44 protein-coding genes and 4 pseudogenes (1 of these 48 cut by a window edge) are annotated in these 57,671 nt (G+C 70.6%); 23 read left to right on the forward strand and 25 right to left on the reverse strand.

Features of this window, described 5'->3' with window-relative positions; genetic code table 11:
• Positions 1–665 precede the first annotated feature (665 nt).
• Positions 666–1,073, forward strand: coding sequence for a hypothetical protein (locus AB0C26_RS26600; RefSeq protein WP_360252857.1), 408 nt, complete (start codon positions 666–668; stop codon positions 1,071–1,073).
• Between the two features lie 154 nt (positions 1,074–1,227).
• Here the strand turns inward: AB0C26_RS26600 and AB0C26_RS26605 are convergent, their stop codons facing one another.
• Positions 1,228–2,145 carry a LysR family transcriptional regulator gene (locus AB0C26_RS26605; protein WP_360253160.1) on the reverse strand — a complete coding sequence of 306 codons (918 nt, stop codon included), beginning with the start codon at positions 2,143–2,145 and terminating at the stop codon, positions 1,228–1,230.
• 77 nt (positions 2,146–2,222) lie between these two features.
• Here AB0C26_RS26605 and AB0C26_RS26610 point away from each other — a divergent pair, with 77 nt between their 5' ends.
• From AB0C26_RS26610 to AB0C26_RS26620, 3 genes are read left to right on the forward strand one after another with little or no spacing between them, the layout of a single operon-like run.
• On the forward strand, positions 2,223–2,957 hold the full coding sequence (locus AB0C26_RS26610; RefSeq protein WP_360252860.1) for a succinate dehydrogenase cytochrome b subunit: 735 nt from the start codon (positions 2,223–2,225) through the stop codon (positions 2,955–2,957).
• A gap of 2 nt (positions 2,958–2,959) precedes the next feature.
• Complete coding sequence (locus AB0C26_RS26615; protein ID WP_360252863.1) at positions 2,960–4,906, forward strand: fumarate reductase/succinate dehydrogenase flavoprotein subunit; 1,947 nt, start codon at positions 2,960–2,962, stop codon at positions 4,904–4,906.
• The gene (locus AB0C26_RS26620) at positions 4,906–5,652 is read left to right on the forward strand and encodes a succinate dehydrogenase/fumarate reductase iron-sulfur subunit (protein ID WP_360252866.1); all 747 of its coding nucleotides are present in this window, start codon (positions 4,906–4,908) and stop codon (positions 5,650–5,652) included. Before AB0C26_RS26615 ends, AB0C26_RS26620 begins: the two co-directional genes overlap by 1 nt.
• 126 nt (positions 5,653–5,778) lie before the next feature.
• Here AB0C26_RS26620 and AB0C26_RS26625 read toward each other — a convergent pair whose 3' ends face one another.
• Positions 5,779–6,354: a TetR/AcrR family transcriptional regulator gene (locus tag AB0C26_RS26625; protein WP_360252869.1), complete on the reverse strand. Its 576-nt coding sequence runs from the start codon at positions 6,352–6,354 to the stop codon at positions 5,779–5,781.
• 36 nt (positions 6,355–6,390) lie between these two features.
• Between AB0C26_RS26625 and AB0C26_RS26630 the strand changes: the two genes are divergently transcribed.
• Complete coding sequence (locus AB0C26_RS26630) at positions 6,391–7,728, forward strand: FAD-dependent monooxygenase (RefSeq protein ID WP_360252872.1); 1,338 nt, start codon at positions 6,391–6,393, stop codon at positions 7,726–7,728.
• Positions 7,729–7,731: 3 nt separating this feature from the next.
• Here the strand turns inward: AB0C26_RS26630 and AB0C26_RS26635 are convergent, their stop codons facing one another.
• From AB0C26_RS26635 to urtC, 6 genes are read right to left on the reverse strand one after another with little or no spacing between them, the layout of a single operon-like run.
• The gene (locus AB0C26_RS26635; RefSeq protein WP_360252875.1) at positions 7,732–8,319 is read right to left on the reverse strand and encodes a TetR/AcrR family transcriptional regulator; all 588 of its coding nucleotides are present in this window, start codon (positions 8,317–8,319) and stop codon (positions 7,732–7,734) included.
• Positions 8,304–8,873, reverse strand: a complete 570-nt coding sequence (locus tag AB0C26_RS26640; protein ID WP_360252878.1) for a TetR/AcrR family transcriptional regulator — start codon at positions 8,871–8,873, stop codon at positions 8,304–8,306. Before AB0C26_RS26640 ends, AB0C26_RS26635 begins: the two co-directional genes overlap by 16 nt.
• Positions 8,873–10,576, reverse strand: coding sequence for a hypothetical protein (locus AB0C26_RS26645; protein WP_360252881.1), 1,704 nt, complete (start codon positions 10,574–10,576; stop codon positions 8,873–8,875). The genes AB0C26_RS26640 and AB0C26_RS26645 overlap by 1 nt, the downstream gene beginning before the upstream one ends.
• A gap of 56 nt (positions 10,577–10,632) precedes the next feature.
• Positions 10,633–11,316 (reverse strand): ATP-binding cassette domain-containing protein, encoded by a 684-nt coding sequence (locus AB0C26_RS26650; protein ID WP_360252884.1) that lies wholly within the window; start codon positions 11,314–11,316, stop codon positions 10,633–10,635.
• 1 nt (position 11,317) lies between these two features.
• Complete coding sequence (gene urtD, locus AB0C26_RS26655; RefSeq protein WP_360252887.1) at positions 11,318–12,067, reverse strand: urea ABC transporter ATP-binding protein UrtD; 750 nt, start codon at positions 12,065–12,067, stop codon at positions 11,318–11,320.
• Positions 12,064–13,161, reverse strand: a complete 1,098-nt coding sequence (urtC, locus tag AB0C26_RS26660; protein WP_360252890.1) for an urea ABC transporter permease subunit UrtC — start codon at positions 13,159–13,161, stop codon at positions 12,064–12,066. Before urtC ends, urtD begins: the two co-directional genes overlap by 4 nt.
• 186 nt (positions 13,162–13,347) lie before the next feature.
• On the opposite strand from urtC, the pseudogene AB0C26_RS26665 reads away from it, so the two are divergent.
• Positions 13,348–14,490, forward strand: a pseudogene (locus AB0C26_RS26665) (RNA-guided endonuclease TnpB family protein); the annotation flags it as partial.
• 58 nt (positions 14,491–14,548) lie between these two features.
• On the opposite strand, the gene urtB reads toward AB0C26_RS26665, so the two are convergent.
• Both urtB and urtA read right to left on the reverse strand, forming a co-directional pair.
• On the reverse strand, positions 14,549–15,433 hold the full coding sequence (gene urtB / locus AB0C26_RS26670) for an urea ABC transporter permease subunit UrtB (RefSeq protein ID WP_360252893.1): 885 nt from the start codon (positions 15,431–15,433) through the stop codon (positions 14,549–14,551).
• 6 nt (positions 15,434–15,439) lie between these two features.
• Positions 15,440–16,720: an urea ABC transporter substrate-binding protein gene (gene urtA / locus AB0C26_RS26675; protein ID WP_360252896.1), complete on the reverse strand. Its 1,281-nt coding sequence runs from the start codon at positions 16,718–16,720 to the stop codon at positions 15,440–15,442.
• A gap of 220 nt (positions 16,721–16,940) precedes the next feature.
• Between urtA and AB0C26_RS26680 the strand changes: the two genes are divergently transcribed.
• The gene (locus tag AB0C26_RS26680; RefSeq protein WP_360252899.1) at positions 16,941–17,864 is read left to right on the forward strand and encodes a hypothetical protein; all 924 of its coding nucleotides are present in this window, start codon (positions 16,941–16,943) and stop codon (positions 17,862–17,864) included.
• Positions 17,865–18,069: 205 nt separating this feature from the next.
• On the opposite strand, the gene crtI is transcribed toward AB0C26_RS26680, so the two are convergent.
• The 8 genes and pseudogenes from crtI to AB0C26_RS26720 form a co-directional block, all read right to left on the reverse strand.
• On the reverse strand, positions 18,070–19,509 hold the full coding sequence (crtI, locus tag AB0C26_RS26685; RefSeq protein WP_360252902.1) for a phytoene desaturase family protein: 1,440 nt from the start codon (positions 19,507–19,509) through the stop codon (positions 18,070–18,072).
• Positions 19,506–20,600, reverse strand: a complete 1,095-nt coding sequence (locus tag AB0C26_RS26690; RefSeq protein ID WP_360252905.1) for a glycosyltransferase — start codon at positions 20,598–20,600, stop codon at positions 19,506–19,508. Before AB0C26_RS26690 ends, crtI begins: the two co-directional genes overlap by 4 nt.
• Positions 20,597–21,331, reverse strand: coding sequence for a carotenoid biosynthesis protein (locus AB0C26_RS26695; protein ID WP_360252908.1), 735 nt, complete (start codon positions 21,329–21,331; stop codon positions 20,597–20,599). The genes AB0C26_RS26690 and AB0C26_RS26695 overlap by 4 nt, the downstream gene beginning before the upstream one ends.
• Positions 21,332–21,910, reverse strand: a complete 579-nt coding sequence (locus AB0C26_RS26700) for a GNAT family N-acetyltransferase (RefSeq protein ID WP_360252911.1) — start codon at positions 21,908–21,910, stop codon at positions 21,332–21,334.
• Positions 21,907–22,275 (reverse strand): annotated as a pseudogene (locus AB0C26_RS26705) (spheroidene monooxygenase); the annotation flags it as partial. The gene AB0C26_RS26700 and the pseudogene AB0C26_RS26705, both read right to left, overlap by 4 nt.
• Positions 22,276–23,180: 905 nt before the next feature.
• The gene (locus tag AB0C26_RS26710) at positions 23,181–23,654 is read right to left on the reverse strand and encodes a YbaK/EbsC family protein (protein WP_360252914.1); all 474 of its coding nucleotides are present in this window, start codon (positions 23,652–23,654) and stop codon (positions 23,181–23,183) included.
• A 10-nt stretch (positions 23,655–23,664) separates the two neighbouring features.
• Positions 23,665–24,948, reverse strand: coding sequence for a ferredoxin reductase family protein (locus tag AB0C26_RS26715; RefSeq protein ID WP_360252917.1), 1,284 nt, complete (start codon positions 24,946–24,948; stop codon positions 23,665–23,667).
• A gap of 73 nt (positions 24,949–25,021) precedes the next feature.
• Complete coding sequence (locus tag AB0C26_RS26720) at positions 25,022–25,834, reverse strand: SDR family NAD(P)-dependent oxidoreductase (protein ID WP_360252919.1); 813 nt, start codon at positions 25,832–25,834, stop codon at positions 25,022–25,024.
• Between the two features lie 63 nt (positions 25,835–25,897).
• On the opposite strand from AB0C26_RS26720, the gene AB0C26_RS26725 reads away from it, so the two are divergent.
• The 12 genes and pseudogenes from AB0C26_RS26725 to AB0C26_RS26780 all read left to right on the forward strand — a co-directional run bounded on the left by AB0C26_RS26725 (position 25,898) and on the right by AB0C26_RS26780 (position 41,028).
• Positions 25,898–26,761 carry a helix-turn-helix domain-containing GNAT family N-acetyltransferase gene (locus tag AB0C26_RS26725; protein ID WP_360252922.1) on the forward strand — a complete coding sequence of 288 codons (864 nt, stop codon included), beginning with the start codon at positions 25,898–25,900 and terminating at the stop codon, positions 26,759–26,761.
• Between the two features lie 549 nt (positions 26,762–27,310).
• Positions 27,311–27,712, forward strand: coding sequence for an SAV_6107 family HEPN domain-containing protein (locus AB0C26_RS26730; protein ID WP_360253162.1), 402 nt, complete (start codon positions 27,311–27,313; stop codon positions 27,710–27,712).
• A 419-nt stretch (positions 27,713–28,131) separates the two neighbouring features.
• Positions 28,132–28,773: pseudogene (locus AB0C26_RS26735) on the forward strand (hypothetical protein); the annotation flags it as partial.
• A gap of 561 nt (positions 28,774–29,334) precedes the next feature.
• Positions 29,335–29,757: pseudogene (locus AB0C26_RS26740) on the forward strand (DNA polymerase Y family protein); the annotation flags it as partial.
• A 3-nt stretch (positions 29,758–29,760) separates the two neighbouring features.
• Entirely contained in the window at positions 29,761–31,527 is a 1,767-nt protein-coding gene (locus tag AB0C26_RS26745; protein WP_360253164.1) for a DNA polymerase Y family protein, read from the forward strand.
• A 191-nt stretch (positions 31,528–31,718) separates the two neighbouring features.
• Positions 31,719–35,069 carry an error-prone DNA polymerase gene (locus tag AB0C26_RS26750; RefSeq protein WP_360252925.1) on the forward strand — a complete coding sequence of 1,117 codons (3,351 nt, stop codon included), beginning with the start codon at positions 31,719–31,721 and terminating at the stop codon, positions 35,067–35,069.
• A gap of 58 nt (positions 35,070–35,127) precedes the next feature.
• A complete protein-coding gene (locus AB0C26_RS26755; RefSeq protein WP_360252928.1) occupies positions 35,128–35,529 on the forward strand; it encodes an SSI family serine proteinase inhibitor in 402 nt (133 codons plus the stop codon).
• A gap of 49 nt (positions 35,530–35,578) precedes the next feature.
• A complete protein-coding gene (locus AB0C26_RS26760; RefSeq protein ID WP_360252931.1) occupies positions 35,579–36,325 on the forward strand; it encodes a methyltransferase domain-containing protein in 747 nt (248 codons plus the stop codon).
• A gap of 85 nt (positions 36,326–36,410) precedes the next feature.
• Positions 36,411–37,586 carry a nucleotide pyrophosphatase/phosphodiesterase family protein gene (locus AB0C26_RS26765; protein ID WP_360253166.1) on the forward strand — a complete coding sequence of 392 codons (1,176 nt, stop codon included), beginning with the start codon at positions 36,411–36,413 and terminating at the stop codon, positions 37,584–37,586.
• 48 nt (positions 37,587–37,634) lie between these two features.
• The gene (gene dinB, locus AB0C26_RS26770) at positions 37,635–38,930 is read left to right on the forward strand and encodes a DNA polymerase IV (RefSeq protein WP_360252934.1); all 1,296 of its coding nucleotides are present in this window, start codon (positions 37,635–37,637) and stop codon (positions 38,928–38,930) included.
• 101 nt (positions 38,931–39,031) lie between these two features.
• Entirely contained in the window at positions 39,032–39,418 is a 387-nt protein-coding gene (locus AB0C26_RS26775; protein ID WP_360252937.1) for a DUF3040 domain-containing protein, read from the forward strand.
• Between the two features lie 863 nt (positions 39,419–40,281).
• Positions 40,282–41,028, forward strand: a complete 747-nt coding sequence (locus AB0C26_RS26780) for an HAD family hydrolase (RefSeq protein WP_360252940.1) — start codon at positions 40,282–40,284, stop codon at positions 41,026–41,028.
• Here AB0C26_RS26780 and AB0C26_RS26785 read toward each other — a convergent pair.
• The 4 genes from AB0C26_RS26785 to AB0C26_RS26800 form a co-directional block, all read right to left on the reverse strand.
• Positions 40,991–43,438 (reverse strand): DUF3488 and transglutaminase-like domain-containing protein, encoded by a 2,448-nt coding sequence (locus AB0C26_RS26785; protein ID WP_360252943.1) that lies wholly within the window; start codon positions 43,436–43,438, stop codon positions 40,991–40,993. The genes AB0C26_RS26780 and AB0C26_RS26785 overlap by 38 nt on opposite strands.
• Entirely contained in the window at positions 43,435–44,733 is a 1,299-nt protein-coding gene (locus AB0C26_RS26790; protein ID WP_360252946.1) for a DUF58 domain-containing protein, read from the reverse strand. Before AB0C26_RS26790 ends, AB0C26_RS26785 begins: the two co-directional genes overlap by 4 nt.
• A 2-nt stretch (positions 44,734–44,735) precedes the next feature.
• On the reverse strand, positions 44,736–45,785 hold the full coding sequence (locus AB0C26_RS26795; RefSeq protein ID WP_360252949.1) for a MoxR family ATPase: 1,050 nt from the start codon (positions 45,783–45,785) through the stop codon (positions 44,736–44,738).
• A gap of 144 nt (positions 45,786–45,929) precedes the next feature.
• Positions 45,930–47,063: a hypothetical protein gene (locus AB0C26_RS26800; protein WP_360252952.1), complete on the reverse strand. Its 1,134-nt coding sequence runs from the start codon at positions 47,061–47,063 to the stop codon at positions 45,930–45,932.
• 127 nt (positions 47,064–47,190) lie between these two features.
• On the opposite strand from AB0C26_RS26800, the gene AB0C26_RS26805 reads away from it, so the two are divergent.
• From AB0C26_RS26805 to leuS, 4 genes are all read left to right on the forward strand, one after another.
• Positions 47,191–50,046, forward strand: coding sequence for a M36 family metallopeptidase (locus AB0C26_RS26805; protein WP_360252955.1), 2,856 nt, complete (start codon positions 47,191–47,193; stop codon positions 50,044–50,046).
• A gap of 61 nt (positions 50,047–50,107) precedes the next feature.
• Positions 50,108–50,569 (forward strand): sigma-70 family RNA polymerase sigma factor, encoded by a 462-nt coding sequence (locus AB0C26_RS26810; RefSeq protein ID WP_360252958.1) that lies wholly within the window; start codon positions 50,108–50,110, stop codon positions 50,567–50,569.
• The gene (locus tag AB0C26_RS26815) at positions 50,569–51,777 is read left to right on the forward strand and encodes a hypothetical protein (RefSeq protein ID WP_360252961.1); all 1,209 of its coding nucleotides are present in this window, start codon (positions 50,569–50,571) and stop codon (positions 51,775–51,777) included. The genes AB0C26_RS26810 and AB0C26_RS26815 overlap by 1 nt, the downstream gene beginning before the upstream one ends.
• A gap of 175 nt (positions 51,778–51,952) precedes the next feature.
• A complete protein-coding gene (leuS, locus tag AB0C26_RS26820; protein ID WP_360252964.1) occupies positions 51,953–54,760 on the forward strand; it encodes a leucine--tRNA ligase in 2,808 nt (935 codons plus the stop codon).
• Between the two features lie 751 nt (positions 54,761–55,511).
• Here the strand turns inward: leuS and AB0C26_RS26825 are convergent.
• The 3 genes in view from AB0C26_RS26825 to AB0C26_RS26835 are tightly spaced (at most 39 nt apart) and all read right to left on the reverse strand, a layout consistent with a single transcriptional unit that may run on beyond the window.
• A complete protein-coding gene (locus AB0C26_RS26825; protein ID WP_360252967.1) occupies positions 55,512–56,249 on the reverse strand; it encodes a VTT domain-containing protein in 738 nt (245 codons plus the stop codon).
• A 39-nt stretch (positions 56,250–56,288) separates the two neighbouring features.
• On the reverse strand, positions 56,289–56,999 hold the full coding sequence (locus AB0C26_RS26830) for a glutamine amidotransferase (RefSeq protein ID WP_360252970.1): 711 nt from the start codon (positions 56,997–56,999) through the stop codon (positions 56,289–56,291).
• Positions 56,989–57,671: the 3' portion of a MurT ligase domain-containing protein gene (locus AB0C26_RS26835; protein WP_360253168.1), read on the reverse strand. It continues 538 nt past the right edge of the window; 683 of the gene's 1,221 nt are visible here — the last part of the coding sequence; its start codon lies off the right edge, out of view; it ends in the stop codon at positions 56,989–56,991. Before AB0C26_RS26835 ends, AB0C26_RS26830 begins: the two co-directional genes overlap by 11 nt.

Below are 57,671 nucleotides of genomic sequence, written 5' to 3' on the forward strand. Positions count from 1 at the left end.
GTCGGTGGTTTGCCACGGCCCGGTGGGTGGGGGGTTGGGCTGGGTGGCCCGGCTGGCGGCTGGGTTGGTGGTTGGGGTGGTTTGCCACGGCCCGGTGGGTGGGGGGTTGGGCTGGGTGGCCCGGCTGGCGGCTGGGTTGGTGGTTGGGGTGGTTTGCCACGGCCCGGTGGGTGCGGGGTTGCGCTTGGTTGCCCGGCCGGCGGCTGCGTTATTGAGGCCCTTTTATTGTTCTTATTCCGGCGCCCAAGTTGGCACGATCAACATTGGTTCCGGATGGATCTGGCGGGCCGAGCGCGGGATAATTGGTCGTGCGATACCAACAGCTTGGATTGTTTACCCGCAAGCAGATGAATGCCATGCGTGACCGCACTTTGGCGCGCAATTGGTCGCCCGAGATGGATGCGTTTCGGCGTGAACATGCGCGTCGCCGCGCGTGGGGTCTCGTTCAGCGCCACGGTTTCAAACTGCTCTGGCTCCGGCGGCAGCGCGACGGGCCGGCGCAACAGTCGGCACCGGCGCGACCGCGCGCCAACCTGGCGCCGGAACTGTTGGGGCTGACTCCCTCGCAGCCGCCGGCGCGGTCCACTGAGGAGGCGAGCGTAGAAGGCGCGGCGGAGGGGCAATTCCAGTCGCGGTCGCTGCGGGTAACGCCCAAGGCGGGCGTCGTGACTGAGGCGGAACCCGAGGCTGCGTCGCACGAGACCGCAGCGCCGGGAACAGAGATGTCCGAGATCGCGGCGCCGGAGACTGCGGTGTCTGAGGGTGTGGCGGCGGGGTCTGTAGCGCGGGAGGGTGCGGTGCCCGAAACCGCGGCGTCCGAGTTCGTGGCGCCGAGAACTACGGCGCCGGGGACCGCGGCGCTCGAGATGGCGGCGTCCGGGATGGCGGCGTCCGGGATGGTGGCGTCCGGGATGGTGGCGTCCGGGATGGTGGCGTCCGGGATGGTGGCGTCCGGAGTGGCGGCGTCCGGAGTGGCGGCGTCCAGGATGGTGGCGTGCGGAATGGCGGCGCCTGGGATGGCAGCGTTCGAGATGGCGGCGGCGGGGTGCGGTGCTGGAAATTGTGGCACTTGAAAGCGCGGCGTCCGGAAATGCGGCACTTGAAAGGGTGACTGCTGAGAACTGCGGTACTTGAATACGTGGTTTCCGGAATCGCGATTCACTGCATTAGGACTGTGCTTTCGGTGAGGGTGGGCCGAAATGCGGTTCGTATTGCGGGAGGGATTGCCTACAACGGGCGTACGCCGGCTGGTAGCTGTTGGGTTGCCACGTGGTGCAGGAGGGTGGTTCGCAGGGCCTCGGCGGCGTGGGGGAGCACCGACCTCTTGCGGTGGGCCAGGGCGATGGTCCGCCGCATGCCGGGTGGGGCCAGGGGAGTGGCGCGCAGCAGGGGGCGGTTGGCCAGCACCATGCTCGGGACCAGGGCTACGCCCAGGCCGGCCTCGACGAAGGCCAGGACCGCGTCCATCTCGCCGCCCTCTACGGCGAACTTGGGGGTGAAGCCGGCCTTGCGGCAGGCGTCCAGGGTGACGCCTCGGATGTCGTAGCCGGCTCGGAACATGACCAAGGGGGTGTGTTCCAGTTCCGACAGGGCGATCTGGGCGTGGATCGTGGGGGCCGGGCCGTCGGCCACCGAGGCCACCACCAGGCTTTCGCGCAGTACGGGGGTTGCCGTCAACGCCTCGTCGACGCCCTCCTCGGGCTGGACGATCAGGGCCAGGTCCAAGGTGTGCGCGTGCAGGTTCTCGATGAGGTCCTGGGAGCCGCCCTCGTTGACGTACAGCTGGATGTCGGGGTGGGCTGTGCGGAACGTGCGCAGCACCTCGGGGACCAAGGACGAGCACAGGCTGGGGGTGGCTCCCAGGCGCACCTCGCCGCGGCGCAGGCCGACGATGTCGGAGACGGCCTCCTGGGCGGCGTCGGCGTCGGCCACCATGCGCTGGGCCAGTGGCAGCAGGGTGTGGCCGGCGGCGGTCAAGGTGACCGCGCCGCGGATGCGTTCGAAAAGGGGAGCGCCGAGGGTCTGTTCGAGGGTGTGAATTTGCTTACTGAGAGTCGGCTGGGAGACGCCCAGATTGTCCGCCGCTTGGGTGAAATGCCGGGTTTGTTCGACTGCGAGAAAGTAGCGAAGCTGCTGGAGCTGCACGTCCATAGCCTATCTCTATGATGACTGCGTGGATCATGCATTAGACGAATCGCGCTGAGGTTCCTACCTTCCAGTGTGTGGCGGTAGATACGACTACGACCCGGAAGGCGGCGGCCGCGAAGGCCCCGGCCCCGGCTGACAAGGCGCGGCGACGCTCCTCGGTCGCCCTTAAGTTCCTCATGGCGGGCACCGGCATTCTGCTGGTCCTGTTCCTGTTCGCGCACATGATCGGCAACCTGAAGATCTTCTTCGGCGAGGAGACCTTCGATCACTACGCGCACTGGCTGCGGACCATCGGCACGCCCCTGCTGCCGGACGAGTGGTACCTGTGGATCCAGCGCGGCGGACTCACCCTGGCCGTCGTCGCGCACATCTACGCGGCCACCGTGCTGGCCATCCGTGCCCGCAAGGCCCGCCCGGTGAAGTACGCGCACCGGCCCAAGGTGCAGGGCAGCTACGCGGCCCGCACGATGCGCTGGGGCGGCGTGATCGTCCTGCTCTTCGTGATCTACCACATCCTCGACCTCACCACGCTCACGCTGAACCCGAACGGGGTGCACGGCGAGGCGTACCGCAATGTCGCCGAGGACTTCGCTCCCGGCCGCTGGTACGTGACGCTCTTCTACGTGGTGTCGATCGTGGCCGTCGGCTTCCACCTGCGCCACGGCATCTGGAGCGCCGTGCGCACCCTGGGCCAGCAGACCCAGCGCGGCGAGCGCATCGCCCGCGCCAGCGCCCTCGCGCTGTCCCTGGTGCTGGTCGTCGGCTACCTCTCGGTGCCGTTCGCGGTGACCATCGGATTGGTGGATTGATCATGAGTGACTTCTGGACCGAGGGCGACCCGATCGCCGACACCGCCGCGCCGGACGGGCCCATCGAGACCCGCTGGGAGCGCCGCCAGTTCTCGGCCAAGCTGGTCAACCCGGCCAACCGCCGCAAGCTGACCGTGATCGTGGTCGGCACCGGCCTGGCCGGCGGCTCGGCCGCCGCGACCCTGGCCGAGGCCGGGTACCACGTCAAGTCGTACTGCTATCAGGACAGCCCGCGGCGCGCGCACTCGATCGCCGCGCAGGGCGGCATCAACGCCGCCAAGAACTACCGCAACGACGGCGACTCGATCTACCGCCTGTTCTACGACACCGTCAAGGGCGGCGACTTCCGCGCCCGCGAGTCGAACGTCTACCGGCTGGCCAGCGTGTCGGTGAACATCATCGACCAGTGTGTCGCCCAGGGTGTCCCGTTCGCCCGCGAGTACGGCGGCCTGCTCGACAACCGCTCGTTCGGCGGCACCCAGGTGTCGCGGACGTTCTACGCCCGGGGCCAAACGGGTCAGCAGCTGCTGCTCGGCGCCTACCAGGCGATGGAGCGGCAGATCGGCCTCGGCAACATCGAGATGAACGCCCGGCACGAGATGCTCGAGCTGATCATCGTCGAGGGCAAGGCGCGCGGCATCGTGGTCCGCGACATGGTCACCGGCGAGATCACCACCGAGATGGCCGACGCCGTCGTGCTCGCCTCCGGCGGTTACGGCAACGTCTTCTTCCTCTCCACCAACGCCAAGGGCTGCAACGTCACCGCGTCGTGGCGCGCGCACCGCAAGGGCGCCCTGTTCGCCAACCCCTGCTACACGCAGATCCACCCGACCTGCATCCCCGAGTCCGGCGCCCACCAGAGCAAGCTCACCCTGATGAGCGAGTCGCTGCGCAACGACGGCCGGGTGTGGGTGCCCAAGCGGGCCGAGGACTGCCAGAAGCCGGCCGGCCAGATCGCCGAGGAGGACCGCGACTACTACCTGGAGCGGATCTACCCCTCGTTCGGCAACCTGGTCCCGCGCGACATCGCGTCCCGCGCCGCCAAGAACGTCTGCGACGAGGGCCGCGGTGTCGGCCCCGGCGGTCTCGGCGTCTACCTGGACTTCGCCGACGCCATCAAGCGGCTCGGCAAGAAGGCGGTCGAGGCCAAGTACGGCAACCTCTTCGAGATGTACCAGCGGATCACCGGCGAGGACCCGTACGAGACGCCGATGCGTATCTACCCCGCGGTGCACTACACGATGGGTGGCCTCTGGGTCGACTACGACCTGCAGTCGACCATCCCCGGCCTGTTCGTGGTCGGCGAGGCCAACTTCTCCGACCACGGTGCCAACCGCCTCGGCGCGTCGGCGCTGATGCAGGGCCTGGGCGACGGCTACTTCGTGCTGCCGACGACCCTCGGCAACTACCTGGCCGCCGGCCCCTTCGAGAAGATCTCGCAAGATCACGAAGACGTGAAAGCGGCCCGTCAGCAGGTTGAGGACCGCATCGCGAAGTTCCTGTCGATCAACGGGGACCGCACTGTGGACTCGTTCCACCGCGAGCTCGGCCACATCATGTGGGAGTACTGCGGCATGGAGCGCACCGAGGAGGGCCTGACCAAGGCCATCGGCCTCATCCGCAGCCTGCGCGAGGAGTTCTGGACCCGGGTGAAGGTGCCCGGCACCGGCGAGCAGCTCAACCAGAACCTGGAGAAGGCCGGCCGGGTGGCCGACTTCTTCGAGCTGGCCGAGCTGATGTGCATCGACGCGCTGCACCGCCGCGAGTCGTGCGGCGGCCACTTCCGCGCCGAGAGCCAGACCCCCGACGGTGAGGCGCTGCGCCACGACGACCAGTTCAGCTACGTCGCGGCGTGGGAGTACGCCACCGGTGAGTCCGCCAAGCCGACTCTGCACAAGGAACAGCTCGAATTCGAGTACGTCCACCCCAGCACGCGGAGCTACAAGTAATGGACATCAAAGTAAGGGTGTGGCGTCAGCCGACCGCGGACGAGGCCGGGCGGATGGTCACGTACGACGTGAAGGACATCTCGCCCGACGCCAGCTTCCTGGAGATGCTGGACGTCCTCAACGAGACGCTGATCCTGTCCGGCGACGACCCGATCGCCTTCGACCACGACTGCCGTGAGGGCATCTGCGGCATGTGCAGCATGGTCATCGACGGCGTGGCGCACGGCCCGGAGAAGGCCACCACGACGTGCCAGCTGCACATGCGGCACTTCAAGGACGGCGACGTGATCGACGTGGAGCCGTGGCGGGCCGCCGCGTTCCCGGTGATCAAGGACCTGGTCGTCGACCGTTCGGCCTTCGACAAGATCATTCAGGCCGGTGGCTACATCACCGCGCCGACCGGTACCGCGCCCGACGCGCACGCCACTCCCGTACCCAAGAAGGACGCCGACCTGGCGTTCGAGGCGGCCACCTGCATCGCCTGCGGCGCCTGCGTGGCGGCCTGCCCGAACGGCTCGTCGATGCTGTTCACCGCGGCCAAGGTGGCCCACCTGGGCCTCATGCCGCAGGGCCAGCCCGAGCGCGACAGCCGCGTCGTCGACATGCTCCAGGCGCAGGACGACGCCGGCTTCGGCGGCTGCACCAACATGGGCGAGTGCGCCCAGGTCTGCCCCAAGGGCATTCCGCTGCACCTCATCGGCCGCCTGAACAGCGACTACCGCAAGGCTCTGCGCAACAGCAACTGAGGCCTGATCTCCGGGGCCGGGCACAACGGCGTGCCCGGCCTTCGGCGTGTCAAAGGCCAGGTCCAGGGCCAAGTCCAGGGCCAAGTCAAGACCGTTTCCCGGTACGCCGTGACAGCCGGCCCGAGCTCAGCGGGCCGCCCCGATGCCGCCGTGGATGAAGCCGGTCAACGTCTCGATCGCCTCCTCGTCCGGGATCTTGCCGAACCAGGCGTCCGCGAACCCCGACGCCAGCATCCCGAACATCGACGCCACCACCAGCGGCCGCCCCGGCAGGTCGAGCCCCACCAGATGCTCGGCCAGGTGGTGCTGGTCGGGCTCCATCATCTCGTCGACGATCCGCGCGAACGACGCGTCGACACTCGCCGCCTGCCGCAGCGCCCCCAGCACCGTGCGGTGCCGCCGGTAGAAGTCCCAGTACGCCGCGACGTGGTAGCGGACCGCCTCCCGGTCGGCGAAGTCACTCGTGTGCCCGGGGCTCAGCGCGGCCAGGTCACTCTCGGCCAGCAGGTCGGCCAGCAGCGCCTGGAGCAGCTGCTCCTTGCTCGCGAAGTGCTTGTAGAACGACCCGGTCGCCCGTCCCGCCTCGGCGGTGATGTCGGTGATCTTGGCGTTCAGGTAGCCCGTGCGCTCGAAGACCCGGATGGCGGCCGCCTTGAGCTCGGCCCCCGTCTGCGCCGCCTGCTGCTGTCGAACTCCCGTCACTTGACGCAGGTTATCAGTCCGCTCTACGGTGAATCCATGTTCACTGAATCCAGGTTCACCGTCATCGTGGGTGCCGGTCCGACCGGCCTCACCCTCGCCCGCGTCCTGCGGCGCCACGGCGTCCCGTTCCGGATCGTCGAGCGCGAGACCAAGCTCTTCGACGGCTCCCGGGCCAAGGGCCTGCAGCCCCGCACCCTGGAGATCCTCGACGATCTCGGCCTGCTCGACCGCTTCCTGGCCACCGGTGGCGCCTACCCGGAGCTGCTGGTCCACCGGCCCGACGGCGGCACCATGACGCGGCGCATGGCCGAGCCGCGGGACCCGACCCCGGCCGAGCCCTACCCGAACGGGCTCATGCAGCCGCAGTGGCGCACCTCCGAGCTGCTGGCCGACGGCGTGCCGGTCGAGCTCGGCGCCGGCGTCACCGGACTTTCGCAGGACGAAGACCAGGTGCACGTCACTTTGGACACCGGCGAGACGATCACGGCCCGGTACGTCGTCGGAGCGGACGGCGGCCGGAGCACCGTACGGAAAGCCCTGGGTGTGCCCTTTGAAGGCGAGACCTTCGAGACGGAGCAGATGATGATCGCGGACGTCCGCGTGGAGGGCCTGGACCGCGATCACTGGCACGTGTGGCCGGGCGGCGACGGCAAGTCGCTCAAACTCGGCCTGTGCCCGCTGCCCGGCACCGAGGATTTCCAGCTCACCGCGTCCCCTTCGGAGGTCTCCCTCGACGAGCTCGTGGAGGGGGTGGGCCTGAAGCTCACGCACGTCGGCTGGCGGTCGCTCTACCGGGCCAACATGCGCATGGTCTCGCGGTACCGGGTCGGCAACGTCTTCCTGGCCGGCGACGCCGCGCACGTGCACTCCCCGGCCGGCGGTCAGGGCCTCAACACCGGCATCCAGGACGCCTACAACCTCGGCTGGAAACTCGCGCTGGGGACACCAGAGCTGATCGAGTCGTACGAACGTGAGCGCCTCCCGGTCGCGGCGGACGTCCTGGGCATCACGACACGCCTGCATCGCGAGGCCACCATGCGCCGCGACGACCCCGCGCTGCGCCAGCTCACCCTGAACTACCGCGACAGCCCGCTCTCCCGCGACCACCGCCCCAGCCCCGGTCGCGTCCAGGCCGGCGACCGCGCCCCCGGCCCGATCTTCGACCTGCTGCGCGGCCCCGGCTTCACCCTGCTGGCCCTCGCCTGGCCGGGCGACCTGCCACCGGGCGCCCACCGCGTCGACGACCCCGAGGTCCTGGACATCTACGACGTCCACGAGCCGACCCTGTTCCTGATCCGCCCCGACAACTACATCGGCTGCGTCTCCCACTCGCCGGACGACATCGCCCGTTACCGGTCGCTGCTCGGCGTCTGAGGCTTATGCGCCCCGCTCCGGAGTGACGCGGTCGCGGATGCTGTCGAGCACGGCCTCCGCGGCCCAGGCGGCGGCGTCGGCGATGTCTCGCCGGTCCATGCCGAACTCGCGGCGGAACGTCACCCAGGTTCCGACGGAGTCGAGGTGGGACAGGGCCGCGATGATCGACCTGCGCTGTGCCGGGTCGAGGGAGGGCACCTCGACGTCCAGCAGCCGCTCGAGCTGTGCGCGGCCGGGTGAGGGCGCCGCGCCGCTCACGCCGCGCATCGCCGTTTCGGCGACGACGTGCGCGAGTTCCGGCCGCTCGTCGTACCGCTGCATCGCCTCGCGGATCGCGAGCGGGATGTCGAAGAGGGACGGCGACTCCTCGCGGGCGAACAGGGTCGCCTCGATCCACGCCGCGGTCGCCAGCAGCAGGTCGACGCGCGTCGGATAGTTACGGAACACCGTGCGCTCGGCAATGCCGGCCCGGCGAGCGATGACCCGGTACGACACGTCGTCGCTGCCGACCTCCTCGATCAGCTCCGCGTAGGCGGCGAGAATCGCCTCCTGCGTCCCGCTCAGTTCGGGGACGGTCACGGCTGCGCCCACGTCGCGGAGGAGGGCAGCTTGGCCAGCACCGCGTCGACGGCGCGGTCGAACGCGTCGCAGATCTCGCCGGCGTCCAGGTCGAAGCCCGTGCGCAAGCGCGCCCAGAACATCGCCGACGAGAAGTAGCGCAGGGATGCCGCGACCCGCCGCCGGTCCCGGCGGTTGAGCGTCGGCGCCGCCACGTCGAGCATCGCCTCGATCGCCCGCGTGATGTAGGCGGGCTCGGTGTCGAGGGTCGGCGAGATCGCGGACGCCCGGGCGCCGACGTGCGCGTACGCGGGTGACGCGTCGAAGGCCCGGAAACGCTCGTGCACGGCGGCGCGGAAATCGGACACCGTCACGAACGGCGGCAGCGGGAAGCAGGTCTGCTCGATCCAGTTCGAGAGCGCGGCGAGCAGGTGCGGGCGGGTGGGGTACTGGCGGTAGATCGTGCGCTCCGAGATGCCGACCTCGTCGGCGAGGACACGGTAGGAGATGTCGTCGAACGTACGCTCGCGCAGCAGCACCGCGGCGCTCGCGAGAATCGCGGTCGCGGTGTCGACCGGCTCCTCCATCACGTCTCTCCCCGTTGAGATGCCCGTCGGTGGGATGCCCGGCGGGCAGCCGCCCAGCGCGGGGGCCCGGTGACTTCCGGCGGGAGCACGTAGCGATCGGAATCGTCGAGCGCGAGCGCCAGCGACGAGACGTACTGCACCTCGCCGCGCGGCCCTCTCTCAGCCGAGGCCAGCATATCCGGCCGCTCGAACGTATAGCCGGTGACGTGGCATCGGAGCCGCTCGCTGGAGGGGTTGCCGTGCTCGTCGAACCGGGGCGAGTCGATGCCGTCGGAGCGGCGGCGCAGGTAGTACCGCCCCCGCGTGGCGAGGGCCATGACCGGCGTGGTCACGAAGGCGACACCGATCGCGATGAGCACCGAGAACGGCTTGACCGCGTCGCCGAGCAGCCCGCCGAACGCGAGCAGGGACAGCGCCGAGGCGAGCCCCACCGACACGAGCCCCACCGGGTTCCAGTCGTGCAGCATGCCGCGGCGGAACTCGGGGAAGCGCGGCGAGATGTGCAGCACCCGCTTGTTGATCGCGATGTCGGTGGCGATCGTCACGAGCCACGCCATGACGACGTTCGCGTAGAGGCTGAGCACGAAGGAGATGAGGGTGAAGACGTCCAGCATCATGAGCCCGTACGCGATCACCAGGTTGAACAGCACGAAGATCGTGCGACCCGGGTAGTGCTTCGCCATCCGGGTGAAGACGTTCGACCAGGCGAGCGAGCCCGAGTACGCGTTGGTCACGTTGATCTTCACCTGCGCGACCACGACGAGCACCAGGGCGAGGACGATCGCGAGCCAGTCGGGGACGAGGGTCTGATACATCACGACGAATTGCTTGACCGGCTCGGTCGCCTGGTGCCCGAGAGCGGGTTCGACCCGGACGAGCAGGTAGACGGCGAGGAACACCCCGATCACCTGCTTGGTGCCGCTGAAGACGACCCAGCCCGGGCCGGAGAACACGAACGACGTCCACCATGAGCGGGCGTTCGACGGCGTGCGCGGCGGCATGGCGCGGATGTAGTCGATCTGCTCCGCCAGCTGCGGAGTGAGGGCGAAGCACACCGCCGCGCTCGAGACCACGGCGCCGAAGCTGATCGAGCCGTCGGAGTCGCCGGTGAACGACGTGAAGGCGCGTACCGCCTCGGGGTCGGAGACGACGATCCACAGCAGCGGCAGCAGGGCGAGGGCGAGCCACAGGGGCGTGGTCCAGAACTGCAGGCGCTCCAGCGCCCGCATGCCGTAGATGACGATCGGGATCACGACGACGGCCGAGACGAGATAGCCCAGCCACAGCGGCATCCCCGTCGCCAGCTGGAGCCCCTGCGCCATGATGGCGCCCTCCAGGGCGAAGAAGATGCAGGTGAAACCCGCGAAGACGACGGTCGTGACGATGGAGCCGTAGTAGCCGAATCCCGAGCCGCGGGCGATGAGGTCGAGGTCGAGGTTGTAGCGGGCGGCGTAGTAGGCGACGGGCACGCCCACTATGACGATGATGACCGACGCGAACACGATGCCGAGTACGGCGTTGGGGGTGCCGTGGTCGATGCCGATGCTCGCGCCGATCGAGAAGTCGGCCAGGAACGCGATGGATCCGAGGGCGGTCGCGCCGACGGAGGCCGCGCTCCAGCGCCGGAAGGTGCGCGGCACGTAGCGGAAGGCGTAGTCCTCGAGACTGTCCTCTGCGGCCGCGCGCGCGTTGTCCGTCGACACAGGGCATCGTCGCTGCCCGATGTTACGACGGCATTGCGGGTGCGAGTCACGCCCGCTCAGATCGCCATGGCGGCTCGCACGGTGGAGGTGGCCGCCATGCCACCGGATCCGGTCTGTGTGACGAAACCCGAGGCGAGTACGACGTAGTGCTCGGCCGCCTCCAGGGCGAAGCCGATGTGCTGCTCGACGAGCAGCACGTTGATGCCCTCGCCGGCCAGCTGCATGATGGTGTGCTCGATCTCGGCGACGATCGTGGGCTGGATGCCCTCGGTCGGCTCGTCGAGGATGAGCAGCTTCGGCTCGGTGATGAGGGCGCGGGCGATGGCGAGCTGCTGGCGCTGCCCGCCCGAGAGCAGGCCCGCCTTGCGGGTGGCGAACGTCGCCAGGGCGGGGAAGCGGGCCATCTGCGCGTCGATGAGAGCCTTGCCGCGCCGGCGCCCGCCGGCGACGAGCTGCAGATTCTCCAGCGTCGTGAGCTGGCCGAACGCCTGCTGGCCCTGTGGCACGTACGCCATGCCGCGAGCAACGCGCTGGTGGGGGGCGAGCGACGCGATGTCCTCCCCGTCGAAGAACACGCGGCCCCTCGACGGCTTGATGAGGCCGATCGCGAGACGCAGCAGGGTCGTCTTGCCGGCGCCGTTGTGGCCGAGCACGGCCACCACCTTGCCGGCCGGCACCGTCACCCCGTGCAGCACCCGGGTGCGTCCGTAACCGGCCTCGATGTCGGTGAGTTCCAGCATGTCAGCCCTCCGTGATGGCGTCGGCGGTGCCGAGGTAGACCTCCTGCACCCGGGGATCGGCCTGCACCTCGGCCACCGTCCCCTGGGAGAGCACCCGGCCCTGGTGCAGCACTGTCACCCGGGTGGCGAAACGGCGCATGAAGTCCATGTCGTGCTCGACCACGAGCACGATGCGCCTGGCCGCGATGCGCTGCAGAAGTTCGCCGGTCGCGGTGCGCTCGTCCTGGCTCATGCCGGCGACCGGCTCGTCGAGCAGCAGCACCCGCGCGTCCTGCACGAGCAGCATCGCGATCTCCAGCCACTGTTTCTGGCCGTGCGACAGGATGCCGGCCGGCGTGCCGAGCTCGCCGGCGAGACCGGTCTCCTCCAGCGCGTGCTCGATCGACGCCTCGACGCCCCGCCGGGCCCGCAGCAGCGAGGCCGACCGGCGGTGGAGCCCGGCGGCGATGTCGAGGTTCTGCAGGACGGTGAGCTCGTCGAAGACGCTCGCGGTCTGGAAGGTGCGGCCCACCCCGAGGCGGACGATCTTGTGGACCGGCCGGCCGAGCAGTTCCCGGTCGCCGAGCCGCGCCGACCCGGTGGCCCGGGTCAGCCCCGTGACGGCGTCGATGCACGTCGTCTTGCCGGCCCCGTTGGGGCCGATGAGGAACCGGACCTCGCCGGGGTGCGCGTCGAAAGAGACGCCGTCGACCGCGACGAAACCCGAGAACTCGACATGGAGATCCGTGACAACCAGCGAGGCGTCCGTCATGAGCGCACCTCTTCCAGATGGGCGGCCGGGCTCACCGGGGCGGGCTGCTCGGCCGGGGTCCGGCGCGCCCACCTCGTCACCCGGGCCGGCAGCGACGACAACCCGTTCGGCAGGAAGAGAATGACGACGATGAACAGAAGCCCGAGGAGGTAGGTCCAGCCGTCGGGCCAGGTCGAGCCGAGGCTCGACTGTCCCCACCCGACCGCCATCGCGCCGAGCGCGGGGCCGAACAGCGAGGCGCGGCCGCCGAGGGCGACGCCCGCGATCATGAAGATCGAGGCGGCGGCGCCGATCTCGGCCGGGGTGATGATGCCGACGATGGGCACGAACAGCGCTCCGCCGATGCTGGCCATCAGCGCGGAGACGACGAAGGCGACGAGCTTGACGTTGGCCGGGTCGTATCCGAGGAAGCGCACCCGTTCCTCGGCGTCCCGGGTGGCGATGAGGAGCTCACCGAAGCGGCTGCGGTACAGCTGCCACACCGCGAGCAGGCACACGATGAGCAGCCCGGCCGCGATCAGATAGACCAGCACCTTGTTCGCCGGGTCGTTCAGCACGAAGCCGAAGAAGTACTTGAAGTCGCTGAGCCCGGTGTCGCCGCCGGTCTCGCGGATCGTGGAGCTGATCAGGACGGCCAGCGCGACGGCGAGCGCCTGCGACAGAATCGCGAAGTACGCGCCCTTCACCCGGCGCTTGAACAGCGCGTAGCCGAGGGCGCCGGCCACCACCACCGGGAGCAGCACGATCGCCAGCAGCGTGAACGCCGCGCTGCGGAACGGCTCCCAGAACACCGGGAGCGGCGCGAGCGGATCGTAGAGCACCATGAACCCGGGGATCCGGTCACCGGCGGTCTCCAGGGTGAGGTGCATGGCCATCGAGTAGGCGCCGAGGGCGAAGAACACCCCCTGCCCCATCACGAGCATCCCGCCCCGGCCCCAGGCCAGGCCGATGCCGACGGCCACGATGGCCCAGCAGCAGTACTTGCCGAGGTTGTTGAGCCAATGCTCGGAGAGGATGAGGGGAGCGACCGCGAGGAGCAGGAGGGCCAACGCCCCGATGCCGCCGATGGAATGCCATGGCTTCATCTTGGTCATCAGGTTCCTTCCGGTAACACTCTGGCCTCCAGGCCGGGGAGGAAGCGGAATGTTCTGCATAACTGGTCAGAGGTAGCCGATGCGGCGTCGTCGCCGCATCGGTGTCGAAGCAGTTGCCCCGTGACGCAGGTGGTCGTACGGGTGTTCTATCCTCTGAGGATGTCTGCGGGGTAGCGGGGCTACCGGTACCGCTTCTACCCGACGCCTGGCCAGGCCGCGTTGCTGACGCGGACGTTCGGGTGTGTGCGGCTGGTCTACAACATGGGTTTGCAGGCCCGCCAGCAGGCGTGGCAGCAGCGGCAGGAGCGGCTCAGCTACAGCGGCACGTCGGCATTGCTGACCGGATGGAAGAAGACACCTGAGTACAGCTTCTTGAACGAGGTGTCGTGTGTGCCGTTGCAGCAGTCGCTGCGGCACCTCGACACCGCCTACACCAGGTTCTTCAAGAAAGAGGCCCGGTTTCCGCGGTTCAAGTCGCGGAAACGGTCCCGCCGGTCGGCGGAGTTCACCGCGAGCGCCTTCACCTACGACAACGGCGAGTTGCGGCTGGCGAAGCTGATGGGCGAACCGTTGGACGTGGTGTGGTCGCGGCCGCTGCCCGACGGCGTGGTGCCGTCGACAGTCACCGTGTCGCAGGACCGGGCCGGTCGATGGTTCGTCTCCCTGCGTGTCGAGGCGCCCGCCACTACCGCACCTGCCAGCGAGGGGATGGTCGGGATCGATGCCGGGTTGAACCGGCTGCTCACCCGTTCCGATGGCGGGCGGGTGGACAACCCGCGGCAGGAACGCCGCGAACGTGCCGCCCTCGTTCGGGCGCAGCGGGTTCTGGCGCGTAAGGCGAAGGACTCCCGGAACCGGGAGAAGGCCCGGCTGAGGGTGGCGCGGGTGCATGCCCGCATCGCTGACCGGCGCCGGGACTTGTGGCACAAGGTGACGACCGATCTCGTGCGTGAAAACCAAGTGCTCGTGATCGAGGACCTCGCCGTACGCAACATGCTCAAGAACCACACCCTCGCGCGGGCGATCCACGACGCCTCGTGGGGTTTGTTCCGTACCTTGCTGGAATACAAGGCCGCCGAGTATGGGCGGACGCTGCTCGTGGTTCCACGGTGGTACCCGTCGACCCGGCTGTGCTCGGTGTGCCGGCTGTTGGCGCAGAAGATCGACCTTTCGGTGCGGAAGTGGACCTGCACCGGTTGTGGCACCAGGCATGATCGGGACGTGAACGCGGCCCGCAACATTCTGGCCGCCGGGCTGGCGGCGACGGCCTGTGGAGCTGATATAAGACCTCAACGGGGAACCACCTCCCGAGCGGGCGATCGGCGATGAAACAGGAAACACTCCGGGGCGACCCGGTGGAATTCCCGTCCCTCAGGATGGGGAGATGTCAAGCCAGACTCCTGGTTCGCACCGTGAACAGGCCCTGCGGGCGCAGTTGCAGGAAGACGATCACGAGGATGAAGGCGAGCACCTGCGCCAGGCTGCCGGTGGTCCAGTAGGCGAAGAACGAGAGGGCGACACCCACCGCCCACGCGGCGATGACGGTGCCCTTGAGCTGGCCGATGCCGCCGGCGGCGACGACGAGGAAGGCCGGGATGATGTACTGCGCGCCCATCTGGGAGTTCGTTCCGCCGATGAGTGACGCGGCCACACCCGCGACGCCGGCCAGGCCCGAGCCGACGAAGAAGGTGAGGCGGTCGATGGTGCGGGTGGAGATCCCCGTGGTCTCGGCGAGGTCCCGGTTGTGCACGGTCGCCCGGATGCGGCGGCCGAACGAGGTGTACTTGAGCCAGGCCGACAGCGCGGCGACGCAGACCGCCGCGAGCAGGATGGTGAACAGCTGCCGCATCGGCCAGTCGTAGCCGAGGACGGTCAGCTGCCCGTCGAGCCACCGGGGTTTCTCCACCGGGACACCCTGGGACGGGAAGATCTGCAGTGCCGCCTGCTGAAGGATCAGGCTGACACCGACCGTGACGAGCAGGGTGTCCAGCGGCCTGCGGTACATCCACCGGATGACGGTGACCTCCAGCAGGAGGCCGAACAGGCCGGCGACCACGAACGCGACCGGCAGCGCGACCGGGATCGACAGGTCGCTGGCCGCGACGACCTGCTGGACGAGGTAGGCGGTGAAGGCGCCGAGCATCAGGAACTCGCCGTGGGCCATGTTGATCACGCCCATCTGCCCGAAGGTGAGCGAGAGGCCCAGGGCGGCGAGCAGGAGCAGGGCACCTTGTGCGCTGCCGTTCAGCAACTGGGGGATCAGCGCGTCCACGTGCGGTCAGCCCGCCGCGTCCGTGAGCTGCTTGCGGATGTCCGCCGGGAACCAGTCGTAGCCTTCGAGGTACGGGTCGGGCTCGATGAACTTGTCGGAGGCCCAGACGATGTCGAACTGGTTGTCGGCGTTGATCTGCCCGATGTGGCCGGGCTTGGAGATGTGGTGGTTCTCGCCGTCGAGCGTGACCTTGCCCTCCGGGGCGTCGAACGTGATGGTGGTCTTCTTCGCCGCGGCGTTCACCGCGTTGACGTCGAACGAGCCGGCCGCCTCGACGAGGGCCTTGTACAGGTACAGCGAGATGTAGGCGGCCTCCATCGGGTCGGAGGTGACGCCGCTGCTGTTGGGGTAGGCCTTCCAGCTCTGGATGAACTTCGGGTTGGTGGCGGTCTTGAGTGACTGGAAGTAGTTCCAGGACGCGTAGTTGCCGGTGACCTCGTGGCCCATGGCCGGCGCCTCCTCCTCGGCGATCGACACCGAGATGATCGGCGTCTTGGCGGGGGTGAGGCCGGCGTCGTAGTACGCCTTGACGAAGCCGACGTTCGACGAGCCGTTGATGGTGTTGAAAATGAAGTCGGGCTTGGCCGCCGCGATCTTCGCCACCTGGCTGGTCCAGTCGTCCTTGTCGAGGGGCACGTACTCCTCGCCGACGATCTTGATGCCGAGCTTGGCCGCGTAGAGCTTGATGATCGCGTTCGCGGTGCGGGGGAAGACATAGTCGCTGCCGGCGAGGAACAGCGTCTTCACCCCCTTGGAGGCGAGGAAGTCCATCGCCGGGATGATCTGCTGGTTGGTGGTCGCGCCGGTGTAGTAGATGTTCGGCGACGACTCGAGGCCCTCGTACTGCACCGGGTAGAAGAAGAGGCCGTTGAGCTTCTCGACGACCGGCTTCACGGCCTTGCGGGACGACGAGGTCCAGCCGCCGAAGATCGCGGCGACGCAGTCCTGGGTGAGCAGCTTCTCGGTCTTCTCGGCGAAGGTCGGCCAGTCGGTGGCGCCGTCCTCCTGGACGTACTCGATCTTCTTGCCGAGAACACCGCCGCCGGCGTTGATCTCGTCGGCGGCCATGTGCAGCACGTTGGAGACGGTCTTCTCGGAGATCGCCATGCCGCCGGTCAGGGAGTTGAGGAAGCCGAGCTTGACGGTGCTGCCGGAGGTGTCGACGCAGCTGGCCGCGGCGGACGACCCGCCGCCGGCGATGTCGTCGCCGGCGCGGGCGCCGCAGCCGGCGAGCACGGTCACGATGGCGCCCGTAGCCACGAGCGCGCGCAGTCGGGAGAGGGACATAAGCGGGAACTCCGTTCCTGGGATCCTGCCGTGCCGTCGGCCAGGTGCAAGCAGACTGGTCTCGTGTCATTGCTTTGACATTTCTTGTCTGTTCCAACTCTGTAGCCGCCGCGACGGTTAGAGACTTGCAGCGCCGGTAAAAACCAATAAATCGGGCGAAACTGATGTCATGATTCTGCCATCTGAAGATCGCGCAGAGAGCTCGTGGCATGGTTCTGACATGCCGCGGCGTGGACGGCTGTCGCAACGTCTGTCTGCGCCTGCAGTCGGCCGGCCTGGCCGGCCGCAGCTTCGTCAGCGGCATGTCCACCGCTACAGCGGTGACCTCGGCTTCCCGCTGCCCGCCAACTGGGCCTTCGACCAGATCACGAACACCGTGCTGGCCGCGGGCACGGCCGGCGAGGTGGAGATCGACAACGACATCGTCTCGGGCCGCGGCCTCGGCGTGAACAGTGTGACCCGGCCCCGGGATCCGAACGACGGCTTCTCCACCATGCTGATCTGGATCGAGGCCCGGGCGAGCCAGTGGTGGGTCGACCACCCCGGCCGGTCCGGCCCCGAGTTGGTCGCGCAGTGGCTGCGGATGCGCTCCAACGCGTTCGCGTTCCACGGCGCGGACACCGTCTTCGGCGAGCTCGACTCCGGGTTCATCGATGTCGTCCGCGGCTACCCCGGCCGCCCGGACGGCTGCCAGTGGTATCAGAGCGGGCTGTCCAGCGACGAGGCGTACGCGTTCGCCGCCGACCGGTTCGCCACCAGGGCCGACAACTCGTTTCTGTCCCTCGGCGACTACTTCGCCGACGTCGATGCGTGGGTCATCGGACAGCAGAGCCGGCTCGACCCGGCGATTCCCCTGTCCGCCCTGTTCCGGCGGCAGTACGCGACACGGGACACGGCGGCCAACCGCTTCGGCGGCTTCTTCGCCCGGCGGTTCGGCCTCAACGCCGACCGGGCCCGGGTCTGCGCGGCCAACATGTTCGATCAGCCCGGCGACGCCAAGACCGCTGGAATCCGGAACGCCTTCTGGTGGGACCAGTTCGGTGACGTGCTGGCACCCACCCCCGTGCTGGTGTCCGGGACCGCCCGGGCCGGCGTGGCGCGCGCGTTCGCCGATCTGGTCGTCGAGTTCGCGAGCGCCCCATGAGTGGATGGTTCCGCCGGGCGACGGCCGTCCTGGCGTTTGCCCTCGTCACCACGGTTCCGGTGGCGGTGGTCGCCGAGCCCGCGCCGGCGGCCGGCTGTCACCGGTCGTCGTGCCATCACCATGACCCGCGGACGATGGGCTGCGGACCGGATGGGTGCAAGCCTGCGTGAAGAAACGGAACGACTGGGGCCATTTGCACTGCCCGCTACTGATCTCCCCGGGCGGGGCCGATCTCGTCGGCGACCATCTGGGCCGAGAGGGTGACCATGGGGAGGCCGCCGCCCGGGTGGACCGAGCCGCCGACCAGGTACAGGCCCTTGACCGGGCCGTGGTTGACCGGGCGCATCAGGCCGCCGGCGGTCCCGTAGATGGCCCCGCCGGGTGCGGCCGTGGAAACGGCCAGGTCGGCGGGGGTCCGGGTCTCCATGAAGGAGACGCGGTCGCGGATGTCCAGGCCGCGGCGGGCCAGGAGGTCAAGGACGTGTTTGCCGTACGCCTCGGCCAGCCCCGGGCGTCGCCAGTCGACCGACTGCCAGCCGGTGCCGTGCGGGGGAGCGTTCACCAGCACGAACCACGCCTCGGAGCCGGGCGGGTGGACCGTGGGGTCGCCGGCCCGGGTCACGAAGACGGTGGGGTCGGAGGCGGGGCGCGCCCGGTGTGAGGCGGAGCCGAAGATGGCGTCGAACTCGGCGTCGTAGTGGCTCGGGAAGAACACGTTGTGGTGGGCGAGCGACGGGGTCTCGCCGCGCACGCCGAGCAGCAGCACGAAGCCGGCCAGGCTCCGGTCGGTGAGCCCGGCCAGCCGGCCGGGGGTGGGCAGCAGATCGCGGTAGACCGTCACCGCGTCCACGTTGGACACGACGATGTCGGCGGGGACGACAGCCTCGGGCGTCCGTACGCCGCGGACCCGGCCGTCGACGGTTTCGATCGCGGTCACTGTGGTGTTCCGGACGATCCGGACACCGGCCGTGGTGCAGCGGCCGGCCAGGGCGGTGGCGATCGTGCCCAGACCGCCGGGGAGGTACCAGCCGCCGAAGGCCAGCTCGGCGTAGGGGACGGCGGCGTGGGCGGCCGGGGCGCGGCGCGGGTCGGCTCCGGTGTAGGTGGCGTAGCGGTCGAGCATCGTACGCAGCCGGGGGTCGCGCAGGTAGTGGCGGCCCAGGCCGCGCAGCGTCATGCCCGGGGCGATGGCCGCCAGGTCGCCGACCCGCCAGGTCAGGCCCAGCAGCGACGCGGGAGTGACCGGCTTGCGCAGTACCGAGCGCCACGAGGCGTTCCAGATGCGGGCGGCCCGCTTCCAGAAACGATCCCAGTCCTCGGCGGCGCCCGGGCCCAGGGTGCCGGCGATCCGCGACAGGAAGACGTCGTGGTCGGACGACGAGTCGAGGACCGTGCCGTCGGCGAAGAAGTGCCGCACCACCGGGTCGAGTTTCACCGGGTTCAGGTCGAGCTCGGTGAAGACCTGCGGCAGGGTCAGCAGGCTGGGCCCGGTGTCGAAGCGGAAGCCGTCCCGCTCGTGGACGCCCAGCTTGCCGCCGAGCACGCCCGAGCGTTCCAGCACCGTGACGTCGTGTCCCGCGCGGGCCAGGCGGACGGCCGCGGTCAGGCCGCCGACCCCCGCGCCGATGACGACAACTCTGCTCATACCGGCCTTCCTCGCCAGCTCAGCGCGCCGCGGCGGCGCCGCCGGAACGACCTCACGACCAACCACCCGAAAACCGCGATCGAGATCGGCTGGGCCAGGGCGTCGGGCCAGCTTCGGCCGCCCGTCGCGCTTGCGGAGATCACCCTTCCGAGCACACCCAGGCCGTACGCCGTCAGCGCGACCCCCGCCGCACCCCAAGAGCCCGTAAGGGCGAAGATTGCGGTTGCGAGCGGTGGGGACGCGTACAAGAAAAGAAGAAGGACCACGACGGCGCCGGCGCCGAAAGGCGTGCCGAACGATTTCCAGAGCGATTTGGCGTATCCGTCGGTCAGCTCGCGCCACGAGTCGTACATGCGGCAGGTGGCCAGCGGCGCGCCGGCGGCGAGGGCGATGCGGCCGCCCGAGCGTTTGACCGCGCGGGCCAGCTCGATGTCCTCGAGGATTTCGCTGCCGACCGCGGCGTGCCCACCGGCTTTCCGGTACGCGGCGTTGTCGATCACCAGCCACTGCCCGCCGGCCGCGGCGAGCGACGTGCGGCGGGAGCGTTCCATGGCCCGCAGCGGCAGAAATGTCAGCCACGACCATTGCAGCAGAGGCTGGACCAGGCGGCCGGCGCCGACGATCCTAGGGTACGGGGAGAGCAGGTCGACCCCGGCGTCGCGCAGGAGCGTGACCGCCGAGGCGACCGCGTCGGGAGTGAGCACGACGTCGGCATCCACGAAGGACAGCACGTCGGCCTCGTGCGCGGCGTCGGCCAGCTGCTGGCAGGCGTGCGGCTTGCCGAGCCGGCCGGGCGGCGGGGGAGTGCCGGTGAGCAGCACGACCTTGTCGCCGGCGATCGAGCGGACGATCTCGGCGGTGCCGTCGGTCGAGCCGTCGTCGAGCACATAGACGGTCAGGCCGGCGACGCCGCGCTGGGCCAGCAGCGACTCGAGGCAGGCGGTGACGCGCGCGGCCTCATCGCGTACGGGCAACAGCAGCGCCACCGTCTCACCGGTGACCGCGCCCCGCGGCACCCGGCGCAGGAGCAACGCGTTCACGGCGGTGTGCGCGGTCAGCGCGACCCAGGGCAGAAGCGCGAGCCAGATCATCGGCGCGGCCGTAGCCGCCACGCCACGGGCAGGACGGCGGCGCCCATGACTACGCCGCCCCACAGCGCGGAGCCGGGAAGATCCAGGAAGACGGCGTGGGCGAGCACTGAGGAAGCGTACGTCCAGAACCAGAGGGCCAGCATGGGCGCGTCCGCCGGCCGTGGCCCGGTCACCCCGGCCGTCCTCCACAGGACCGTCATGAGGAGCAGCGCGAAGCCCAGCCAGCCGAGATAGTTGCCGATCGGGATACCTGGAACACCCGGCAGGGCCGGGGTGGGCGACTCCCACCGCCAGTAGCCCTCGGCGACCATCTGCGGATCGAGGAAGAGATCCCAGGCGGCCAGGCCGAACGCGGCCACCGCGATCCGCGCCCGCGACGGCAGCCGCTGCACGGCCAGCCACGCCGGCCAGGCCATCCACGTCCAGGCGAGCGGGATGATCAGCGGGACGCCGAGCAGCTTCGGGCCGAGCTGGCCCGAGTAGACGTACGTGCCGAACGGGAAGCCGGTGGCGACGCCGATCGCCTCGACCGCGAAGCCGCCCAGCGTGGCCGTGCCGACCAGGGCCAGCGCGGCCCGCGGGCCCCGGCTGAGATAGGCGTGCGACACCGACAGCACGTAGCCCAGGACCACGGTGGCGACGGTGAAGCCGGCCCGGGTGTCACCGCTGGTGAGCGGGTAGCAGATCTGGAGCAGGACGAGCGCGCCGAGCAGAAACCAGGGAAGCCGCATTCAGATGCCGACGATGCCTGGTGCTTCCTCGGCCGGGCGCTCCACCAGTGGAAGGCCCCGGCCCAGGATGGCGAACTTGCGCTCGTCGCCCGGGAAGAGAAAATCGCGCAGCACGTCGGAGAAGCCGAACCGGCGGTACAGCCGCCAGGCCCGCGACTTGCGCTCGTCGGCCTCGGGGGTGGACAGCAGCACGGTCTCACCCTCGGCCATGGCCAGCAGCGCCCGCAGTTGCCGGGCGCCGACGCCGTGCCCCTGGGCGACCGGGCGCACGTGCAGCTCGACCACCTCGAAACAGTCGGCCAGCCAGCGCCGCCGGTCCACGTCGTCGAGCGCCGACCGCACCTGGTCGTGCCACCACTGGCCGGGCCCGGAGGTGTACCCGTAGCCGAAACCGGCCAGCCGGCCGTCGGTGGTCAGGGTGGCCACGGCCCGGAAACCGGCCCGGCGTACGTGGGCGCCGATGTAACCGCGGCGGGTCTGCAAAAGTTCCTGGCGGTAGCCCATCGCCTCGCCGTAGACGCCGACCACGTCGTCGAGCCGCCGCAGCAGGTCGTCCGGCTGCCACGCAACGAGCCTCATCGTCCGGTCCCGCCCCCTGCTCCGACATCTTCCGACAGCCAGCCCAGCACCGCCCGGTCGCCGCTGATCGCCTGAACGGCGAACCGCGCGAACAACTCTTCCGCGTACCACCGATCGGTCGGCGTCCGCGCGATCACCGCGCGATGCTCCGGCTGACGGTACGCGAATCGAGCCAGGTCCGCCGCATCACTCCATAGGCTGACAGTCCCTTGCCAGCCGATCGGCGCCTCACCCATCCCGAAGTACGCGAGCAGCCCAGGCGCCCCGTCCAGCTCCCGAACAACCGGCGGAATCGCCCGCCAGAAGGTGAGCGCCCGCGTCGGCCGAAGCCTCGCCCGGGTGAGAGAAAGAACCATCCCACCCGATTCGCGCCCCGCCGCCCCACCGCCGTGATTCGCTCCCGCGCCGTCGCCGTGACGCGCTGCTCCGCCACCGCCCGCTGCCGCGCCGCCGCCGTGACCCGCTGCCGCGCCGCCGCCGTGACCCGCTGCTCCGCCACCGCCCGCTGCCGCGCCGTCGCCGTGGCCCGCTGCCGCGCCGTGGCCCGCTGCCGCGCCGTCGCCGTTACCCGCTGCTCCGCCACCGCCCGCTGCCGCGCCGCCGCTGTTACCCGGTGCCGCGCCGCCGTCGTAGTCCGCTGCCGCATCGCCGGTACCTGCCGCCGCCGTGCCGCTGTTGCCCGCCGCCGTGCCGCTGTTGCCCGCCGCCGTGCCGCTGTTGCCCGCGGCCGTGCTGCCGGTGCTCGCCGCGTTGAAAGCCGCAATCCTGCCGTCCATATCCGATTTTTCGCTTTTGTCGGACGATGGCGGGAAGCTCTTGTCGGACGACGGCGCGGACCTTCTGTCCGATGACGGCGCGGACCTTCTGTCCGACGATGACCGGGAACTTCGGTCCGACGATGGCTGGAAATCTTTGTCCGACGACGGCGGGGAACTGCTGGCCGGGAGGGTTGAACGGCTTGTGGCCGGGAGCGTCGGGGCCAGCGAGAACGGCTCGCGGCCGGACCAGGTGCCGCGGCTGTGCAGCGGTATCAGGTCGATCGTGGCCCGCGCGATCGCTATCCGGTCCCACTCGGGGAAGCTCACCGGCTCGGCGCTGACGGTCACCGCGGCGTACCGCGTCACATCGGCGTCGCCGGGGCGGAAGCCGCTCGCCGTACCCAGGAACTTGGCGAAAGTCACGCCGGGCGGGACCTTGGGACGGGCCATGCGCAGCATGGCGGAGCCGACCCGCCGCGCGGGGACGCGCCAGACGTGCAGCGTGATCGGCATCAGGCCACGTCGGCCGGTGTGCCGGCGGTGACGCGCACCAGCTCGTCGTACGTGATCGGGAAAACCGCCTGGGGAACGCCGCCGGCCGCCCAGATCACCTCGTACTCCCGCAAGCTTTTGTCGATCAGCGTGCGCACCGGTTTCGGATGGCCGAGGGGTGCGACCCCGCCGATCGGCTGGCCCGTGTGTTCGCGGACGAACTCGGGGGTGGCGCGCTTGAGGTGTCCGATTTGGAGGCCTTCCGCCACTTTATCGGTGTTGACGCGGTGGGCGCCCGACGTCAGGACCAGCAGCGGCTCGCCGTCCGCGTCGAAGATCAGCGAGTTGGCGATCTGGCCGACCTCGATGCAGAGGGCGTCGGCCGCCGCGGCCGCCGTGTGCACGGCCTCGTCCAGGATGATCACCTGTGAGTCGGCGGCGCCGGCGGCGTCCAGCGCGTCCTGCACGGCGATGACGTTCGGGTGTGCCTGCATCCCACTATTCTCACCACCCGAACCGCTCCCGGTGCAGGCGGGCCGGTGGCACCCCCACCCGGCGGGCCGCTCGGAAGACCGCCTCGGCCCACGGGTCGGGCCCGCAGACGTAGACGTCGTGGCCGGCGATGTCCGGGGCCAGCGCCCGCAGCGCCTGCGCGTCGTCGTACTCGGCGTAGTCGGCCGGCAGCCAGGACGTGTCCGACGCGCGCGGGCCGACCAGCGGCACCAGCCGCACCCCGCGGTCGGCGGCCAGCCACTCCAGCTCCTCCAGGAACGCCACCTCGTGCGGATGCCGGGTGCGGTAGACCAGCGTGGCCTTCCCCCGCCCGTACGGCAGATCCCAGAGAAGCGCGAGCAGCGGCGTCACCCCGACACCGCAGGCCAGCATGGTCACCGGGCCGCCGGCGTACGTCGCCGCCGTCATCCGGCCGAACGGTCCCTCGATCAGCACGCGGGTGCCGGGCCGCAGCGTGGCGACGCGGGCGCTGCCGTCGCCGACCGCCTTCACCGTGATCCGCAGCGAGTCGCGGCGCGGCGGGCCGGAGAGCGAGAACGGGTTGCCGCGCAGGCCGGCCCGCCCGTCCAGGAAGCGCCACACGAAGTACTGGCCGGCCCGCGCCGGAAGCCTTTCCAGCTGCCGTCCTCGCAGGTAGACGGAGACGAGGCCGGGTGCTTCGGTCTTGATCCCTTGGACGACCAGCCGGTGCCTCGCCGTGCGCCAGATCGGCAGGCCGATGCGGAAGATCAGGATGGAGCCCGCGGCGATCAGATAGAGACCCCAGAAGTAGGCGCGCGCGGCCGGTGATCGGAAATCGCTGCCGAGCAGCAGCATGTGCGGCAGCGCCAAGGCGATGCCCGCGTAGGCGTACAAATGCAATAAATGCCATGACTCATAGCGCAGCCGACGTCGCCGGTGCCTCGTCGAAGTGATCACCACGAGCGTCAGGGCGGCCAGGGCCGCCACTGCCAGAACCATGCTCTCCAGGGCCAGGGTTTCCCACAGACGGCCCATTCGGGTGTACGCGATGACAGCCAGCCCCGTATGAGCGAGCAGCAGGGTGAACGACGCGAAACCGGTCCAGCGATGCCAGCGGGCGAGCGCGTCCTGCCCGTACGCCCGCTCGACCCACGGGATCCGGGCCATGAGCAGCACCTGGATCAGCAGCAGATCGGCCGACCAGAGCGCGGCCAGGCGTCCCGCGGCCGCGATCCCGCCCGGCGCCTCGCCCCGGTTGACGGTCCACAGTGCCGTGACGACGACCAGGCTGAACGCGGCGATGAACTTCGGCACGAGGCCTTTGTACGGTCTGTCTCGCGCGCGCGGGAGGGTCCCGTGAAGAAGCTAACGACTTACCAAATTTCGGTTATTTGCCCAGGCCAGTGGCCTCCACGCTGGCCTGCCAGAGCTCGTGGGCCCGTTGCGGGTCGGCGGCGTGCCGCGACGGTTGCCGGGGCTGGTGGCCCACGTAGTAGGCGCCGTTGACGACCGGGTTGTCGGCCAGCCAGACGAGAAGCTCGCCGGCCGTCTCCGGCGTCGTCAGGAACGGGGCGAAACGGTAGAAGAAGCGGGTCAGCTTGCCCGCGCCGAAGTCGCTGCGCACCACCCCGGGGTGGAAGGAGACGCTGGTGATGCCGGGCCAGCGACGGGCGGCCTCGGCGGCGAACAGGACGTTCGCCGCCTTCGCCTTGCTGTAGGCCTGCCAGCTCGTGTTCTTGCCGACGAAGTCGTGCGGGCCGGGTTTACCGCGCATGTGGGCCCGGGAGGCGGTGACCACCAGCCGCCCGATGCGCTCGTGCAACAGGCCGGCCAGCAGGAACGGGGCGAGGTGGTTGCTCTGCATGGTCGCCTCGAAGCCGTCCCGGGTGATCCGGTGCTCGGCCACCATGCCGCCGGCGTTGCTGGCCAGGACGTCGATGCGGGGGTAGGTCCGGTCCAGGTGGGCGGCGAGTTCCCGTACCTGGTCGAGGTCTTCGAAGTCGGCCCGCTGGACGTCGGGCTCCTTGTACGGGTCGGGCGCGTAGATCCGGACCGCGGCGTGCACGCGCTTCGCGGCCTCGGCCAGCTTGGCGGGGTTGCGCCCGACGAGGACGAGCTGGTCACCCTGCCGGGCGAACAGCTCGGCGGCGGCCAAGCCGATGCCGGAGCTCGCTCCGGTGATCACCACGATCCGGTCCATCTTCGGATCCTCCCTGTCGATCCTTCGTCCCGCAATCTCTGACTCAGGTCTTAGGTTGTACGGGTGGACGACATCGACCTGGTGCGCGACTTCAACCGGTACTACACGCGGCGCATCGGGGTGCTGAACGACGAATATCTGGGTCAGGGGAGGCCGCTGGGCGAGGCGCGCCTGCTGTTCGAGATCGGCGCCGGGGCCGACCTGCGCGACCTGCGGCGCCGGCTGGGGCTCGACTCGGGCTACCTGAGCCGGATGCTGCGGTCGCTGAGCTCGCAGGGGCTGGTCGCGGTGGCGCCACGGCCGGGCGACGCCCGGGTGCGGACGGCGACGTTGACGCCGGCCGGGCGGCGGGAGGTGGCCGAGCTGGAGGAGCGTTCCCGGGTGTACGTGGCGGAGCTGCTGGAGCCGTTGAGCCCGCGGCAGAGGGCCGAGTTGGTGGAGGCGCAGACGGCGATCCAGCGCCTGTTGCGGCTGGCCGCGATCACCCTGACCCCGGTGCCCGACGCCGCGCCGGAGGCCCGGTTCTGCCTGCGGGCGTACGCGGCGGAGCTGGTGACCCGCTTCCCGGAGGGTTACGACGCCGAGGGTGCCCTGCTGCCACCGGGCACCCTGCACGACGGCACCTTCCTGCTGGCCGCCGAGGAGGGCGAGCCCGTCGGCTGCGGGCTGTGGCAGGGCGGCTCCCCGGGGACGGCGGAGATCCGGCACCTGTGGGTCAGCCCCCGTGCTCGTGGGCTGGGGCTGGCGCGGCGGCTGCTCGCGGCCCTCGAGGCCGACGCCGCGGCCCGCGGCGTCACGACGGTCCGCCTGGGTACCCACTCCACGCTGGTGGAGGCCATCGCCCTCTACCGCAGCGCCGGGTACCGGGAGATCCCGCCGTACGACGAGTCCCCGTACAACCAATTGGCCTTCGAGAAGCCCCTCTGATCCTTTTCCTCCCGTGTGACGCATGCCACAACACGACGGGGGCGCCGCGCACGCGGAGTTGCTTTTTTGTCGTACACGAGTGCTAGTCTCTTCCTTAGTTAGAACGGATGTTCGAACGAGCGTCCGCTCTGACGCCGGGGGCCGAGTTTCGCGGCTCGGCGCCCGGTGCGCGGCACCCGCGAAGTGCCGCGCGTGAGGCACCGGGCATTCGCGGGCCCGGGGCCTTCAGACAAGGCAGGACCGTCGTCCGCTGCCCCCGACCCCCGGGTGGCGGGCGACGGACCCGCCGGTGAGTCCGGCCGGGTGTGGTGTGGGGAAGCTTCACGCCCGGCCGGCTGCCCCTGAACGGCAAGCTGCTGCGTCTTCCTCCGCAGCTGATCGGTTCGACCAGTTCGTCGGATGCGACACACGCGAGGAGAAACCATGGCGAGCAACACGGCGCCGGCCCTCACCCAGGTGCCCGGTGCCCACGCGCCCGGTGCCCAGGTGCCCGGTCTGGCGCACGCGCCGACCGCGGCTCGGGCCGAGGCGCCCACGGTTCCGGCGCACATGCTGCCGCAGCGCACCCCAGCCCAACTGCTGACCATCGCCCGCCAGGGCCTCGACGAGGCGGCACGCACCCGCCCCGACGGCCTGCGCTACGCCGCGGCCCACCTGGCCGCCCTGCGCGCCGCCGCCGCGGTCCTGGCCGCCCGCGCCCGCCCGGCCACGTCCACGAGGCGCAGCCGCGTGACCAGCGTCTGGTCGCTGCTGGTTCTGGTCGCCCCCGAGTTCGGCGAGTGGGCCAACTACTTCGCCCTGGGCGCCGGCAAACGAGCCGCCGCCGAGGCCGGCATCCCCCGCGTGGTGAGCCCCCGCGAGGCCGACGACCTCCTTCGAGCCGCCGAACAGTTCGTGGCTGTCGTCGAGTCCGCCCTGGGCCTGGCCTACCAGCCCCGCCTGGCCGCCTGACGCCGTCGCAGTGAGCCGGGGCAGCCCTCGGCTCGATTCCGCATGCCCGCTTCCGCGGGACAGCCGGTGGGAGCGACCGGCGCAGACATGGCCCCCGCCTTCGCGATCGTGCGGCGGCGCGGGCCCGGACGGCAGCCGCCACGGAGGGCGGCCCGTTCGAAGAAGCCGTTTCCCGATGACCTGGACTCGTCGGTGCCGGTCGCGGTTCCGGGCGATGCGTCGCCGGCTTCGCGCGCGATGGCGTCACGTGCTTTACCGGCGGTGGTCGCCGGCTTCGCACGCGATGGCGTCACGTGCTCTGCCGGCGGTGGTCGCCGGTTTGGGCGATGGCATCACGGGCTGGTCGGCGATGGCCGCCGGCTGGGCGACGGCGTCACAGGCTTGCTGGCCGGGACGAGAGCAACAGAGCGAGGCAACACATGGCGGGACGCATGAGCAGCGGTGCGGCCGCCCTTGCTGAACTGGTTCGGGCGGCCGGGGAGACCGAGACCAGCGGCGTGCAGCGGATGCTGCCGGTGGCCCCCGAGCTGAGCGGTCTGCTGCCCGGGCGCGGCCTGCGGCGCGGCAGCACCGTCGCGGTCACCACCGGCCGCGAGGCCACCGCCGGCGGTGGAACGTCACTGCTGCTGGCCCTGCTCGCCGAGGCTTCCCGGGCCGGTTCGTGGTGCGCCGTCGTCGGCGTACCCTCACTCGGCGCCATCGCCGCCGCCGAAAGCGGCGTGGCCCTGGACCGCCTGGCCCTGGTCCCCGACCCCGGCCCCGAGTGGCCCACGGTGGTGGCCGCCCTGATCGACGGCGTCGACGTGGTCGTCACGGCCGTCCCCGGCGGCGTCTCCGGCTCGATAGCCTCCCGCCTGGTAGCCCGGGCCCGCCAGCGCGGAAGCGTCCTGGTCCCCTTCGGCGCCTGGTCCGGCGCCGACGTCACCTTGCACGTCACCGCCGCCCGCTGGGAAGGCCTGGGCGCAGGCCACGGCCGCCTGCGCCGCCGCGAGGTAACCATCCGAGCCCACGGCCGAGGCGCCGCCGCCCGCCCCAAACAGGCCACCATGTGGATGCCCGGCATCACCATCCGCCCGATCACTCTGCCCCCGGCACCCTCCGTCGGCGACCCCAGCCCGCACCGCCCTCCCGCACATTCACCGCCCACCCAGCCTTCCTCGCACCCACCCGCCCAGCCTTCCGCGGTATCGCCCGCGGGGTCTTCCGCGGTCTCGTCCGGCCAACCTCTCCCGGCGTCTTCCGAAGCTGCGTCGTCCACTGGGTCTTCCGGGGTCCCGAGCGACCAGACCCGGGCGGTTGCGACTGGTCAGCCCTCGACGGTTTTGCCCGCGATGGGCGGTTCTTCCGGCGCTCCGGTGCGGGCGGCCGGGTCGGACTCGGGGCGGCGGCTGGCCGTGGTCGGGGCGCCGCCCGCCGTTGACTCCCGGGCCGCTGTGGTTGCTTCTTCGGGGGAGGGCTCCTCGGTGCCTCCTTCGGGACACGGGTCCCCTGTGGACGGTGTGCGGGCGGGGGATGAGCTGGGGCAGGTGCTGCGGCTTCGGGCGGGGCGGCTTCGGGCCGAGTCGGCGGCGGTGGTTTGAGTGGCTGTGGCGGGGACGACCGGGGCGGCGGGGATCCGGACGATGCTGCTCTGGTGTCCGGACTGGGCCGTGGTGGCGGCCGAGATCGTGGAAGGGGTGCCGGCGGCGGGGGCGGTCGTCGTGTTGCGGGGGAACCGGGTGGTGGCCTGTTCGGAAGGGGCGCGGCGGGAGGGCGTACGGAAAGGACTGCGACGCCGGGAAGCGCAGAGCCGATGCCCTCAGCTGGTTGTCGTCGAAGACGATCCCGGGCGGGATGCCCGGGCCTTCGAAGCCGTGGTGGCGGCCGTCGAAGAAGTGGCGGTCGGGGTCGAGGTGATTCGGCCGGGGGCGTGCGCGTTCGCCGCTCGGGGGCCGGCGCGGTACTTCGGTGGGGAGGAAGCGGCCGCCGAGCGGATCGTGGAGCAGGTCGCGCAGCAGTGCGAGGTGGAGAGTCAGGCCGGCGTCGCCGACGGGGTCTTCGCGGCGGGGCTGGCGGCGCGGAAGGGGCTGCTGATTCCGCCGGGGGAGACGACCGCTTTCCTGGCCGGGGAGCCGATCGAGGCGCTGGAACGGCCCGAGCTCATCGACCTGCTCAAGCGGCTCGGCATCACGACGCTGGGCGACTTCGCCCGGCTGCCGGCGGGGGACGTGCTCGGCCGCTTCGGGTTCGACGGGGCGCTCGCGCATCGGCTCGCCGGCGGTTTCGATCACCGGCCGCTCGCGGTGCGGAAGCCGCCGCCGGATCTGGAGGTCGAGGAGACGTACGACGAACCGCTGGAAAGGGTCGATGTGGCGGCCTTCGCCGGAAGGGCCCTCGCCGAGCGGTTACATGACGGGCTCTCGGCGTACGGTCTGGCCTGCACCCGCCTCGGCATCGAGGCGATCACCGCCGACGGCCAGGAACTGCACCGCGTCTGGCGCCACGACGGCACCCTGACCGCCGCCGCCATCGCCGAACGCGTCCGCTGGCAACTCGACGGCTGGCTGACCGGCGCCCGCCGAGGCGCCCCGGCCCGCCCCACCGCCGGCCTGGTACGGCTGCGGCTGATCCCCGACGGCGTCCTCGTCCACTTGGGACTGCAGCCCGGCCTGTGGGGCGACACCGGCGCCGAACGGGAACGGGCCCACCGAGCCTTCAGCCGCGTGCAGGGCCTGCTCGGCCCCCACGCCGTCGTCACACCGGTCCTCGGCGGCGGCCGCTCCACCGACGACCAGATCCGCCTGGTCCCGTGGGGCGACGAACGCGACCCCACCCGCCCCTCGACCACCCACGACGACCCCATCCCCGGCGTGCTCACGGCTCCGCTGCTGCCGCGTTCCACAGCGCCCGCCTTGAGCCCCGACCTGCCCGATTACGAACCCCCAACCCCCAACCCTCTTCCGGAGGTACGCCCGGAGCACCCCGACGACGGCACGGTGATCGCCCTGTCCTCGCGCCGTAAGACACCCCCTACCGGACCTGTCCCGTCCTGGGAGGAGTTGGAGCGCCCGCCCGCCTCCACCCCACCAAAAACGGATTTTCCCGGTACGGCCCGGGGCGGCTTGGCCTCGGTTTCCCACCTTTCCGACCACCGACCCACGCAGCCACCCGCCGTGCCGCCCACGTCCGCTGCGCCGCAGACACCCATCTCTGTCGTGCCGCCCACGTCCGCCGCGCCGCAGACACCCATCTCTGTCGTGCCGCCCACGTCCGCCGCGCCGCAGACACCCATCTCCGTCGTGCCGCCCACGTCCGCTGCGCCGCAGACACCCACCTCTGTCGTGCCGCCCACGTCCGCTGTGCCGTTGGCGTCTGTTGCGTCCTCGGCGGCTGCCGGTGGAGGTGCGGCGGCCGGGAGCGAGTCGGGCTCGCCGGGTGAGGTCACAGTGCTCGCGGTACGGCCGTGGGCTCAGCGAGTCGGGCGCAAACCCCCCAAACCGCCGGTTCGGCCGCCGTGGCCGGGGCGGCTTCCCAAGCCGGCGCCGGCGCTCGTGCTGCCGCAGCCGTGGGGGGCCGTGGTCCTTGACGAGAACGGGACGCCCGTGGGGGTCAGCGCTCGGCTCGAGCTCACCGGCGAGCCGTCCGCTGTCGTGGTCGAGCGGGGCCAGCCGGTGGAGATCACCGGTTGGGCCGGGCCGTGGCCGCTCGACGAACGGTGGTGGGCGGCCGGCGAGGCGCGGCGGCGGGCCCGCTTCCAGGTTGTTCTCGCCGACGAGCGAGCGTTCCTGCTGGTTCTCGCTTCGGGACACTGGGCTGTCGAGGCCGTCTATGACTGACGTCGCGATGGCTGGCACACGTCTGGGCGAACACCCAAGCTTGTCCACAGTCCACCGGTTGTCCACAGGACGCCCCCGCGATCTTGCGCTTCGCCGTCAGACTGGAGCAGGCGGGGGCCCCCTCGGGAGGGCGGGCTCTGTGGGCGGGGCGGGCTCTGTGGGCGGGGCGGGCTCTGTGGGCGGGAGCTCTCGTGGGCTTCAATAACCCCGGTATCCCCTGGTCGGAGCTGGAGGGCGCGCTCTCCGGCCGCAAAGGCAAGCAGCCCGAGTATGTCGTCGATCCGCTCGCGGTGGACGGGGACGGTGGGGACTCGCCCGCCTGGTCGCGCAAGCGTCAACCGTACGAAGCGCCCGCTCTCATCAAGGGCGAGAACCGTACCCCGTACGCCGAGCTGCATTGTCATACCAACTTCAGCTTTCTGGACGGGGCCAGCCACCCCGAGGAGCTGGCCGAGGAGGCCGCCCGGCTCGGCCTGAACGGGTTGGCCGTCACCGACCACGACGGGTTCTACGGGGTGGTCCGGTTCTCGCAGGCCGCCCGTGAGCTGGGGCTGCCCACTATTTTCGGTGCGGAGCTCTCCCTGGATCTTTCGCGGCCGCAGAACGGTGAGCCTGATCCCGAGGGGCGTCATCTTCTCGCTCTCGCGCACGGCCATGAGGGTTATGCCCGGCTGGCCCGGGTGATCTCGCGGGGGCAGCTGGCCGGTGGGGAGAAGGGCCGGCCCGCGTACGGCGATCTGGAGGATGTCGCGGCGGAGCTGCGTGACCACGTGCTCGTGCTGACCGGCTGCCGCAAGGGCAGTGTGCCCCTGGCGCTGGCCACCGAGGGGGTGGAGGCCGCCGCGTACGAGCTGGACCGGCTTGTCGCTCTTTTCGGGCGGCCCAATGTGGCGGTCGAGTTGACCTCGCACGGCGACCCTTATGACGACGACCGCAATGATGTTTTGTTCGCGCTGGCCGAGAGCCGGCATCTGGAGGTGGTGGCCACCAATAACGTCCACTATGCGATTCCGGCCCGGCGGCGTCTCGCCACCGCTCTCGCCGCTGTTCGGGCTCGGCGCAGCCTGGATGAGATCGACGGCTGGCTGCCCGCGGCCGGTACCGCGCATCTGCGTGGCGGGGATGAGATGGCGCGCCGGTTCGCCGCTTATCCGGGTGCGGTCGCCAATGCCGCGATGTTCGGTGAGGATCTCGCCTTCGACCTCAATCTGGTCGCGCCGAAGCTGCCCGATTTTCCGATTCCCGAGGCGGGCCACACCGAGATGAGCTGGCTGCGCGAGCTGACCATGCGCGGCGCCCGCGAGCGTTATGGGCCGCCGGAGGCGCATCCGAAGGCGTACGAGCAGATCGAGTACGAGCTGCGCATGATCGAGGAGCTTGGCTTCCCGGGGTATTTCCTGGTCGTCTACGACATTGTCGAGTTCTGCCGGAACAACCGGATCTACGCGCAGGGCCGCGGTTCGGCCGCCAACTCGGCCGTCTGTTACGCGCTGCGTATCACCAATGTGGACGCGGTCGCCCACAATCTGCTTTTCGAGCGTTTCCTGGCTCCGGAGCGGGACGGGCCGCCCGACATCGACGTGGACATCGAGTCGGATCGGCGCGAGGAGGTCATTCAGCACGTCTACCGCAAGCACGGCCGTGAGCACACCGCGCAGGTCGCGAACGTCATTTCCTATCGGCCGCGGTCGGCCGTGCGGGACATGGCGAAGGCTTTCGGTTTCTCGCCGGGCCAGCAGGACGCGTGGAGCAAGCAGATCGACCGGTGGGGCAGTGTGGCCACGGTCGATGTCGAGGGTATTCCGGAGCAGGTGGTCTCGTACGCCAATCAGGTCCAGGATTTTCCCCGGCATCTCGGCATCCATTCGGGCGGCATGGTGATCTGCGACCGCCCGATCATCGAGGTGTGCCCGGTCGAGTGGGGCCGGATGCCGGGCCGGACCGTGCTCCAGTGGGACAAGGACGACTGCGCCGCCATCGAACTGGTCAAATTCGACCTGCTCGGGCTCGGCATGTTGTCGGCGCTGCGCTACGCCCACGAGATGATTCAGTCCGAGTTGGACATCGGTTCGATGGATCTGACCGATTCCGAGGTGTACGACATGCTGTGCCGCGCCGATTCGGTGGGCGTCTTCCAGGTGGAGAGCCGCGCGCAGATGGCGACGCTGCCCCGGCTGAAGCCGCGCGAGTTCTACGACCTGGTGGTGGAGGTCGCGCTCATCCGGCCCGGCCCGATTCAGGGTGGTTCCGTTCATCCGTACATCAGAAGGAAGAACGGCCTGGAGGAGATCACCTATCCGCATCCCCTCATGCGCAACGCCCTGGAGAAGACGCTCGGCGTCCCGCTTTTCCAGGAGCAGTTGATGCAGCTGGCGATCGACGTCGCCGGTTTCGACCCGGCCGAGGCCGACCAGTTGCGCCGGGCGATGGGCTCGAAACGGTCGGTCGAGAAGATGGACCGCATCAAGGACCGCCTCTATGGGGGTATGGCCGAGCGGGGGATCACCGGCGAGCTGGCCGACGACCTTTTCCTTAAGCTCTCCGCGTTCGCCAGTTACGGCTTTCCGGAGAGCCATGCGATGAGCTTCGCCTATTTGGTGTACGCGAGCGCGTGGCTCAAGCGCTATCACCCCGCCGCCTTCTGCGCGGCTCTGCTGAACGCCCAGCCGATGGGTTTCTATTCGCCGCAGTCGCTGGTCGACGACGCCCGCCGGCACGGCGTGGAGGTCCGCCGCCCGGACATCAATCTCAGCGACGCCGCGGCCGTTCTCGAATCGACCCCGCAGACCCGATGGGGGTCATTACCGGGCGAGCCGCCGCACGCCTGGGGATTGGGTGGCCCGGCTGTGCGTCAGGGTCTTTCTTCCGTTCGTACGCTGGGAGAGGAGCTGGCCGAGCGCATCGAGGAGGAACGCCGGGCGAACGGGCCTTTCACCAGCATGACGGATCTGTCGCGCCGGACCGGGTGCACGACGGCCCATCTGGAGGCGCTCGCCACGGCCGACGCGTTCGCCGGGTTCGGGCTGACCCGCCGCGAGGCCCTGTGGGCGGCCGGCGCCGCCGCCCAGGACCGGCCGGACCGCCTCCCGGGCACGGTGACCGGCACCGACGCCCCGATGCTGCCCGGTATGAGCGAGGTCGACGAGCTGGTGGCCGACGTCTGGGCCACCGGGTTGTCCCCGGACTCGCATCCGGCCCAGTTCATCCGGGCCGAGCTGGACCGGGCGGGCGCGCTGCCGATCTCCCGGCTGGGCGCCGTCGAGGCGGGCACCCGCATCCGGGTGGGCGGCATCGTCACCCACCGTCAACGGCCGGCCACCGCGGGCGGGGTCACCTTCGTCAACCTCGAGGACGAGACCGGGATGCTCAATGTGACCTGTTCGCCCGGGCTGTGGCAGCGCTACCGGCGGGTGGCCCGCACCAGTTCGGCGCTGATCGTCAGGGGGCGGCTGGAGAAGTCCGAGGGGGTGCTCAACCTGGTGGCGGACCGGCTCGAGGCGGTGACCCCGCCGGTGACGCCGGCCTCCCGCGACTTCCGGTAACCGGCAGGATCAGCCCTCGTTACCCTTGAGGACGATTTGTCGGTTTTAGGGGGCTTCTGTGTTCACGACTCTGCTTACTTCCGTCGCCGCTCTGGCTGCTCTTCTGCCCGGTCCGGTCGCCGACCCCAAGCCGTACGGGTCGCCGCCGCGCCCGACCGAGCCGAAGGTCGCGCTCAAGCTCCAGTACACGTCGGAGTCCGGCTTCGCCATGGCCGTCACCCTGGACTGCGAGCCCTCCGGCGGCGGGCACCCCAAGCCCGAGGCGGCCTGCGAGACCCTGAGCGCCGTCGGCGCCGACCCCGACCGGATCGAGCCGAAGACCACCGCCTGCGTCATGATCTACGCCCCGGTGACGGCCGAGATCACCGGCGTGTGGCGCCGCATGCCGGTGAAGTGGACCCACAAGTTCGGCAACACCTGCGAGATGCGCCGCGCCACGGGCGTCCTGTTCGAGTTCTGACCAGGGCTCCACAAGCGCGACCCGGGCACAGGGCCGTTACGCTGCGCGTGTGGAAATCGCATCGACGCGTACCGCCCGACCGCTCGTGACCACCCGGACCGCTGCCGTCTGGGCGGTGCTCCGGCGGGAGCTGGAGCGGAACGCCGGCCGCGAGCTGACCGTGATCGACGTCGGCGGCGGTACGGGCGGGTTCGCCGTGCCGCTGGCCGAGGCCGGCCACACCGTCACCGTCGTCGACGCCAGCCCCGACGCGCTGGCCGCCCTGACCCGCCGGGCCGCCGACGCCGGCGTGGCCGACCGGGTCCGGGCCGTCCAGGGCGACGGCGACGCGCTCGCCGGCCTGGTCGAGCCGGCCAGCGCCGACCTGGTTCTCTGCCACGCGGTCCTCGAGGTCGTCGACGACCCGGCCTCCGTGGTCACCGCCATCGCGGCCGCGCTGCGCCCCGGCGGAGCGGTGAGCCTGCTGGTCGCGAGCAAGGCCGCGGCCATCCTGGGCCGCGCGATAAACGGTCACCTCGGTGCGGCCGCCGCGGTCGCCGCCGACCCCGAGGGCCGGGCCGGCGCCCGCGACACCCTGCGCCGGCGCTTCGACGCCGAAAGTGCCACGGCTCTCCTGCGCTCGGCGGGTCTCGAGCCGGAGGAGACCCATGGGGTACGGGTTCTGGCCGACCTCCTGCCGGCCGCTGTCGTCGAGGAGGACCCGCAGGCCCTGCTGGCGCTGGAGCTCGAGCTGTCCTCCCGGCCGCCGTTCCGCGACATCGCCTCCCAGCTGCACGTCTTCGCCCGCCACTCGTGACATGTCGATCCCCCGGCGTACGGCGGCGTCACTGTCCGAGGAAGAGGCGCTGACCGGGCGGATCCCGCCCGACACGCAGCCCGCCATGACCGGGCCGCTCGTCGTGCCCGGCGATCGGTTGCCGGACAACGCCTTCCAGCCGGTCCGCCCGGCGTACGGCAGTGCAAGCCTGGCCGAGGTCCTTCCCAGCGCCAGCGCGGTGCTGGGGGTGCCGGGGGCGGCCGACACGCTCGGGCTGCGGGAACGCCTCGACGGCGTCGACCGGATCGCGGTGCTTCTCGTCGACGGGCTTGGCGCCTACCAGCTGCCGGTCATGCACCCGTACACCCCGGTCTTGAACGAACTGGTGACCGGATCACGGACCGTGACCACCGGCTTCCCCTCCACCACACCGGTCAGCCTCGTCACGGTGGGCACCGGGGCGCCGCCCGGCGCGCACGGGGTACTCGGCTTCACCACGCGGCGGCCGGACGGGCGGCTGCTCAACCACGTCCACTGGAACGACGACCCGGACCCGGCGGCCTGGCAGCCGGTGCCGACACGCTTCGAGCTGGCCGAGGCCGCGGGGGTGCGGGCCACGCAGGTGGTGCGCCCCGAGTTCGAGGGAAGCGGCCTCACGGTGGCGGCCTATCGGGGAGCGGCGTTCCGGAGCGCTTCCGAGGGGGCCGAGCTCGCCGATCAGATGCTGGAGGCGCTGGCGGCCGGACCGTCGCTGGTCTACGGCTACCACGCCGATCTGGACAAGACCGGTCATCTGTACGGGGTCGACTCGCGCTACTGGCGCATGGCCGCACAAGGAGTGGACCGCCTGGTCGACCGGCTGGTCCACGGGCTGCCGCCACGCTCGGCGCTTCTGGTGATCGCCGACCACGGGCAGCTCAACGTGCCGGTCGAGTCCCGCTACGACATGGCTGACGATCCGGCGCTGTCGGACGGGGTGGTGACCGTGGCCGGCGAGCCGCGGGTCCGCTACCTGCACGCGGAGCCGGGTGCGACGGACGACCTGATCGCGGCCTGGCGCTCGGTCATGGGCGGCGACGCGTGGGTCATGACCCGTGACGAGATCATCGACGGCGGCTGGTTCGGCCCGGTCCCGGCCGGACACCGTTCCCGCGTCGGCGACGTGGTGATCGTCTGCCAGAACCGGGCGGTCGCCCTGGCCAGCGGCTGGGAGCCGCCGCCGGTGGGCCGCCTGATCGCCTACCACGGCTCGGTGACCGCCGCCGAGATGACAGTCCCGCTCCTGATCGCCCGCGCGTGACTCGTTCCCACGGCATTTTTGTCAGAGGGTCCGGCTAGCCTCGCTGACGTGGGACGAAGCCAGGCAGTGCCGAGGGGGCGGGACCCGCGTTTCGGGCCCGATGCCGACGACGCGGGGTGCACGATCCTGCACGTCGACATGGACGCCTTCTTCGCGTCCGTCGCCGTGCGGGCCGACCCCTCACTGCGGGGCAAACCGGTGGTCGTCGGCGGCGTCGGCCCGCGCGGCGTGGTCAGCTCGGCCAGTTACGAGGCCAGGAGGTACGGCGTACGCAGCGCCATGCCCACCGCCCGGGCCCGCCAGCTCTGCCCGCGAGCGATCTACCTCCCGGTCGACGGCCCGGCCATCGGCGAGGCCTCCCGGGCCGTCATGGCGATCTTCCGGGACGTGACGCCCCTGGTCGAGCCGCTCTCCTCCGACGAGGCCTTCCTCGACGTGGCCGGCGCGCAGCGGCTGCTCGGACGCCCCGTCGAGATCGCCCAGCTGATCCGCCGGCGCATGCTCGAGGAGCAGCGGCTGACCTGCTCGGTCGGTGTCGCCTCGACCAAGTTCGTGGCCAAGCTCGGCTCGACCCGGGCCAAGCCCGACGGCGTGGCCGTCATCCCGCACGAGCTCGTCCTCGACTTCCTCCACCCGCTGCCGGTCGACGCGCTCTGGGGCGTGGGCGAGCGAGCGGCCGAGACGCTGCGCCGGCTCGGGCTCAGCACGGTCGGGGAGATCGCCCACGCGCCGGTGAGCATGCTCCGGGGCGCGCTCGGCGACGCCTCGGCCACCCACCTGCACGAGCTGTCGTGGGGCCGCGACCCGCGCCGGGTCACCCCCGAGCGCGAGGAGAAGTCGATCGGCGCCGAGATGACGTTCGACACCGACGTGGCCGATCCGCTCCTGATCCGGCGCAGCCTGCTCGCCCTCTCCGAAAAGGTCGGAGCCCGTCTGCGCGCGAGCGGCCACGTCGGCCGGACGATCGCGATCAAGGTACGGCTGGCCGACTTCCGGACCGTCAACCGATCTCGCACGGTGCCCACGAGCACCGATGTGGCACGTGAGATTTTCGAGACGGTTTGGAATTTGTTCACGGCCCTGGGCGCGCGCGACCACATTCGTCTGGTCGGCGTCCGGGTCGAGGGCCTGACCGCCGCCGCGACCACATCACGCCAGCTCAGCCTGGGCGAACCGGAGCGCGGCTGGCGCGAGGCGGAGGCCGCGACCGACGCGGTGATCGCCCGCTTCGGCCGGGCCAGCGTCGGTCCGGCCAGTCTTTTGGGACAAAGCGATCTACGCCGAACCGAAAATCACCCGCACTCGACGGTCGTCCCGCTTTCCGACCCGCCAACCCCCTCGTAGACTTGCTCGGTAAGGCAGCCGACGGCTGTCCCGAGCCACTTACCTTAGTGACACCCCGACTCCAACCCGAGGAGTCGGTTACGCGCCCGGGGAGGAATGCCGTGCCGCTCTCGGAGCACGAGCAGCGGCTGTTCGATCAGATCGAGCGGTCGCTTGCCGAGGACCCCAAATTCGCCTCGGCTGTGCGGGCCAGCGACCCGCGTTTCCACGCACGGCGCCGGCTCCTCATCGCCGCGTTCGTGATCATCCTTGGCCTCGCCCTGGTCGTCTACGGGACGGTCAGCAGCAACACACCACTCGGCGTGGCCGGCTTCGTCGTCATGCTCGGCTCGGCCGCCTTCGCGATGCAGTCCCGTCGCAAGGGCTCGGCCCCCGACCTCCACGCGGTGGGCGGCACAGCCACCCGCCGCACCCGCCAGACCCGCAAGTCAGGCTTCCTGGACCGCCTGGAGGACCGCTGGCGCCAGCGTCCCGAGGGCCACCGCTGAAGCCCACAACCACATAGCGTGCCGACCGGCCCCGCCGGCCGGCCCCAGCCCACCTGACCAGCCTCCGGCCCAGTCAGCGGGGCTCCGAGCCGATGCCCAAAGACACCGGCAGCGCAAGATGGCGGCCTCAGGCCGCCATCTGCCGTTTCCCCACGCCCACCACAGGCCCACCGCAGCCCTTTGATCCCTGCGGCGCCTTGCCCTTCGCTGCCTTGCCCTTCGCTGCCTTGCCCGGCGGCGCCTTGCCCTTCGCTGCCTTGCCCGGCGGCGCCTTGCCCTTCGCTGCCTTGCCCTTCGCTGCCTTGCCCGGCGGCGCCTTGCCCTTCGCTGCCTTGCCCGGCGGCGCCTTGCCCCCTCGCTGCCTTGCCCGGCGGGCCTTACCCCTCGCTGCTTGCCGCGTCGGTGCCTTGCCGCGTCGGTGTCTTGCCCGGCGGTGCCTTGCCCGGCGGTGTCTTGCCCGGCGGTGCCTTGCCCGCCACGAGCACTCTGCCCGCAGCCTGCGACCGCCGCAGCTTGCTGCCCTTGCGCTTCGCTGCCCACCCACATCCGTGCCCGGAGGCTTCGGCCCACGTGTTCGCTCGGCCCACTTGCTTCCACTGGCCGCCCGCGCTGAGTGCTCCGCTTAGGCGCCCCGGGGTTAGGGCCGTTCGCGCGACGTGCTTTGGGCGTGCCGGGGTGAGGGCCGTTCGCGCGGCGGGCTGCTGCTTGGGCGTGCCGGGGTGAGGGCCGTTCGCGCGGCGTGGCGCTGCTTGGGCGTGCTGGGGTGGGGCCGTTCGCGCGGCGGGCCGCTGCTTGGGCGTGCCGGGGTGAGGGCCGCTCGCGCTGAGGGATGCCTGTGCTGGGAGCCGTGGCACGATCGTGGCGTGATTGCGGCTGTGTTGTTCGATCTCGATGACACGTTGGTCGATCAAGGGGCGGCGGAGCGGGCGGCTGTTGTTCAGTGGGCCGCTCGGCTCGGGGTTGACGGGGGCGACGTTCCCGGTCGTTGGGCTCGGGTGTCGGAGCGGCACTACGAGCGGTATCAGCGGCGGGAGATCGGGTTTTCCGCGCAGCGGCGGGAGCGGGTTCGGGAATTTCTCGGTGCGGCTCTCAGCGACGCGGAGACGGATGGGCTTTTCGCCGGCTATCTGGAGCTGTACGAGGCCGGCTGGGCTCTGTTTCCCGATGCTGTTCCGGCTCTTCGGCGGGCTCGGGATGCGGGGCTGGTCGCTGCCGTCTTCACCAATGGGGAGGAGGGGCAGCAGCGGCGGAAGCTGGAGCTGCTGGGGCTGCTGCCCGAGGTTGATCTGATGGTGGCCTCGTCGACGCTTCCGGCGGGGAAGCCTGATCCGCGGGCGTTCCGGCGGGCGGTCGAGTTGGTGGGAGTTGAGGCGCCGGCGGCCCTGATGGTGGGGGATTCGCTGGGTAAGGATGTGCTCGGGGCGCGGGCGGCCGGTCTGGAGGCGGTTCTGCTTGACCGGGGTGGTGTTCACGCCGAGGTGGGGGTGCCGCGGGTTCGGTCGTTGGACGAACTGGACTTTGCGGCACTGAGGACGAAAGTGCCGCCGCCCGTGGTGGGCGGCGGCACCTTTGTCAGCGACCGCGGTTGGCCAGCAGGCGGCGTGGGCTGAAGCGGGACAGGAAGTCGCGGACGCGGCTTCCGGCGCCGACCAGTTTGGCTGAGGAGTCGGCCAGGCCCAGGCGCCAGCGCATCAGGACCGACGGTGGGAGCAGGGTCGCGGTCAGGCGGGTGCGCCTGGTCGCGGAGCGGGCCAGGCCACGGCGTACGTCGTTGAGGGCCGCGGTCAGCTCGCCGCCCTGCAGCGGCTTGCGGGCGTACCTTGCCCGTTCCTCGGCCGTGCCGAGCAGGGTGGCCGAGGTGGCCGACTCGTCGATCAGCACGGCGTCGGTGATGAGGCGCTGGGCGGTGACCCGGGGGGTCTCCGACGGGTCCAGGGGGACGCGATAGTCGACCATCGTGTCCAGCAGTTCGTCCCAGGCCGCGTGCGCGTCCTCTCTGGCCTTCGTGGTCTCGGACGTCACCACCACGTCGGGGCGGCCCGACTGGGCCTCAGTCAACGCTGTCACCCGGGGGACCGTCGCCGCGTAGCGGTGGCGGCGGACCAGGACGCGGCGCAGGGCCGGCACCAGCAGCAGGGCCAGGACCAGGGCGATCAGCGCGACGATCAGCAGCGTGGTGCCCAGGTTGCTGTTGTCGCTGGTGGTCGTCGTGCCGGACGCGCCCGAATCGCTGAAGTCGGGGCGGTCGGGGCGCTCGACGCCGCCGGCCGGGCCCGACGCCTCGGCGCCGGGCGCCACCGTCGTCGCCGTGGACGGCGCCGTGGACGGCGGGAGCTCGGTGTCGGGTGCCCAGTCGGAGCGGGCGGCGCCGCGGACGCCGGCCGACGGGGTCGCGTCGAACGGGATCCAGCCGAAGCCCTGCAGGTAGACCTCGGTCCAGGCGTGGGCGTTCTTGTTCGTGATGACGTACGTGTTGCCGTCCCGGCCGTCGCCGCGGGTGAAGCCGAACGCCACCCGGGCCGGAATGCCGGCCTGGCGGGCCATCCAGGCCAGTGCCGCCGCGTACTGCTGGCAGTATCCGACCTTGTTCTGCAGGAACGACGCGATCTCGGTGCTGTTGTTCGCCGGCTGCGTCGACAGGCTGTACACGAAGCCGTTCTTGGACGAGAAGTAGTCGTACAGCGCCCGGATCTTGTCATATTGGTTGGTTTTGCCGGCGGTGAGCCGGGTGACCAGCGCCGCCACCGTCGGGTCGTCCGGGTGGGCCGTGTTCAGCCGGACGATCGGGTCGTCCGGCGCGAGCGGCTCGGCCTGGCGCAGGTCGGCCGGCTGGTAGCGGGCCCGCACGTAGTTGAACTTGTACTCCAGCTCCTTGGTGGAGTTGCGGTTGGAGTACACGACCTGCTGGTTGTTGTCGTAGAACCAGCCGCGTGCGAGGCCGTCGACCGCCACCGTGTTCTGGTAGACCGGCAGCATGCCCTGGCTGAGCTTGTTGCTGATCTTCACGTCGGCCGTGAACTGCTGGTAGCTGCCGCCCGCCGTGCCCGTGCGCGGGTCGGGCATGCCGGCCGCGACCGCCTGGCCGCTGGGGGAGCGGCTGCCGAAGCCCAGGTTGGTGAGCTGGTCGGCGACGCCGAAGCGCAGATAGAACGGCGTGGTCTCGTTGGTGGTCAGCCGTACCAGCTCGACCGTCTCGCTCTGGGTGAGGTTGCCGCTGAGCGAGGCGAACAGGTTGATCCGCCCGCCGGTGCCACCGCCGCCCGTGCCCGTCCCGGTACCGGTGCCGCTCTGGGTGAGCTGGGAGAGCAGGCCGCCGGTGATCGTCGGCACGGCCAGCGGCAGCAGCACCGCCGCGGCCACGCCGATCACGCCGAGGCGGCGGCCGGCCGCGGCCAGCGGGGACGGCTCCCACACGTCGACGTCGCGGCCGTCGCCGGTGAAGCGGCGCCCGAACCGGCGTACCCGGTCGATGTTGTCGGAGACCAGCAGCCAGAGGAAGCCGACGGCGCCGACGATGAACGGGAGGACCGGGACGCTGTCGATGTAGACCGCGACCGGCACCGAGTAGATCGCCAGCATGGGCAGGCCGGCCAGGGCCGGGCGGCGCACCACCACGGTCAGCAGGTCGACCGCGATCGCCACCGATCCGATGCCGAGCACCGTGACGAAGAGCAGGCCGTCGCGGTCGGGTACCGGCACCGCGTACGACCGGGTGTCCTGACCGGCCTGGGTGAACAGGTCGGCGAAGTGGCCGAAGGTGGACGGCGTCGGCACCAGGAACTCGTGCCCGCTGGGGAACATCCAGGTCAGCATGAGCAGCAGTACGACGATCATGCTGAGCGCCTGGGCCCAGGTGGGGAACCGCAGCGACCGCGCGGCGAACGCCGCACCGGCGATGAAGCCCACCACGAGCAGGCACATCATCAGCCATTTCCAGCTGTCGAAGATCGACGAGATCGGCGCGGCGGCGAGCAGCGTCGCCCCGGCCGCGACGAGCCCCAGTCGGCGGGGGCCGGTCATCGGATGACTCCTCCCACTGTCTCGGCCATCGCGGCCCGCCAGGCGAAGCCGCTGGAGCCGCGCGCGGCGGCCGGCCAGAGCTGCGGCAGCGTCGACCCGTGCACGACCGGCACGGAACGCCAGCCGTTCTGCACCAGGGCCAGCGCCGCGGCCGCGTGCTCGCTGTCGGACTCCTGTCGCTCGCCCGGGCTCAGGTTGACCCAGGTCGAACTGTCGATGGCGAAGCCGATGCAGGTCGCGCCGTTGCCGCGCAGACCGGCCAGCAACTCGGCCTCGGGCACGGTGAGCGAGCCGAAGATGCCGATCACCAGCCCGCCGTCGGAGCGGCGGCGGACCTGCTCGACCAGGATCGAGATGTCACCGTTCTGCGCGGTCGTGACGTCGGCCAGGGTGTCCAGGATCACGCCCTCGCCGGCCACCTCGGCCGCGTCGATGTCGATCCCCGAGCCGGTCACCAGGCGCAGCTTGTAGCCCTGCTGGCGCAGGTGCATGGCGATGCTGGCGGCGGCCGACACGGCCCACTCGAAGCTGGCCGTCGGGCCCTCGCCGCGGTGGGCGAAGACCCGGGTGTCGAGCACGACCGTGGCCCGGCTCTCCCAGGGCTGCTCCTCACGGCGGACCATCAATTCGCCGGTACGGGCCGTGGAGCGCCAGTGCACGCGGCGCAGGTCGTCGCCGCGGCGGTACTCGCGGGTGGCCGCGTCGTCCTCGCCGTGCACGGCGACCGAGCGGGCCCGGCTGTCGCCCGTGCCCGCGTACTCACCGGCCAGCCGGACCGTCGGAAGAGTGACCACCTGGGGGATCACGACGAGCTTGTCGACGCTGGGGAACGAGCGGGTCAGCTCGCACAGGCCGAACGGATCGGTGAGCCGGATGACCAGCGGGCCGATCGGGTAGCGGCCGCGCACGTCGGCCCGGACCGTGTACGCCACCGAGCTGGCCTGGTGGGCGCCGAGGCGTTCCAGGACCACGCGCGGGCGGCTGCCCAGCGCGTACGGCAACCGGTCCTCCAGCAGCAGCGTGCCGGTGGGCAGGCGGGACATGTTCTGCAGGCGCAGGATCACCCGGGCGCTGGAGCCGACCGGGGCGCGGCCCGGGTCGAGCGACCGGGTGCAGGCCAGCTTGTAGCGGCTGCGGCCCACGTACGCGGCGGCGAGCAACGGCAGGGCCGCGAGCAGCACGGCCACCCGCAGCAGGTCACGCTCGCCGAGAATGATCGCGGAGATGCCCGCCGCGGCTGCCGCGGCGAGGAACGATCGGCCGCGGGTGGTGAGCCCGCGGAGGGCCTCCCTCATGGTCAGCGCCCCCGCGGCTCGTACTGCTGCTGCGCGCCACCGGTGTTGCGGGTGTCGTACGGCGAGCGGCTGCGGTCGTGCGGCAACGGCAGCCGGTGCACGATCTCGGCCACGATGGCGTCGGTGGTACGCCGGTTGAGCTGTGCGTCCGCGGTCGGGATGAGCCGGTGCGCGAGAACCGGCACGGCCAGCGCCTGCAGGTCGTCGGGCAGCACGTAGTCGCGGCCCTCGAGCGCGGCGAACGCCTTGGCCGTGCGCAGCAGTTGCAGCGTCGACCGGGGAGAGGCGCCGAGGCGGATCTCGGGGGCCTCGCGGGTCGCAGTGACCAGGGCGATCGCGTACTGCTGGACGGCGTCGGCCGCGTGCACGTCGCGCACGGTGGCGATCAGCCGGCGGACCAGCGCGGCGTCGGCGACGGCCCGCAGGTCGCTCAGCGGGTCGTGCGCGCCGTGGCCGCCGAGCATGGCCAGCTCGGCCCGCGGGTCGGGGTAGCCCATCGCGATCCGGGCGGTGAACCGGTCACGCTGCGCCTCGGGAAGGGGGTAGGTGCCCTCCATCTCGATCGGGTTCTGCGTGGCGATCACCATGAACGGCGACTGCAGCTCGTACGTCGTGCCGTCGACCGTGACCTGCCGCTCCTCCATGCACTCGAGCAGGGCGGACTGGGTCTTGGGCGAGGCGCGGTTGATCTCGTCGCCGACCACCAGGTTGGCGAAGACGGCGCCCGGCTTGAACTCGAAGTCGCGCGTCTCCTGGTTGTAGACGCTGACGCCGGTCACGTCGCTGGGCAGCAGGTCGGGAGTGAACTGGATACGGCGAACCGAACAGTCGATGGAGCGGGCGAGCGCCTTGGCAAGCTTGGTCTTGCCGACGCCCGGCACGTCCTCGATCAACAGGTGGCCCTCGGCCAGCAGAACCGCCAGCGCGAGCCGCACCGTCGCGCTCTTGCCCTCGATGACCTGCTCGATGTTGGCCATGATGGCAGTCGTCGCGGCGCGGAAGTCCTCGCTCGGCAGCGGTCCACCGGGCTCGTCCCAGGTCGGGGTTGTCACGGGCCTCCTCCATGATGTCCTCGCCCAGTTCCGGCATCGGGCCGCAAAGGGCAGCGCGGGCGGCCGTGCCGCCCATCCCCACAGGTTAGCCCGATCACAGCAACACGCCGACCCGTCGTCCGGCCGGACCTGACCGGCCCGACGTCATCCGGGCGCAACGGAGAGGAGTCGCAGCGTAAAGCCGCTGCCGGTAACCCTGCTCACACCCAGGCTGAGGTGGCCGTCCGCGCAGCCCTGGGGCGACAGGAGCACGTCGTCCGGGGTGCTGTCACCGAGCCGGTCGGCGGCGTAGACATCCTGTACGTCCGATCCGGGCCGCCACCGGACGAGGCGACTCGGACGATCCACGTCATTCACCAGCCAGTAGGCGTAGGGACCACAGACGATCAGGTTCTGCGGGCGCATCGGGCCGAGGTCCCGTGTCGTCGTGCCGTCCGACGCCGTCAGGGGAACCTTCGTGTCGAAGCTCTCCACGCTCTGAGCACTCCACATCCGCCAGGTGCCGAGAACGGCGTTGTCGAAGGTGCCGCACGAGCCGGCCGGCCCGATGGACCGAACCGTGTCCCCGTCGAACCAGCGGCTCGTCCGGCACGGTTTGCCGTTCACCGAACGCGTTTCGGTCCAGGTGACACCCGTGCTCGCCGAGCCCAGCCAGAAGATGACCGAGGGCGAGGCCACGCACGCGACCGTGCGGCCGCGCAGAGTCGTCAGGTCGATCTCACCCACGCAGTTGCTGAAGCCGCCATGGTTCTGGGCGAGGTAGTAGTAGCGGCCTCGCTCATCCACGTGACTCTGCGCGGCGTACGGCGACGGCTGGGGCGCTCCGGCGACCTGACTGGCCGACTTCCGGCGGCCGGTGCTCAGGTCATAGATCCACACAGTGTCCGGCTGTTTGCTCGTATCAGCCGACATGCTGTCGATGCCATCGATGTCTTCTTCGAGAATTACCGCCCGTTGGTGATACAGCGCGGTAAATGTGACGGATAGCCGCTGACGAGCGGTTCGGTGCCGGAGAACCGTTTCTCCCGTACGGCGGTCGACGATCGCCACGGCACGTCCGCTCGTGTCGGCGGGCCGGACGAGATACCGGTCGTCGGCCACCGCCGGCGCGCCGAGTTCTCCGACCGGCACGGTGCCCAGATCGGTGATCGTCGGAGGCTCGGAAGCCGGCGTCGCGATCCAAGGTGTCATCCGCACCGCCGGCGGGCCATGCGAGGCGGTGCAGGAGGCCGTCGCGACCAACGTCAGCGCCAGGGCGGCGTGGACGAGGCCACGCACTCGGATATCTCGGATAGGTAAAGAATCAGACATCGCTCTAGTTATATGTGGCGATCGGCAAGAGCATCACCCATCGATGGGTCAGTATCTGGCCCGGTCGAGAGGGGCTGAATTGAGAGCGTTATCCGTGCCATCCGCAACCAAGCGGGTGGGAGCGGCCGCCGCCGGAGTCGCCCTGCTGGCAGCACTGCTGCCGGCACAGGCACAAGCCGCGCCGCTACCCGGCGCCGTCTCCGGGGCCACCGACAGCAAGCAGCAGCGGCGAGCCGACTACGACAGCCGCGCCAACCTGGCCGCCGCGGCGGCCGCCGCGCCCAGCGCCGCCCTGAGCCGCGCGCTCGTCGCGACGCCGTCCGCCACCGCGGTGAACACCCTGCGGAACTCCCTGGGTGTCCAGGGCATCGTCGACATCGACCGCGCGACCGGCACCCCGCGCCGGGTCGCCAAGCTCGACGGGTTCCTGACCGGCCCGAGCAAGCAGAAGCCGGCCAAGATCGCGCTGGACTACATCGCCGCGCACCCCGACGTGTTCGGGCTGACCGCGGCCGACCTGGCCACCCTCGAGCTGCGCCAGGACTACGTCGACATCGAGGGCACCCACCACCTGAGCTGGATCCAGGTCGCCGACGGGGTGCCGGTGTTCGGCAACGGGCTCAAGGCGCACGTGACCAAGGACGGCCGCCTCGTGCAGGTCGACGGCTCGCCGCTCAAGGCGCTGCCGCCGTCCGCCGGCGCGGCCAAGCTGACCCCGGCCGGCGCCCGCGCCGCCGCCGTCAAGGACGTGTTCGGCAAGTCGACCGCCAAGGCCACCAAGACGGCCGCCGGCGTCACCACGTTCAGCGACAACGGCAACGCCAAGCTGGTCTGGTTCCAGACCGCCAGCGGCGTCCGCCTGGCGTACCAGACGATCGTCGTCGACGAGGGCTACGTGCACGTCGTCGACGCGGCCAGCGGCGAGGTCCTCTACCGCCACAGCACGGTCGCCAACGACACCGCCGACGCCTGGAAGAACTACCCGGGCGCGCCCAAGGGCGGCAAGCAGGAGAAGGTCGACCTCACGGCCAAGGGCTGGCTGCCGAACAACGCCCGGCAGCTGTCCGGCAACGTCGCCCACGTCTGGTCCGACGTGAACGACAACGACCTGCCCGACGCCAGCGAGGAGGTCGGCCCGTCCGGCCTCAAGACCTGGAACTACCCGTTCGTCGACTTCAACGACGAGGTGGGCGGGCTCTGCTCCGACGCGTACCCCTGCTCGTGGGACCCGGAGACGCCGAACTCGTGGCAGGTCAACCGCAAGCAGAACGCGGTGCAGCTGTTCACCTTCCTCGGCACCTTCCACGACCACCTCAAGTCGGCGCCGATCGGCTTCACCCGGGCCGCCGGCAACTTCGAGGCGCAGGACGGCGACGCGGTGCAGGGCCAGGCCATGGACGGCGCGAACACCGCGAACGGCCTGCCCGACGGCGACCACACCGACAACGCCAACATGAACACCCCGCCGGACGGCATCCCGCCGGTCATGCAGATGTACCTGCTGACCCCGGGACCGGGCTCGGTCGCCGCCAACACCGGTGACGAGTCGGACGTGGTGTTCCACGAGTACACGCACGGCCTGTCCAACCGCCTCGTGGTCGACGCGGCCGGCAACTCGACGCTCAGCCAGGTGCAGGGCGGCTCGATGGGTGAGGCCTGGAGCGACTGGTACGCCTCGGACTACATCTTCAGCAAGGGCCTGGAGAAGGACGTTCCGAACAAGCCGGGCGACGTGCTGATCGGCAAGTACTGGACGGCCGGCGACACCATCCGCACCGAGGCGCTGGACTGCACGGTCGGCGCGTCCGCCACCGTCTGCCCGGGCACTCCCGGCGCGGGCCCCGGCGGCTACACCTACGGCGACTTCGGCAAGATCTACGCCGGTGGCCCCGAGGTGCACGCGGACGGCGAGATCTGGGCGCAGACCCTGTGGGACCTGCGGACCGCGATCGGCAGCAAGGCCTCGCAGTCGATCGTGACGCGGGCCATGGAGCTCAGCCCGTCGAACCCGTCCTTCCTGGACATGCGCAACTCGATCCTCGCCGCCGACCTGGTCGTCAACAAGGGCAAGAACGCCAAGACGATCTGGAAGACCTTCGCCAAGCGGGGCATGGGCTACTTCGCCGCCGCCATCGACGGCGACGACGCGCAGCCGGTCGAGGACTTCTCGATGCCGCCGTCGGCGAACACCCCGCGGGGCACGCTGACCGGCAAGGTGACCGACCAGGACACCAAGGCGGCGGTGAGCGGCCTGACCGTCGCCTTCGGCGGTCACGCCTCCGGCTTCGCCGGTGACTACCGGGCCACCACGGCCGCGGACGGCACCTACAAGATCTCCGGCATCATTCCGGGCACGTACGCCAAGGTGTACGCGCGCGGCGCCGGCTACGACATCGTGGTGAAGACGCTGTCGATCAACTCGGGCACCAAGACCGAGAACTGGTCGGTCCGCAAGGACTGGGCGGCCTCCTCGGGCGGCGGCTCGATCGTCAGCTTCACCGGGCCGGACTACACGCCGTACGGCTGTGGCCCCGGTCAGCTGATCGACCAGTCGCAGATCTCCGGCTGGGGATCGGACGTCGCGGCCGGCGGCCAGAACGCCGTCATCCGCCTCTCCGGCGCCGTCGACATCTCCGAGTTGGTGATCAACCCGTCGGCCACCTGTGGTGACGACGAGACCGCCTCGACCGGTGACTACCGCGTCGAGACCTCGAAGGACGGCACCACCTGGGCGGTCGCCGCGAGCGGCGCCTTCCCGGCCGGCACCGTCACGCCCACCACGGTCGCGCTGGCCGCGGGCACGGGTGACGACGTCGCGTTCATCCGGTACACGATGCTGACCACGCAGGGCCAGAACGCCGGCCTCTGCCCGGCCGGCCAGCCGCCCGCGTACAGCGGCTGCGTGTTCCAGGACTCGACCGAGCTGGCCGTCTACGGCCCGGCCGCGTAGTCAGAAGCGCTGAAACCCGGTTGCTGCCCGCTTTCCCGGCGGGCGGCAGCCGGGTTTCGTCGTGTTCACCGACTTCTTCCACGACAGCGGGACGCAGTTGGTACGTCTTGCCTACCTGCTCCTGGGCGAGCGGGGCGACGCCGAGGATGTGGCGCAGGACGTCTTGGAGCAGTTGTACCGCCGGTGGGCCGACGTGCGGCCGGACACCGCCATGTCGTACGCGCGGACAGCGGTGGTGAACCGGTCGCGCAGCCTCCTTCGCCGTCGTGCGGTGGCCCGCCGGTTCGCGCCGCGTCTGGCCCGGCCCGAGCAGGCCGATCTGGTGCCCGTCGAGGACGGGTGGCTCTGGAACCTGGTGCAGGACCTGCCCCGCCGGCAGCGTGAGGTGGTGGTGCTGCGGTACTGGTGCGATCTGGGCGAGGCGGAGATCGCGCGGGTGCTGAACATCAGCGCCGGAACGGTCAAGTCGAGCGCGCACCGCGCTCACGCCCGGCTCGAGGCCGCACTGAAGGGGGAGCAGTGATGGACGAGCTCGATCGGCGCCTGGCGAACGTGCTGACCAAGGTGGGCGAGCGGATCGACCCGGCGACCGTACGTCTGCGGAACCCGGCCACCGAGCCGGAACCGGGCCGCCGTAGTAGGCCCTGGCTGGTGGCGATGACGTCGGCCGCGGCGGTCGTGGTCGTGGTGGCGGGCCTGACCCTGGGGATCCGGTCGAACGGCGGTGGCGGGCAGCCGGCCGCGCCGGCCGTGACCACACAAGGCACGGTGGACGGCGCGCATCCGTTGTGGACTCTCGGCGTCTCGGAGACGTACTCCCAGACGTTCGACAAGCTGGTTCCGGGCGGCCGGATCACCGCGCCGGTGCCGCGCACGGTGGATCCCGAGCTGGCGCCGGAGCTGGCGAAGCAGCCGACGCTGGTGACCGGGGCCGGTCCGGTCCGGTTCCCCGGAGCGGCGGCGGTGCACCTCCTGGAACGCCGCGACAACGGCGTCTTTGTCGCGGTGACCGGCGCCAAGGGCGGCGACGGACTGTTCGACGTCGATTTCGTGCTGGTCGGCGCCGGCAATTCCCGCCGCACGATCCTGCACGCCGCTCAGGCGGGCAGCGTGGCGATCTCCCCGAACGGAACGATGCTCGCCTTCACCAGCGGCGGGGCAGGCGAGCCAACGGTCAAACTGGTGGACGTTTCGTCCGGCCGGGTCGTCCACCAGCTTGCGGGTCGCTTCACCCAGGCGGCGTGGGCCTCCGACACCGCCCTTCTGCTCAGTGGAAAAAGTGCCGTGGCCTGGCGGGCTCCCTGGACCGGCGGCGGCGAGCGAACCCCGGTTCCCATGGGACAGGCGATGAGCGTCCCCGGAGGGATGGTGGCTCTGGACGACACCTCCGGCTGCCTGTTCAAGCTGGACGGCAATGCGACCATCACCATGGCCGACTGCAACGGCTGGAAGCTCGGCGGGCAGGTCTCCCCGGACGGCCGGCTCGTGCCGCTCGAGTGGGCCAACGGGAGCACGACGCAGCACGGCGTTCTCGACCTCGACCGGAACCAGGTCCGGTCGTGGCCCGTGCCCGGCCTCAACCCGTCCTGGCTGGGGCCCACCGAGGTGCTGCTGACCGAGGACACCGTGCAGGACGCCCCGCGTACGGCCCGCTGCGATGTGACCGCCGGCACCTGCGTGCTGGCGGAGGACGACAGCGTCCTGAACGGCGCCGACTGGATCGGCCGGTAGCCCGCAGATACCGGTCGCCGCTCCCGGGTGGCGACCGGTATTATGCAAGGCATGGCTCGGCACTTCCTGCTTCTTAGCCAGCCGTGCTGCCGCCGCTAGAGCGGCCACAGCACGGCGACCCCTCCTGCGTGAGGGGTTTTTTTGTGCCCTGCTTCATACACGACGAAGAAGACGGATGCCGACGATGAGCGAGCCCGAGACCCCGCCGTTCCGCTACACGGCCGCGCTGGCCAACGAGATCGAGCCGCGCTGGCAGGCCTACTGGGCCGAGAACGGGACCTTCTACGCGCCGAACCCGGCCGGCGAGCTGGCCGACCCGAGTCACCCCCGGCACGGCGCGCCGAAGCTGCACGTCCAGGACATGTTCCCGTACCCGTCCGGTGCGGGCCTGCACGTGGGGCACCCGCTCGGCTACATCGGCACCGACAGCTACACCCGGTACAAGCGGCAGGCCGGCTTCAACGTGCTGCACCCGATGGGCTTCGACGCGTTCGGCCTGCCCGCCGAGCAGTACGCGGTGCAGACCGGCACCCACCCGGCGGTGACGACCGCGGCCAACATCGAGCGGTACCGCGGCCAGCTGCGCCGCCTGGGCCTGGCCTACGACGACCGGCGCAGCTTCGCCACCACCGACCCCGAGTACTACCGGTGGACCCAGTGGATCTTCCTGCAGGTCTTCAACTCGTGGTTCGACCCCGAGCTGCGCAAGGCGCGCCCGATCGACACGCTGATCGCCGCGTTCGAGTCGGGGGAGAAGACCGCGCCGGGCACACCGTGGTCGGAGCTGTCGCCGATCGAGCGGCGCAAGCTGATCGACGACCACCGCCTGGCCTACGTCAGTGAGGCCCCGGTCAACTGGTGCCCGGGCCTGGGCACGGTGCTGGCCAACGAGGAGGTCACGCCGGACGGGCGCAGCGAGCGCGGCAACTTCCCGGTCTTCCAGCGCAGCCTGAAGCAGTGGATGATGCGGATCACCGCGTACGGCGACCGGCTGGTCGAGGACCTGGACACGCTGGACTGGCCCGAGCCGGTCAAGCTGATGCAGCGCAACTGGATCGGCCGGAGCCGCGGCGCCCACGTCGACTTCACGGTGAACGACGACACGATCACCGTCTTCACCACGCGCCCCGACACGCTGTTCGGCGCCACCTACATGGTCCTGGCCCCGGAGCATGAGCTGGTCGACAAGATCACGCCCGAAAGCTGGCCGAATTCGACAAATCCGAAATGGACCGGGCAGGCGGCGTCGCCGAGGGAAGCCGTCGCCGCATATCGGGCACAAGCCGCAGCGAAGACCGAAGAAGAGCGCACCGAGTCCAAGGACAAAACGGGCGTCTTCACGGGAGCATTCGCGACAAATCCGGTCAACAACCAGAAAATCCCGGTCTTCATCGCCGACTACGTCCTGGCCGGCTACGGAACCGGCGCGATCATGGCGGTCCCGGCCCAGGACGAGCGCGACTGGCAGTTCGCCGAGGTCTATGAGCTGCCCATCATCCGTACGGTGCAAGCTCCTGAAGGTTTCGAGGGCGCCTTCACCGGCGACGGCCCCGCGATCAACAGTGACTGGCTGGACGGCAAGGGCGTCGCCGAGGCCAAGGCCGAGATGATCGCCTGGCTGGAGCAGCACGGGCACGGCCGCGGCGCCACCACGTACCGCCTGCGCGACTGGCTGTTCAGCCGGCAGCGCTACTGGGGCGAGCCGTTCCCCATCGTCTACGACGAGACCGGCCTGCCGATCGCGCTGCCCGAGTCGATGCTGCCGGTCGTGCTGCCCGACGTCGACGACTTCTCCCCGCGCACCTTCGACCCGGACGACGCCGACAGTGAGCCCGAGACCCCGCTGTCGCGCAAGAAGGACTGGGTGAACGTCGAGCTGGACCTGGGCGACGGCCTGAAGACGTACACCCGCGAGACCAACACCATGCCGCAGTGGGCCGGCTCCTGCTGGTACGAGCTGCGCTACCTGGACCCGGACAACGAGAAGGCCCTGGTCGACCCCGAGAACGAGGCCTACTGGATGGGCCCGCGCCGCGACGGCGACTCGGGCGGCGTCGACCTGTACGTCGGCGGCGTCGAGCACGCCGTGCTGCACCTGCTGTACGCCCGCTTCTGGCACAAGGTGCTGTACGACCTGGGCCACGTCTCGTCGTTCGAGCCGTTCCGCAAGCTGTTCAACCAGGGCTACATCCAGGCGTACGCGTTCCAGGACGAGCGCGGCTTCTACGTGCCCGCCGAGGAGGTCGTCGAGCGCGACGGCAAGTACTTCTACGGCGAGCAGGAGGTGACGCGCAGCTACGGCAAGATGGGCAAGTCGCTGAAGAACGTCGTCACCCCCGACGAGATGTGCGACCAGTACGGCGCCGACACGTTCCGGGTCTACGAGATGGCGATGGGCCCGCTGGATGTCTCCCGTCCGTGGGAGACGAGGGCGGTGGTAGGTTCCCAGCGCTTCCTGCAGCGAGTGTGGCGCCTGGTCGTCGACGAGGAGACCGGCGCCGTCCGCAGCAGCGACACCCCGCTGGACGCCAAGACCCGCAAGCACCTGCACCGCACGATCGCCGGCGTCCGCGAGGACATGGACGAGCTGCGCTTCAACACCGCGATCGCCAAGCTGATCGAGCTGACGAACGCGCTGACCCCGCTGCCCGTCGCCTCCCGCGAGGCGGTGGAGCCGCTGGTGCTGATGCTGTCCCCGTTCGCCCCGCACCTGGCCGAGGAGCTGTGGGCCAAGCTGGGCCATGAGGGCACCCTGGCCTACACCGCGTTCCCGGTGGCCGACCCGGCCCAGCTGGTAGCCGAGTCGATCACCTACCCGGTCCAGGTGAACGGCAAGGTCAAGGCCCGCATCTCGGTCACCCCCGGCACGCCGGAGGCCGACATCCGAGCCGAGGCCCTGTCCGCCGTCACCGAGTTCCTGTCCGGCCGCGACCCCAAGAAGGTCATCGTCGTCAACGGCCGCCTGGTCAGCGTCGTCGTCTGACGGTCAAGCCAGACGGCGGAGAATCGTCTGACGGTCAACACCACACAGCGGAGAGTGGCCGACGGTCAACACCACCAGCGGAGAGTGGCTGACGGTCAACACCACCAGCGGAGAGTGGCTGACGGTCAACACCACCAGCGGAGAGTGGCCGACGGTCAACACCACACAGCGGAGATACGCGTTCCCGGGCTCCCCAACCGCAGAATCCGCCCGGCCGGGGAGCTCGGACGCGACCTCCACGGCGCTCAAGGCCGCAGCGCGCCTCTCGCGCGTAGCCGTGGTCACCCGAAGGCCCACCGCCCACGCGGTGGGCCTTCGCCGTGCTCAATCCCGTGGCCCCGGGGCGGGCGCCTGCCCGCAGTGGCCCTGGCCGTGCTGAATCGTGTGGCCCGGGGACGGAACGCCTGTCCGCGGCGGCTCTGTTTGTGCTGAATCCTGTGATCCGGGAAGCGGAACGCTCGCCTGTGGGGGGCCCGGACTGTGCTGAAACCTGTGATCCGGGAGCGGAACGCCTGCCCTGCGGTGGGCCTTGGCCGTGCTCAATCCCGTGGGCCCGGGGCGGGGCGCCTGGTTTTGCGTGACCACCGCTTTTGAGGCCGGGACGCGCTATGGCCTGGAGAAGCGCGAAGGCCGCGCCCGGCGAGCGGGAGCGGCCTTCATGCGGCTGTATAAGACCGAGAATTCGTACTATATCCGTTTGTCGACGTTGACGCCGTATATCCGTTTGTTGAGGTTGATGCCGTGAAGCGGTTCAGGCGGTCTGGGCGTTCGCCTTCTTCGCGGAGCGCTTCCACCACAGGACGATGCCGGTGGTGAGGAGGAAGCCGATGGCGGCGGGGGCGAAGGAGAGGACGCTCATCTCGCCCGGCTTGGTGACGGCGGCGCCGATCGTCGCGTAGGAGATCGCGGACGGGATGGCGGCCAGGGTGGTGCCGAGCAGGTAGCGCTTGCGGCAGACGCTGGTGGTGCCGTAGGCGTAGCCGACCAGGCCGAACGGGGCCAGGGGCAGGAAGCGGACCAGCAGCACCGCGGAGAGGCCGCGCTTGTTGAGCCAGCCGTCGAGGCGGTGGAGCTTGGCGCCGAGCTTGCCGCCGGCGCGGGCCTGGAGGGCGCCCCGGCCGACCCAGCGGCCCGCGTAGTAGGTGACCGCGGCGGCGATCACGGCGGCGGCCAGGGCGGTCGCCGCTCCGGTGGCGGCGCCCAGCAGGGCGCCGCAGGCCACCGTGATCGCGGTGCGGGGGACGAGGACCGAGAGGAGCAGGCCGCCGACCACGGCGATGATGGCCGCGGCGGCCGGGCCGAGCTTAGCGATGCCGTCGGCGATGTCCTGAATCGGGAGCACGGCCGCGGCGACCGCGATGGCGGCGATGACGACGCCGAGGATGCCGAACCGGATGAGCCGGCGCCGCCATCCCAGAGACTGAGGAGCAGCAGCAACCTGAGGGTCCGCGAGGGTGGCGCCCCGCGGGGCGATCAGGAGGTCAGTCATGCAGTCGTCCGTCCCAGTGTCTCGTCGTCGTTAACGTCGTCAGGCTCCGGCTGCGGCCAGTCGTTCGGCCCTGAGCTTGTCGGCCCAGGTGTCGTCGACCGGGGCAAGACTATCCGCGCCGGTCGCCCAGCGCAGTAGCAGATCGGCTATAGCTGGGTTGCGGGCCAGAGCCGGTCCGTGCGAGTAGGTGCCCAGAATCTTCCCTGCCCAGGCTCCCTCGGTTTGGCCGTCATTGCCAATGCCGGCGGTGACGCGGGCCAGCGGGAAGGCGTTCGGCCCCAGGTGGGTGCGGCCGCCGTGATTTTCGAAACCACTCAGTGGGGGCAGTCCCAACCGGGGGTCGACGTCGCCGCGGATCTCGCCGACGGCCCGCGTCTCGCCCCGGTCGGAGTGCAGGTCGAGCAGCCCGAGGCCCGGGCATTTCGCACCCTTCGCGAAGAACGAGTGACCGAACAGCTGGTAACCGGCGCAGATGGCCAGGACCGCGGCGCCCTGGTTGACGGCCCGGTGGACGCCGCCGTCGTTGATCAGCCGCTGGGCCGCCAGGGCCTGCGGGCCGTCCTCGCCGCCGCCGATCAGGTAGATGTCGGCCGAGGTGGGCATCGGCTGGTCGGAGCGGACCGAGTAGGTCTCCACCGGGATGCCGCGCATCGCGGCCCGGCGGGCCAGGATCAGCAGGTTGCCCCGGTCGCCGTACGTCGAGAGCAGGTCCGGATAGATCCAGACGATGCGCAGGGCCTCAGTTGACACGGTCTAGCTCCGCTCGGATGTCCTGGAACGCGGTGTAGTTGGCGATCACTTCGAGGCGGCCGGGGGGCACGATCCGTACCGCCTCCTCGAAGGTCTTAACGTGCTGGAACGGGATTCCGTTCACCTCGAGGCGTACCGCGAGGTCGTAGGCCCGCTCGCCGGTGATCAGCACCGGCCGGCCGTACAGCGGCGCGAAGTCGACGTCGTACAGCCAGGAGGTGTCGAAACCGTCGGGGTCGCGGGCGTTGATGGAGAGCAGTGTCGGCGCCTGCTCGGCCATGTCGAACGCCTCGAGCCAGCTGGCCGGGTTCTTCGCCAGCAGCAGCCGGATGTTGCGGCCGTCGCGTTCGACCTGCGCGTACCGGCCGGCGATCGAGGTGACGGTGGAGAGCCGGGGGAGGGCTTCGATCGGGCGCACCCCGAACTCGGCCGCCACGGCCAGCGCGGTCGCCGCGTTGCCCAGGTTGACGGTGCCCGGCAGCTGCAGCTTGACCAGGTGCCAGTCGCCGCGCGGGTCGATCACGCCGTCGTCCTCGACGCGCCACTGCGGTATCGGCCGGCGCAGCGGGCAGCCGGTGCACCACCAGTCGCCGTTCTCCCGCTCGATCGGGTCGCCGCTCTCCGGGCACACCCACGAGTCGTCCTGCCAGCGCTGGCCGGCGCTGAACCAGG

The sequence above is a fragment of the Actinoplanes sp. NPDC048796 genome (assembly GCF_040650035.1).
Classification (GTDB): domain Bacteria; phylum Actinomycetota; class Actinomycetes; order Mycobacteriales; family Micromonosporaceae; genus Actinoplanes.

Coding starts and splice junctions, on each gene's coding strand:
- AB0C26_RS26790 (WP_360252946.1), bottom strand. CDS start 44,733: ATGAGGGAGGCCCTCCGCGGGCTCACCACCCGCGGCCGATCGTTCCTC.
- urtD (WP_360252887.1), bottom strand. CDS start 12,067: ATGACGGACGCCTCGCTGGTTGTCACGGATCTCCATGTCGAGTTCTCG.
- urtA (WP_360252896.1), bottom strand. CDS start 16,720: ATGTCCCTCTCCCGACTGCGCGCGCTCGTGGCTACGGGCGCCATCGTG.
- AB0C26_RS26650 (WP_360252884.1), bottom strand. CDS start 11,316: ATGCTGGAACTCACCGACATCGAGGCCGGTTACGGACGCACCCGGGTG.
- AB0C26_RS26765 (WP_360253166.1), top strand. CDS start 36,411: ATGACCGGGCCGCTCGTCGTGCCCGGCGATCGGTTGCCGGACAACGCC.
- AB0C26_RS26785 (WP_360252943.1), bottom strand. CDS start 43,438: ATGACCGGCCCCCGCCGACTGGGGCTCGTCGCGGCCGGGGCGACGCTG.
- AB0C26_RS26690 (WP_360252905.1), bottom strand. CDS start 20,600: ATGATCTGGCTCGCGCTTCTGCCCTGGGTCGCGCTGACCGCGCACACC.
- AB0C26_RS26710 (WP_360252914.1), bottom strand. CDS start 23,654: ATGCAGGCACACCCGAACGTCATCGCCGTGCAGGACGCGCTGGACGCC.
- crtI (WP_360252902.1), bottom strand. CDS start 19,509: ATGAGCAGAGTTGTCGTCATCGGCGCGGGGGTCGGCGGCCTGACCGCG.
- AB0C26_RS26640 (WP_360252878.1), bottom strand. CDS start 8,873: ATGGAGGAGCCGGTCGACACCGCGACCGCGATTCTCGCGAGCGCCGCG.
- AB0C26_RS26615 (WP_360252863.1), top strand. CDS start 2,960: ATGAGTGACTTCTGGACCGAGGGCGACCCGATCGCCGACACCGCCGCG.
- AB0C26_RS26815 (WP_360252961.1), top strand. CDS start 50,569: ATGGACGAGCTCGATCGGCGCCTGGCGAACGTGCTGACCAAGGTGGGC.
- AB0C26_RS26720 (WP_360252919.1), bottom strand. CDS start 25,834: ATGGACCGGATCGTGGTGATCACCGGAGCGAGCTCCGGCATCGGCTTG.
- AB0C26_RS26695 (WP_360252908.1), bottom strand. CDS start 21,331: ATGCGGCTTCCCTGGTTTCTGCTCGGCGCGCTCGTCCTGCTCCAGATC.
- AB0C26_RS26630 (WP_360252872.1), top strand. CDS start 6,391: ATGTTCACTGAATCCAGGTTCACCGTCATCGTGGGTGCCGGTCCGACC.
- AB0C26_RS26620 (WP_360252866.1), top strand. CDS start 4,906: ATGGACATCAAAGTAAGGGTGTGGCGTCAGCCGACCGCGGACGAGGCC.
- urtC (WP_360252890.1), bottom strand. CDS start 13,161: ATGACCAAGATGAAGCCATGGCATTCCATCGGCGGCATCGGGGCGTTG.
- AB0C26_RS26700 (WP_360252911.1), bottom strand. CDS start 21,910: ATGAGGCTCGTTGCGTGGCAGCCGGACGACCTGCTGCGGCGGCTCGAC.
- AB0C26_RS26730 (WP_360253162.1), top strand. CDS start 27,311: ATGCTGCCGCAGCGCACCCCAGCCCAACTGCTGACCATCGCCCGCCAG.
- AB0C26_RS26825 (WP_360252967.1), bottom strand. CDS start 56,249: ATGACTGACCTCCTGATCGCCCCGCGGGGCGCCACCCTCGCGGACCCT.
- leuS (WP_360252964.1), top strand. CDS start 51,953: ATGCCGACGATGAGCGAGCCCGAGACCCCGCCGTTCCGCTACACGGCC.
- AB0C26_RS26680 (WP_360252899.1), top strand. CDS start 16,941: ATGCCGCGGCGTGGACGGCTGTCGCAACGTCTGTCTGCGCCTGCAGTC.